The sequence below is a fragment of the Pseudomonas sp. TNT3 genome (assembly GCF_010095445.2).
In the GTDB taxonomy this organism is placed as follows: Bacteria; Pseudomonadota; Gammaproteobacteria; order Pseudomonadales; family Pseudomonadaceae; genus Aquipseudomonas.
This window is the reverse complement of sequence record NZ_WFGV02000004.1, coordinates 1-57671: the sequence shown is the minus strand read 5'-3', so window position 1 is coordinate 57671 and position 57671 is coordinate 1. Positions and strand designations below refer to the sequence as shown.

Here is a 57671-nt window from a genome sequence, read left to right as displayed (position 1 = left end):
TTGGCGCCATCAATGTGGTCGGACAGGAAAGAGCAGCCGGAGCAACCCTCTTTCCAGCCCTCACCAAACATGAAGTGATAGATGACCAATTGACTGCGCCCACCGAACAGGTCGGCGAGTTTCAATTCGCCATTGGGCCCCTGAAAGCGGTAATCCTTGTCGATCTTCACCCAGGGCAGGGCGCGGCGTTCAGCGCTGAGTTTGTCCCGTTCCCTGGTAAAGGCTTTTTCGTGAGCCAGGTGTTGTCGGCGGGCGGCGAGCCATTCTTCTCGGGACACGACCGGATGATTCTGAAGGTTCATGAGAGATTCTCCTGCGAGCAGCGGGGAGGTGACTTACACAGACTAGTCGTCGCTCCCTGGCGTGATTCGACATGCCGCCGGTCGGTGTGGTTGAAAACCTCGGCTGAACGGCTGCCCAACGCGCAGGTCACACGTTATGAAGGCCATCTCACTCTCTGGCTTGGAGGTTGAATCAGGATGACGACTTATAACTGGGATCTAATCGAGCGCCTGCTGCACGAAGTGCAAAACGGCGCGAGCAGCTTTACGCCGCGACCCTACGCCGAGCAATACGCCGCGGAAAAAGCCTCGGAAGGCGAACAAACTGAAAACCTCGATCACCTGAAGGCGGTGGCAGGCGAGTATGAAAAGTTACTGCTGGAGCGCGGATATATTGAACCTCGGCCTGAAGAGCAGGGCGGTACAGGCTCGAATTACATTTTGACGCCCCGTGGCTCAAGCCTGTTGAGCCTGATCGACAGCAGCATTCCGGGCAATGATCATCCACGGCAGGTGCTGGATGAGCAGGAAGATGCGCTGGATGAGCTGACATTTGATGAAGTAGCGTCCAAGGCACAGATCGCCTGAACGCATCTCTCAATGTAGGAGTGAGTCTGCTCGCGATAGCGGTCGGTCAGTCAACGTCGTTGTCGGCTGTGAAACCGCTATCGCGAGCAGGCTCACTCCTACATGGGGTTGCCGAGCATTTAACTTTTTTGTGCTGCTTTCAGACACTTCAGATCGTTGAAATCCTTCCTCACCCCCTCAATCTTTTTCAGCAAACGCTGACGTTGCATCGGCGTGCTCTCTGCCATCAAATCAACGAACAATCCCCGCGCCTGGGCTTCTGTCTTGGCATAGGCCTCGCGGTACGCTGGCGTCCACAAACTCTCGCGATTCACCAGAAGCGTCTCGATTCTTTGTGCGAATTCGGGACTTTGCCGTTGCGCAACGGCGGCGCTGAATTGCTTCTGCCAATGAACGCGGTTGGCGATCCATTGAGTGTTCTGGTCACCCAGGGCTGTTGACCAGGCGATGACACGTTGCCGTTGGGTTTCACTCAAGGGGCCGAGCCAGTCGTCCAGACGCTTTTCCATCCGCTGCGCACGTTCTTTGATCTGCTGATCGAGAGACGGCTTGAGGTATTCCTCCTGGCGTTTGCGCTGATCCTTGGCGAACGCGTCGTTCATCTCCGCGACTTGTTTGTCGTCCAGTCCTTTCAATAACTCAATGGCCGACGGGGTGATTTCACGAGCGGTCTGGGCGATGGCGGCTTTGGCTTCCTGGGTGCGGGCTTGCAGGGCGGCATCGGTCACCTGATTGGTTTCCACCATCCCCTGTAACCGGTCCAGCCAATCCAGGTAGCCGGGCAACTGCGTGGTGCAATGCCAGCTCAGGTGCTCCTTGAGGCGTTCGTTGAACCAGCCTTTCTGCTCGCCGTTCATGTCCAGGTAGTCGCTGAGCGTCCACGGAATGATCACATCGAGGTTGCGATAGGCCAGCCCCACGCGACTGCAGGCGCCGAGAGCAAGGCTGAGGGTGATAACGACGGCGAGATATTTTAACCAGCGCGACATGGGCGAGTCCTTGCGAAAGCCTGGCTTCTTGAGGGGATGCTCATGTGAACGCAGGATGAGCCTCGCAGTTCAGCCTATCAATAAAAGGCGCGTTCAGCCTTGAGGGTCACCAGGCCGTCGCACTGGCTGTTGTGCCCGGAATAGGCGGAGCAGTCGTTGCCGCTGAGGTTGGAATCGCTGTAGATCAGGTCCAGGTCAATGCCCATGAACGGGCGGGACAGTTGCACCGACCAATCGGTGAAGCTCCCTATGTAGCCGCCATCGACGGAGACGGGCGCGTTGAGCTGATGGGTGGTGTATTTCATGCTGATCCCGATGCCAAAGGGCTGGTTGCCGCCGAGATCGGCGAAGACGGTGCTGTTCTGTTTGTCCGGGTCGTTACTGAAGGCCGCGCCGAAACGACTGCCCAGAAACGTCAGGCCGCCGAAAAGCTCCTGGCTGTCGAGCGTGTCCACTTTCGGATAGCTGTAATGGATCATGCCGACTTCGTAGCCGAGGGTTTGATCGAAGGGTTGTTTAAAACCTACGTAGGAATCGACCTCGAGGTTCTTTCCCGGACTCAGTCCCATGCTCGGCGCCCATTGGCCTACATAGAAACCGCTGTCGTGACTCAGGTCCAGGCCTCCGTGGAAGGAGCCGGTGCTGGCGGGTTTGACCAGCCCTTGAGCCATGCTGCGGCTTGGGGTCGTACCCAGTTTCAGGTCGAAGTCGCCCATTTCACGCTGAAAAATTTGCGCATTGGCGACCGAGCACGACAGCAAGGTGCCGAGCAATATGAGGGGGGGCTTGAGCATGCGTCACTCCATGAACAGCGAGGAGCAGGAACCAAAAACCTACGCAAACGCTTGATCTAGACGTGTGCAAGCATACCGGCGAATGCTCGGCTTCGAAGGCCGTTCGTCGATTTTTGAAATATTGGTTTATTGAGGAGGGTGTTGCGGGGAGGTTCCAGTCCAGGCGCTTTGAAGCTCAAAGCACCCAGGGACCAGTTGCAGCGGATGTTACTTTTTGCCCAGCGTGATCTGCTTGGACGGGCCGAACGTCTGGCCGCTGACGCCTTTGGCAATTTGCTGGATTTCGCCGCCAGACTTGAGGAACGCAGCGATCTGGTTGTTGATCGATTCGCTGGTTTCAACGGCTGGAGCAGGCTTTGCTTTGCTGTTGGATGCTTTTACACGCATGGCGGCCATTAACCTGTAGAAAATTAACTTGGCCATGCATCGTACAGGAAATACTTGACAATTGCTTGGCAAATATCCCCCTGAAACTCTTTTGCCGGGCTGAAGTGTCGTCGGGAAACTGTCTTCGTATTATCACCCTAAGCTGCTGTTTTAACTAAAAACGTGCCTCTGAAAAAAGCAATTTATAGCGGCGATGCCAGAACATTATTCATCGGCATAGTCAGACGAGTGGCCGCTCTGTGCCTGAAATCCGAAAAAACCAGTCCTTTGACCAGATTTTCTGTCGCCGCTGGACCGGTCGGTGAGCGCGGCCCGCAAAACCGGGTAGAATGCCGCCCACGCAATGAGGGTATTGGACATGGCTTTAGTCGGGCGTTACAACAGTTTGCAAGTGGTTAAACACACTAACTTCGGTTTATATCTGGACGGTGGCGCGGACGGCGAAATCCTTCTGCCTAATCGTTATATTCCCAAAGATATTCCCAGCGAAGATGAAGACTGGCTCAACGTTTTTATTTACCTGGACAGCGATGACAAACTCATCGCAACGACTGAAAAGCCGAAAGTTCAAGTCGGTGACTTCGCCAGTTTGAAAGTAGTTGAAGTCAACAGCATTGGCGTTTTCCTGGACTGGGGTTTGCCCAAGGATCTGCTGCTGCCGTATTCGGAAGAAAAACGTCAGATGACGGCCGGCGAGTATGTCGTGGTGCACGTTTATCTCGATAAACACACCCGCCGCATCACCGCGACGGCACGTCTGGATCGTTACCTGGACAAGACCCCGGCCAACTACTCGCCGGGCCAGGAAGTGAATTTGCTGGTAGCCGAAGCGACCGATATGGGCTTCAAGGCGATCATCAACAACAAGCACTGGGGCTTGATTCACAAGAACGAAATCTTCAAGTTCATGCGTGCCGGTAAAGAAGAGAAGGGTTTCATCAAGGAAGTCCGTCCCGACGGCAAGATCAGCTTGAGCCTGCAACCGGTTGGCGAAGAAGCCGCCACCAGCCTCAACTCGAAGATCCTCGCCAAGTTGCGTGAAAACAATGGCAGCCTGCCGGTCAGCGACAAAAGCGATCCGACCGTGATCAGCAGCCTGTTTGGCGTCAGCAAAGGCAACTTCAAGAAAGCCATCGGTGCGTTGTACAAGAACGGCCAGATCGTGATTCATGCGGATCGCATTGAACTAAGCTGACCTCGACACGGCCTCTTGTAGGCGCTGTCCGTAGCAGTGCCTACATTGGCTTTGGGGTCGCGAATCATGAAAAGAATGTTGTTTGCCTACGCAGGCACCTTGCTGGCGTTTCTCGTGCTCGACGGCCTCTGGCTGGGCGTGCTGATGGCGCGCACGTACCGGTCTTTGCTCGGTTCGCTGATGCTCGACAGGCCGCTGCTGGCCCCGGCTGCGGTTTTCTACCTTCTTTATGTGCTCGGTTGCGTGGTGTTCGTCGTGCTACCGGCGACGAGCTGGCAACGTGCGGCGGGTATGGGCGCGTTGTTGGGGCTGGTCGCGTACGGCACCTATGACCTGACCAACTGGGCGACCCTGAAGGGATGGTCTGCGCAACTGGCCTTGATGGACATGGCGTGGGGCGCGCTGCTGACCTGTGTTGCGTGCACCGTTGGCTATTGGGCAATGCGCAAAGCCGGCTGATGACGCAACCAGAGATTCAAATGTCTCTTGCAGACGCTATTTCCTGCCCGATTGGTTAATAATCGAACGTATAATTTTTCGCCCCGACGCCATTGCTCAATGGATGGTCGGGGCTTTGCGTTGACTGACGAGTTTCTGCCATGGATTGTGTTGTCGAGGTGTTCCGGTGAGCGCCACCCGGCGTAGCGCCGATGGGTTTGCCCTGCAAGTCATGCTCGGTTTATGCCTGATCTGGGGTGTCCAGCAGGTCATGATCAAATGGGCGGCGCCGGATATTGCCCCGGTCATGCAGGCAGCAGGGCGGTCAGGCATTTCCGCCGTGCTCGTAGGCTTGTTGATCTGCTGGAAAGGCGGCTGGGATCAGGTCAGTGCCACCTGGCGCGGCGGTTTGCTGGCCGGTGCGCTGTTCGGGCTGGAGTTTTTCTTCATCTCCGAAGGCCTGCAACTGACGACAGCGGCCCACATGTCCGTCTTTCTGTACACCGCCCCCATTTTTACGGCGCTGGGCGTGAACTGGCTATTGCCCAGCGAACGTCTGAGGCCGGTGCAATGGCTGGGCATTTTTCTGTCCTTCATTGGCATCGCCGTCGCGTTCGCCGGTGGCGTTTCCTGGGACAACCTCGATCGACGCATGTTGATGGGGGATGCCTTGGGCGTACTGGCTGGCGCTGCGTGGGGCGCGACAACCGTGGTCGTGCGCGCTTCGCGTCTGTCTGAAGCACCGGTAACCCTGACGTTGTTTTATCAATTGATGGTGGGCTTTATCGGTCTGTTGCTGATCGCGATCATCAGCGGCCAGGTGACCCATGTCAGCCTGACCACCGTTGCGGTGGCCAGCGTGCTGTTTCAGGGGCTGATCGTCTCGTTCTTCAGTTACCTGACATGGTTCTGGCTGCTGCGCCGCTACATGGCGGCAAACCTGGCTGTGTTTTCGTTCATGACGCCGTTGTTCGGTGTCACCTTCGGCGTTGTGCTGTTGGGCGAAGAATTGAGCCTGAACTTCGTCATTGGCGCGGTGCTGGTATTGCTTGGCATCACGTTTGTCAGCGCTGAACAGTGGGTACGCCGTCGTTTGCGCAAAGCCCTCGGGCAGTCGTGATCCCACTGATCGACAGTACCCCCGCGATCAGCAGGCCACTGCCGGCGAAGATCAATGCGGCTTGCAGGCCGCCACTGAAATGGCTGCTTAGCGCGGCCAGCAACGGGCCGGCGAGCTGACCCACGGCAAAGCAGGCGGTCAGCAATCCGGCGTTGCGTTGCGTGGCGTGTGGCGCCAGCTCCCGGGAGCGTTGCATCACCAATTGCATGCAGGCCAGGAACGGTGTGCCACACAAGATGACGCCCAGCGCCAGGCCCAGGCCGCTGCCCAGCAGGCAAGCGAAAACCCCGACCGCTTGCAGCCACAATGTCGCCATCAACCAATGCCGCGTTGCGTCCGGATTGTGTCGGCGCAAACTCACCACGACCACGCCCGTCGCTGCCGCCAGTCCAAAGCAGGGCCAGAACAGGTCGGCCTGCCATTGCCCATGAAATTGCGCGTTGGCCATTTGCGACAGGAATGTGGCCGGGATGATGTAGCCCAAGCCATACAAGCCATAGATCACGCCCAAGCGGCCGATGCCCGGGCTGCCTGTGCCGGCATCATTCATAGGTGCGGCGACGTTCGCGACCTGTTGCGGCAAGAAGGGCAGGATCGCCAACAACATCACCAGCCCGACCGCGGCATACACCAGCCACAGCGTGGCGGACGTCTGGCCCAGCAGGTTCGAGCCCAGCGCCAACAGTCCTGTCAGAAAAATACCCAGGCCGGGTCCGGCAAATACCAGCGCACCGAGTCGTGGGCGACCGGCTGCCGCAGCCAATGGCTGGCTCAATGCGGTGATCATGACCAAGACCCAGGCGCTGGCGACGCCCGTGCCAAAGCGCAATAGCAGATGGGACCAGAAACCACTCGCCCAGAAAGACGCCAGGGTCAGTAGCACACACAGCCACAATCCGCCCAAAAGGCGCCGGCGAACCTGATCAGGGCGTCGGGAAAACATGGCGTCCACGGCGCCGACGAAATAACCCAGGTAGTTCGCGGCAGCAATCAGGCCCGCGGCGGTCAGGTCTATCTGACCTTCGCTGATCAAATGTGGCAGTTGCGGGGTGAGGGCGAAACGGCCGATACCCATGGCCATCATGAGCGCGATGAAACAGGCGAGTAAGCGAATCAGAGGAGACATGGTCTGAGTTCCGGCAGAGGATCAATGACCGTCAGGCTAGGACTGATTGACTTTCTTTAAAAATGAATAATAGTGAGTAACTTGTTCTTATTTGGAGAATGGTGTGGAATTCAGTCAATTGCGGATCTTTCAGGCCGTCGCCGAAGAAGGCTCGATCACCCGAGCGGCTGAGCGCCTGCACCGCGTACCGTCTAACCTGTCGACCCGGCTCAAGCAGCTGGAAGAGCAGCTCGGTGTCGAACTTTTCGTTCGCGAGCGACAGCGTTTGCAACTGTCCCCTGCGGGAAAAGTCCTGTTGGACTACACCGCCAGGCTGTTCAGCCTGCACGACGAAGCACGGGCCGCCGTGCAGGGCGGGGAGCCGGCTGGCGACTTCGTGCTGGGCACGATGTACAGCACCGCCGCCATCCACCTTCCAGCGTTGCTGGCGCGCTATCACCGCAGCTACCCGGCGGTAAACCTGCAGGTGCAGTCGGGACCCAGCGGAGAATTACTTGAAGGCTTGCTGACCGGTCGGCTCGATGCGGCTCTGGTGGACGGGCCGCTGGAACTGGCCGGGCTCGACGGCGTGCCATTATGCGACGAGCGGTTGGTGCTGATCAGCGAGGCTGATCATCCACCCGTGCGCAGTGCCCTGGATGTGGAGGGGCGCTCGGTTTTCACGTTCCGCCAGGGTTGCTCATACCGCATGCGACTGGAAGCCTGGTTCGCCCATGACCGCGCGGCCATGGGACGGGCGATGGAGATTGAGTCTTACCCGGGGATGCTGGCGTGTGTGATCGCAGGCTCTGGAGTGGCGCTCATGTCAGAGTCAATGCTGGCCAGCTTGCCGGGGCGCGAAAGCGTGGCGGTGCACCCATTGGCCGAGCCGTTCGCGAGCGCGACCACCTGGTTGATGTGGCGCAAAGGCATGGTGGGTGCCAATCTGAATGCGTGGATCGAACAGCAACAAACGGTCTATCCGTCGGCCACACATCCGGTTCAGGCGATTGCTTGAACTATTACTGAATGATTTGGATCAATTCAGTAACAGATCATTGCGACTTTTGCCGAGCATTGCGTAGGACTTCGGACTATTATCAGTGCGAAGCGGCTACAGAATTCCGGCCGCTCGGCACTACCCTGAAGGGGGCACCATGAAAGAGAAAATCCAAAACTGGCTGCACGACCTGGGTATCGCACTCGGTTTGATCGAACCGCCTCTGCAACCTGTGCCAATCCGTACCGACGACGAGCAGCGTCGACGCCAGCCACGCCGGCGGTAAAGCTGAGTCAGGTTCGGTAGTACTGCAGACCTGGTTTCGTCAGAGGGATAGATGACCTATCCCTCAATGCCTACCTACCTCTATTAAAAAACGGCTCAAGTCATTGGCCGTTTTTGCGTTTCTGAGCATTTGATCTTCCTCGCCCGTAAACGCGGTCAATCCCAGCTCATCCTCCAAATGGAAGATCAGCTCTTCAATTTCCTGTTTATCCAGTCCCAACGCTTCCAGGCTCGCGTTGTCGTCGAAGTCATCCTGAGATTCCAGTAAGCGGCTGATAAAGCGATGCACGGCGGCACGAATGGCGGCTCTTTTCATGGTCGTTCTTCGAGGGCGTTATTATTGTTTTCCCGTTCTTGAGTACAGCAGGCTTGCGCAACGCCAGCCCTGCCACTCGTCTGTGCAGCACCTTTCTGCAGGCGAAAAAAACGGGTGTGGCAACCGACGCCACACCCGTCGAAGAAAACGTTAAGGCATTCTTTTCAGATCAGAGTGCGCTCGCCACCATCGTCGGGCGACGGGACATCAGGCTGACCAGCACGAAACTCACCAAGCCGACGCCCAGGCTGTAGTAGATCGGGGTGTTGGCGTCCAGACCATCCTTGAACATGAACACCAGCGCAGTGGCAAAGCCCATGCCCATACTGGCGATGGCCCCTGCGGTGGTTGCACGTTTCCAGAAGATCGCACCCATCAGCGGAATCAGCATGCCGCCCACCAACAGGTTGTAGGCCAGCGTCAGTGCGCTGATCACGTCGTTGACGACCAGTGCGATGCCGAGCACCACGAGGCCGGTCAGCAGGGTGAATATACGGTTGATGCCCAGGCTCGACTGTTTACCGCCACGCAGTTTCGGCAGCAGGTCTTCGGTCAGGGTGGTGGAGGCGGCCAGCAGACCGGCGCTGGCGGTGGACATCATGGCTGCCAGGGCCGCAGCGATCACCAGGCCACGGATGCCGTCCGGCAAGGACAGTTTGACGATGGCGGCGAAGGCGTTGTTGACGTTGTCCAGGTCCGGAATCAACACGTGAGCGGCCATACCGATCAGGGCGCACACCAGACCGTAGATGATGCAGTAGATGCCCGCAGTGGTGCCGGCGTACCTGGCGACCTTTTCACTGCGTGCAGTGAACACCCGTTGCCAGATGTCCTGGCCGATCAGGATCCCGAAAAAGTAGATCATGAAGTAGGTGATGATGGTATCCCAGCCAATGGCCGTGAAGCTGAAGCTGGTAGCCGGCAATTGCGCTACCAGTTGATCCCAGCCACCCACGCGGTACAGGCAGATCGGCAACAGCAGGAACATCAGGCCGACGGTCTGGATTCCGAACTGGACAATGTCGGTCAGGGTCAGCGACCACATGCCGCCGATGGTCGAGTAGATCACGACGACACCGCCGCCCAGCAGCAAGGATATCCAGAATGGCAGACCGAACAGCACTTGTAGCACGGTGCCGATTGCCAGGATCGAGGTCACGCCGATCATCAGGGCATAGGCCAGCATGATGGTGGCGCTGGCGGTACGGGCCATTGGGTTGTAGCGTTTTTCCAATACCTGGGTGACGGTGAACACTTTAAGTTTGAGCAGGGGTTTGGCGAGAAACAGGTTCAGCGCGACGATCCCGCAACCCAGTGCGGCGCAGAGCCAGAAACCGGAGATGCCATGGACGTAACCCAGGCGCACGGTGCCGACGGTGGACGCGCCACCCAGCACAGTCGCGGCCATCGTGCCCATGTAGAGGCTTGGGCCGAGGTTACGACCGGCGACCAGGTAGTCTTCGTGGGTCTTGGCCTTGCGCATGCCGAAGTAGCCGAGAACCAGCATCGCGGCGGCGTAGATGAGTACGACGAATAAATCCAAAGCCATGATGGCGTGTCTCCGATTGTCTTTTTTATGGTGAGGCTGAAAAGCAATGTGGCAATCAGGCCGCTTTTTGTGGCGAGGGAGCTTGCTCCCGCTGGGCTACGCAGTAGCCCCAAATCTTTTGCGACTGCTGCGCAGTCGAGCGGGAGCAAGCTCCCTCGCCACAGAGGTTCCGTTAACCACCGTTTTTTCGAATCAGGCGGCTTGACGCATCGCCGGTTTAACGAGCGAATCCGTGCCCTTGCTACGCGAATCATTTGGCCCGAACACAGCAGCCGATTCCGGGAACAGGCTCAGCAGTGCCAAATACACCACTGACGCCAGGCCCAGCGTGACCGGCAGGCTGATGTCGATGCCGTCGGCGAGATTGCCCAGCGGTCCGACAAACTGGCCCGGCAGGTTCACAAAGCACAAACCCACCAAGGCACTCGGGATCCAGGCACCCAGGCCACGCCAGTTCCAGCCGTGGGTGAACCAGTAGCGGCCACCTTTCTCGCCGCGAGTAAACACCTGCAGGTCATCCGGGCAGTAGAAGCCGCGACGCACCAGCAGACCGATGATCATGATCACCATCCAAGGGGTGGTGCAGGTGATGATCAGCACGGCGAAGGTCGACACGCTCTGCACCAGGTTGGCCGCGAAGCGTCCGATGAAGATGAAGGCGATCGACATCACACCGATCAGCAAGGTCGCCTTGACTCGCGACAACACGCGCGGAAACACGCTGGACATGTCCAGCCCGGTGCCATAGAGGGAAGTGGTGCCCGTGGACATGCCGCCGATCACGGCGATCAGGCATACCGGCAAAAAGAACCAGCTCGGGGAAACCGCCAGCAGCCCGCCCACATAGTTGTTGGCCGCGATGTAGTCCGGCGCCTTGATTGCAACGATCGTGGCGGTGGCGAGGCCAAACAGGAAGGGGATAAGGGTGGCGATCTGTGCGCCGACCACGGCAAGCATGATTCGACCTTTCGGGGTCTCCCGCGGAATGTACCGCGACCAGTCACCGAGGAACGCCCCAAAGGAAATCGGGTTGCTCATGGCGACCAGTGCCGCGCCGATGAAGGCGGCCCAGAAACCGGCCTGACCCATAGCGACAGTGCCGGCGAAATGGCTGTCGAACGTCGGGGCGAACGCGAAGATGCCGAGCAGGAACAGTGCGCTGGCAGCCCACACCGCAATGCGGTTGACCCACAACATGAAGCGGAAACCGTAGATGCACACGGTCAACACCAGGATCGCGAACAGACCGTAGGCCAGGCCCAATGTCAGGTCGGTTTCCGGGAGGCCGATCAAGCGTTTGGCGCCACCAATCAACGCATCGCCCGAACTCCAGACCGACAGTGAGAAGAAGGCGATGGCGGTCAACAGCGACAAGAACGAACCGACGATCCGCCCGTGCACGCCAAAATGCGCACCGGAAGACACGGCGTTGTTGGTGCCATTGATCGGGCCGAACAAGCCCATCGGTGCAAGGATCAGCGCGCCCAGCAATACGCCCAGCACAATCGCCCAGACACCGGCCTGAAACGACAGTCCGAACAACACCGGGAAACTGCCAAGCACTGCGGTAGCAAAGGTATTGGCGCCGCCGAAGATCAAGCGAAACAGGTCGCTGGGTCGGGCGTCACGCTCATGATCCGGAATCTGTTCGACCCCGTTTGTTTCAATGCTGCTAAGGCTTTTTTCTTTGTTGTTGTTATTCATGATCTGCTCCGATCATAAAGGCGCGCTCATCGTGCGTGAGCGTCACCTGTTTGGCTAAGGGGGTGGCAGCCCTTCCGGCATGGCGGACAAATGTTCGTGACAGGCCAGCCATAGGCCTTGTTGTTCTCGGCCAGACGCTTGTTTTTTGAAAACAATCGTCTCGCGCTCCTGGCTGAAGTGTTGCTCCCCTTGCATGCGCAGCTCGGTGGCCACGTCATGGATGAAAATCGCCACATCACCTTGCAGGCTGATAAAGGCGTTGCTTGAAGTGCACGACAGCACTTCGAAGCCATCCTCCGAGCGCCAGGTGTCCCACAATGCCTGGTAGGCATCGCGCGACAGCAGGGGTTGCTCGAGGGTGTAGAACACGAAGCTGGCATCGGCGCTGAAGGCGCCGAAGTAGGCTTCGCGATCGTTACGGGCAAAGGCCGACACCAGATCGGCGGCGGCTTTCAGTACCTGATCGCGTTCGTTCATGACCGATACTCAGCGGTGGACCACGCCTGGCAGTACGCAGAGCATTTCGTACAGCAGGTTGGCGGCCAGCAGTGAGGTGTTGCCGGTTGTGTCGTAAGCGGGCGAGACTTCTACCAGATCGCAACCCACCAGGTCGAGGCCTTGGCAGCCCCGCACGATCTCGATTGCCTGAATGGTCGTCAGACCACCGATTTCCGGAGTGCCGGTACCCGGTGCCCAGGCCGGGTCGATGCCGTCGATGTCGAAACTCAGGTACACCGGACCACCGCCAACTTTCTCGCGAACTTCAGCCATCAGGGGGGCCAGGGATTTGTGCCAGCATTCTTCGGCCTGCACCACGCGGAAACCCTGTTTACGGCTCCAGTTGAAATCGTCAGCGGTGTAGCCCTGGGCGCGCAGACCAATCTGGACCACGCGATCCGGGTCCAGCAGGCCTTCTTCAACGGCGCGACGGAAGGTGGTGCCGTGGGCGATTTTCTCGCCGAACATGTGATCGTTCACATCGGCGTGGGCGTCGATGTGCACCAGGCCGACCTTGCCGTGCTTCTTGTGAATGGCACGCAGGATCGGCAGGGTGATGGTGTGGTCGCCGCCCAGAGTCAACGGGATCACGTCGTGTTCGAGGATGTTGTCGTAGGATTCTTCGATGATCCGCACGGCATCCAGCAAGTTGAAGGTGTTGATCGCGACGTCACCGATGTCGGCTACCGACAGGGAGTCGAACGGCGCAGCACCGGTCGCCATGTTGTAGGGGCGGATCATCACCGATTCAGCGCGGATTTCGCGAGGCCCGAAACGGGTGCCAGGGCGCAGCGAGGTGCCGATATCCAGCGGGACGCCAACAAAGGCAGCATCCAGACCAGCAGCGGTAGGCAAATGGGGGAGTCGCATCATGGTGGCGATGCCGCCGAAGCGCGGCATTTCGTTGCCGCCCAGTGGTTGGTGAAGAATCTTGTCCACGGGTAGGGCCTCATCGTCGTTGTTTTATTTATGTCGGTTACGCCGTTCATGGAAGCACGGGTACCGCTGTGGGCCGATTCTGCGAAATGTAGTGCCCGGGAAGAATCGCTACGGGCAAATACTTAGTTCAGATTTTTCTAAACTAATGGAGGAGGCGGAGATAGACTTGTAGCAGCTGCCGAGCCTCGCAGGCTCGGCAGCTGCTACATGCCCAATCGTCTACCTGTGTGTTTGCTGGAGCCCCCATGGCCAACGCTTTACCCGACCTGAAACTATTGCGCATCTTCGTCAGCGTGGTCCGTCATCAGGGGTTCGCCACTGCCCAGCATGAGCTCAACCTTTCCACGTCGGCGATCAGCACCTACATGAGCCAGCTCGAAGCTGCGCTTGGCCTGGTGCTCTGCCATCGCGGTCGAGGTGGTTTCAGCCTGACCAGCAAGGGCGAACTGTTTCATCAGGAAACCTTGCGCCTGTTGGCCGAGCTCGAAGGTTTCGAGCAATACGCCGCGGCCCTCAAAGGCGAGCTGCGTGGCACGCTGAATCTGGGGGTGATCGACTCTACCGTCAGCGACAAGGCCTTGCCCTTCGCCGAAGCCATCGGCGCCTACAGCCAGGAACACCCGGCGGTGCATTTGCATCTGTCGGTCATGAGCCCATATGAGCTGCAACTCGGCGTGCAGGACAATCGCCTCGACCTGGCCATCGGTGCTTTCTCGACGCGCATGAGCGGTCTGGTCTACATGCCGCTGTACCGTGAACAGCACTGGTTGTATTGCAGCAGTCGCCATCCGCTGTTCACCGAACGACGTATCCCCGAGCAAGTCATCACCCAGCAGCGCATGGTGGGGCGCGGCTACTGGAGCCAGGCGGAGCTGGCGCGTCATGGCTTCAAACACAGCGCGGCGACGGTGGAGAGTATGGAGGCGCAGCTGATTCTGGTGCTGTCGGGCGCCTACATCGGTTATTTGCCGGAGCATTACGCCCAGGCCTGGGCCGACAAGGGCGATTTGCGCGTGCTGTTGCCGGCGACGTTCGGCTATCAGGCGCCATTTTCGATGATCGTGCGCCGTGGCCGCAGCCGTGAACCGTTGATCCAGACCTTCCGCGATTTGCTCAAAGCACAGCTCAATCAGGCTGCTTAAAGGAAAAGCAAGCATGTCCAGACTCCAATGCCCACGCTGCCTGCGCCCGCAAACCCACTGCCTGTGCCCGCTGATCCCGCACCTCGATAGCCGCACCCGGGTGTTGCTGTTACAGCATCCCAGTGAGGTGAACCATGCGCTGAACACCGCGCGGTTGGCGGCATTGGGGCTGAAAAATGCCGAGCTGATCGTCGGCGAAGTGTTCGAGGATTTACCGGCGCTGTTGAATAGACCGGGCTATCAGGCGCGATTGCTGTTTCCTGCCGATGATGCGCAGACGTTGCAGGCCTACACCGAAAACGAGGAACCGCTATTGCTGGTCGTGCCGGACGGTACCTGGCGCAAGGCGCGCAAAATGCTGCACCTCAATCCGCTGCTGGCAGCGTTGCCCCGGGTGACCCTGGCTGAGGGCGGGGTGTCGCGATATCGATTGCGCAAGGCGCCGGGACCGGGAGCGTTGTCGACGGTTGAAGCGATCGTCCAGGCCTTGCAAACGCTGGAAGCGCCGAGCTCTTTCGAGCCGTTGCTGAAGCCGTTCGAGGCATTGATCGAGGGGCAGATTGCGGCGATGGGCGAGGATACCTTCCAGCGCAATCATGGGCCGAGATAGGTGTTGCTAGTGCTGGCCTGATCGCCAGCAGGCTAGCTCCCACAGTTGATCAGTTGAGAATACAAAGTCTTGATCGCTCCCAAATCCCCTGTGGGAGCTAGCCTGCTAGCGATAGCCAGTGCACAGTCAATGAAGATTCTGGCCTGATCTATCGTTCGCGCATCGCCTCGGTCCGTGCCTTGAGCACCGGTTTAAGCAGGTAATCCAGCACGCTTTTCTCCCCGGTAATGATATCCACCGTCGCTACCATCCCGGGAATGATCAGCAAAGGCTTCACGTCCCCACCCAGGTGATTCTTGTCGGTCCTTACCTGGATCAGATAAAAGCTGTTGCCCTTGTCGTCGGTAATGGTGTCCGCCCCGATCAACTCCAGCTTTGCACTCAGCCCGCCATAGATTGTGTAGTCGTAGGCGCTGAACTTGACCATGGCTTTCTGGCCGGGGTGCAGGAATGCCACGTCTTGCGGCCGGACCTTGGCTTCGATCAGCAGGTTGTCTTCCAAGGGCACGATTTCCACCATGTCACTGCCCGGCTGCACCACGCCGCCAATGGTGTTGACCTTCAGCACCTTGATAATCCCGTGCACCGGAGAGACCACCGTGGTGCGAGTGACGCGGTCGTCGATGGCAATGCTCGATGCCGTGATTTTCGACAGATCGGTGCGTTTCTCATTCAGCTCTTTGGCGGCGTCCGAGCGGAATGACTGTTCCGACTCGTCAATCTTGCTTTTGATTTCGTTGATCGCCGATTCGGCGCGGGGAATCGCCAGCGTCGTGGCATTCAGCGAGCCGCGTATCTCCACGGCGCTGCGTTTGAGGCGCAGGATTTCCACCGGGGATACCGCACCGGTTCCCACCAGGGGCGCGGACATGTTCATCTCTTGTTGCAGCAAAGCCAGGCTCGAACTGAACTGGCCCTGTTTGGAGCGAAATTCCGCCAGTTCCTGGGTTTTTTGCCGAAGTTGCTCACTCAACGTGCGCTGTTCGCTGGCCAGTCGACGCTGCCGTTGTTCGTACAGGGAGCGTTCGTCCTCGGCCACTTGCGGTGCCTTGGCAATCACTTCTGCCGACAGCTTGAAAGGTCGTCCTTCGGCCTCGGCAGATAACCGTTCGACCTGCGCCGTCAAGGCATAACGGTCCGCCTCGCTTTCACCCTTGTTCGACAGAAACCGCGTGTCATCCAGGCGCAGCAATTTGTCGCCCTTGTTCACCATTTGCCCTTCGCGCACGAAGATTTCAGTGACGATGCCGCCTTCCAGGTTCTGGATCACCTGCACCTTGCTCGACGGGATCGCCTTGCCTTCACCCGTGGTGACTTCCTGCAATACGGCAAACTTGGCCCAGACCACCGCGCTGATAAGCAGTCCGGCCGCCAGCCACACGGTGATCCGCGACCAGCGCGGCGAGTCCTGCAACGCGGCGCCGGCGGTTTCCGGCATGAATTCGCTTTCGGCACTTTTGCTGAAGCTGCCGAAGTAGCCGCGATCCTTTGAAGCGTCGGACGATGTACCAGCCATGGGCTACTCCTAGACCGCCGCAGAGCCGACACGGCCCTTGCGCAGTGCATCGATGACCGCTTCTTTCGGACCGTCGGCGACGATCCGTCCGTTGTCGAGGACTACCAGACGATCCACGAGGCTGAGCATGGAGGTACGGTGGGTCACCAGCAGCAAGGTTTTGCCCTGGACCCAGCTGTGCAGTTTTTGTCGCAGGACGTCTTCGCTGCTGTTGTCCATGGCGCTGGTGGGTTCGTCGAGCAGCATGATCGGCGGGTCGAGCAGCAGGGCTCGGGCCAACAACACAGCCTGACGCTGACCACCGGAAAGCAGTTGACCACGTTCACCCACGGGTCGGTCGAAACCCTGCGGATGCGAGCGGGCGAGTTCGGTCACGCCGGTGAGCTCCGCCACTTCGAGCATTCTGGAGTCGCTGATGTAGCGGGCACCGAGGGTCAGGTTGTCGCGCAGGCTGCCGGCCAGCAGTGGCAGGTCATGGGCGACGTAGCCAATCTGCTGGCGCAAGTCGGCGACGTCGAGTTGCCGCAGGTCCAGACCATCGAGCAGCAGTTGGCCTTCTTCGGGTTCGTAGAAACCCATGACCAACCTCGCCAACGTGCTTTTGCCCGAGCCGCTGCGGCCGATGATGCCGATGCGCTCACCGGGTTTCATGCTGAAACTGACGTTGTGCAGCGCCGGGGCATTCTGCCCGTTGTAGTGGAAGGTCACGTTGCTGACGTCCAAAGCGCCTTGGAGTTGCGTGCGTTCCAGTGGCCGCTGTTTGCCGTCGCGTTCCTGCGGCAGCCCCATCAGCGCATCGGTGCTTTTCATCGTCAGTTGCGCTTGCTGGTAGCGCGTGATCAACCCGGCGATTTGCCCCAGTGGCGCGAGTACCCGACTGCCCAGCATGTAGGTCGCCACCAGTGCGCCGACGCTGAGGTTGCCGGCAATGATGCTGTAGACCCCGGCGACGATGGTCGCCATGCCCGAAAATTGTTGGATGAATAACGTGCCGTTGGTGGCCATCGCCGAGAGGTTGCGCGCATGGCTGTCGAGGCGGGTGAGGGCGCCGTGGGTGCTTTCCCATTTGTGCTGGCGCTCGCTTTCAGCGCTGCAGGCCTTGAGGGTTTCCAGCCCGCCGAGGGTTTCGATCAACAAGGCCTGGCGTTCGGCGCCCAGGCTCAGGCTTTTTTGCACGGTATCGCGCAGGCGGACCTGAATCACCATGGCGAAGATGATGGTGATCGGGAACGCCAGCATTGGAATCACCACCAGCCAGCCACCGAGCAAGCCGATCACCACCAGCATCAGTACGGCGAAGGGCAGGTCGATCAGACTGGTAAGCGTGACCGCCGTGAGGAATTCGCGCAGGCCCTGGAAATCGTGAATGCTTTGGGCAAACCCACCGATCGTGGCAGGTCGCGATTTCATCGACATGCCGGTAATGCGTTCGAACAGAGTGGCCGACAAAATCACGTCGGTTTTCTTGCCCGCCGTGTCCAGCAAATGCGCGCGGACCACGCGCAGGACCAGCTCGAAACCGGTGCCGATCAACAAACCGATGGACAGCACCCACAGCGTGGAGGTGGCCTGGTTTGGCACCACCCGGTCGTAGGTCTGCATCACGAACAGCGGCACCATCAAACCCAGCAGGTTGATCAGGAAGCTCGCCAGGATCGCATCGCTGTACAGCCATTTCGACAGTTTCAGCGTGTCGCGAAACCAGGCCTCGACGCGCGGCACCAGCGGTGAGCGCAAGTCTTCGAGTTCATGGCGCGGCCGGGCGAACAACGCCTGGCCACTGTAATTTTCAGCCAGCTCTTCACGGCTGACCCATTGTTCCCCGCCGTCGGCTTCGCTGGGCAGGATCAGCAAGCGGCCGTCATCGCCGAAGCGCCGCAGAATCGCGGTACGACCGTTATTGAGGATCAGCATCACAGGGAGGTTGAGGGGGGAAATGTCGGCCAGCTCACGACGCAGCATGCGCGCCTGCAAACTTGCCCGGGCCGCTGCGCGAGGCAGCAGGTCCAGGCTCAGGCGCTGCTTGTTCAACGGCAGGCCGGCACTGAGACTGGCGCGACTGACCGTCGCACCGTGGAGTTTGCAGAGGATCAAAAGACCATCAAGAAGGGGGTCATCGAAGCTAAGACGCGGATCGACACCGATGTTGCCGGGTTCCATGCTGGTCACATTGATCGCTCCAGTTGAACTGTCACATCAATACAAATCCCTGAAGCAACTACCGCAGCCGGCGATCTTTTGATTTTGTTTTTTTCAGAATCACATCAAAAGATCGTCCGAACACGGCCCGAGCCTGTGGGGTTATCTCAGTTCAGGCAAACGAGCTTCGCTTTTCACTTCAGACTGGGCGACCGCATCGGCAGGCAACACCACACGCTGCTTGCTCAACAACTGACCCATGTTCGCCAGCACGCGGTACATCGAGTATTCCTCGGTGTAGCGCACTTCGGTGTAGCGGCGGTTGGCGTTGTAGAGTTCGTTTTCACTGTCGAGCAGGTCGAGCAGGGTCCGCTGGCCGAGGCCGAACTGATCCTGGTAGGCCATACGTACACGCTTGGTCGTCTCGGCGTATTCGCGGGCGGTCGGCGTTTGCTTCTTCGCGTTGAGCATGGCGTTCCACGCCAGGTGGATGTTCTCGTTGAGCTGGCGCAGGGCGTTGTTGCGGATGTCCATGGCCTGGTTGATCTGGTGCGCATTGGACTGCAGGCGGGCCTTGTCGCTGCCGCCGCGGAACAGGTTGTAGTTCATCACCACACCGACGCGCCACTCGTTATCGTGACCTTCGTCGCCTTGCACGTTGTTGTTCGCGCCCACCGCTGCTTCGGCGTCGAAGCGTGGAAAGAACGGCGACTTGGAAACTTCGTACTGGCTTTCGGCGGATTGCACGTCGGCTTGGGCAGATTTCAGGTAAGGGTTGTTATCCACCATGCTCTGCTGGGCTTCAGTCAAGGTGGCAGGCAATTCGCCGCGCGTCGATGGCAGAGTTTCCAGCTCATCCGGCAGGCGCCCTACAACGCTGAAGAAATTCGATTCGGCATCGGCCAGATCCACTTCCGCGGTGTCGAGGTTGTTTTGCGCCAGTGCCCGACGAGCGGTGGACTGGTCGGAGTCGGCGGTGCTGCCAATACCGCGCTCGGTCCGCAGACCGATCTGGTCGTTGACCCGAAGGTGAGCTTGCAGGTTGTTTTTGGCCAGGGTCACCAGTTCGCGACGCTTGAGCACTTCGAGGTAGACCTCGATGGTGCGCAGTGCCAGGTCCTGGGCGGTGCCTTGCGCGTAATAGGCACGGGAGTTGACCACGCCTTTGGTGCGCTCGACTTCGTTGGCCGTGTTGAAACCATCGAACAGCATCTGCCGCAGACGCAGCTCGGATTGGGTGTAGGTCAGGATCTTGGTGTTGTGATTGCCCAGCGAACGTGTGTTGGTGTTATCGCTGTACCCGCGCCCGTATGCGGCGTTCAGGTCAACCGATGGATAAAAGCCCCCTTTGGCGACTTTGACTTCTTCGTCCGCGGACAGGCGCGAGTCCACGCGTGAAGCCAGTTCCGGGTGTGTGGCAATAGTGCTCTGAATCGCCTCGGTTAACGACATGGCGTTAGCCTGAGATGTGCAGGCCATTGCCAGCAGGATCGCGCTGCAGAGGGGGGTTAAAACGCGCATGGATGAATCTCCCTGAGTCCTAATGATGCTTATCAGTCGCCAAATATTTGACGGCATTTATAGTGAAAACCGTTTCAAGCTTGTAACAACACAGCTAAGAACATTCTAGCGCATAGCTAAGAAATATTTCTCATAAGCCTTATGCCAAAAAAAACTTATGCGCTCCGAAAAATCCAGCACATTGTTCTCTCGTGGAACCCTTGTATTACGAGCCCTAGGGAGCTTGCAAGGGCAAAATTTAAGTTCCATCCATTTATCGATAAGGGACGAAGAGGTGCTAGAGGGGAGGGAGGCGGGGCAGTTGAGGGGGTGACATTTTTTTGTCACTTTGCTGATTCAGGACTGTTACGCATCGCTCGGAGGTGATCATTTCTGCCAAACGGGATCCCAAAGTCGTTGATTACATTGGGTTTGTCCGATTCCGGCGCAGGTCATCGATGAGCGACAGGTTTGGCGAGAGTGTCGCCAGGGCAGCGGATTACGTAACGTAAATCAAGCTGTCCGGCAGGTGTTTTCGCAAAGCGGCTCGCTTCAGACATGGGCACTTTCTTCGCAAAAAAATTTGGTTGCCGGCACTGGTTGGCAGCAGAGGAGATGCACATGGCTACGCTCATCGGTACCGTCTCGAAGGTCATTGGTCAGGTGTTCGCGGTCGCGGGTGATGGCACCCGACGCGCACTGGTTGAAGGTGATCGGCTGTTTGCCGGCGATCAACTGGTCACCGGCGCGGAAGGGGCGGTGGCGGTGCATTTGAAAAACGGCCAGGAATTGACTCTGGGGCGTGACAGCAGCCTGCAGATGACCTCCCAGCTGCTCGCCAATCAGGTGCCCCATGTGGATTCGCCTGAGATCGTTACGCCAAGCGAAGCGCAGCTGACCGATGTTGAACAACTGCAAAAAGCCATTGCGGCCGGCGAAGACCCGACCCAGACCGGTGAAGCCACTGCGGCTGGACCGTCTGGTGCTAATGGGTCCGGTGCGCTGGGCGGTGGTCACAGTTTTGTGCTGCTGGAAGAAGTGGCCGGTCGAGTCGATCCGACCATCGGTTTCCCGACAGCGGGCTTCAATGGCATTCCGGAGTTTCCGCTGGAGCGTCATTTCGCCGATCTCAATGACAACGTCAACGACGACGCACCTCCCGTCATCGTCCCGCCGCCACCCGTGAACAATCCTGTCACCCTCGGCGGTCTCAATTCGACCGGTGGCGAACTGACCCTCAATGAAGCCAATCTGCCTGACGGCTCGGCCAGCAACCCGGCGGCGCTGACCCAGAATGGCACCTTCACCGTGAACGCTGCCGACGGCCTGCTGAACCTCAGCATTGGCGGCATCAGCGTGTTAAGCGGCGGCGTGGCTTCAGGCTTTCCGCAATCGATCACGACCCAGTTGGGCAACACCCTGACCATCAACGGTTACAACCCGGCAACGGGCGTGGTCAGTTACAGCTACACCCTCAATGGCAACGACACCCATTCGGCCGGCGATGGCGCCAACAATCTCAGCGAACAATTCACCGTGGTCGCCAGCGACACCAATGGCGATACCGCCACCGGCACCCTGGACATCAACATCACCGACGATGCGCCCAAGGCGGTCGATGACAGCAACGCCAACACAGCGTCGGAAACCCTGGTGACCCTGACCGGCAGCGTGCTGCCCAACGACACCCAGGGCGCCGACCGTATTCCAACCGGACCCAACAGCGGGCCAGTGATCGGTGGCACCTTCACCGGCATGTACGGCACCCTCGTGCTCAATCCGAACGGCACCTACACCTACACGCTGAACACCGATGACGCGGACTTCAAGGCGCTGCACGGCGGCGGCAGCGGGACGGAAAATTTCGTCTACACCCTGACCGACTCGGACGGCGATACCAGCACGGCGACGCTGGTGCTGAACATTCACAACAACGACGACCCGGTGACGATTGGCGGGCTAGGCGTGTTCGGTGGCGAGGTCACCGTCTACGAAAAAAACCTCGGCGACGGCAGTGCACCGGACTCCACCGCGCTGACTCAAAGCGGCACCTTCACCATCACCGCCCTTGATGGCGTACAGACCCTGAGCATTGGCGGCATCAATGTGGTGGTCGGCGGCGTGAGCGCAGGCTTCCCGCAATCGGTGGTCACGCCGTTGGGCAGCACGCTGACCGTGACCGGTTTCGATCCCGCCACCGGCGTGGTCAGCTACAGCTACACCCTGGCCGATAACGAATCCCATCCGAATGCTAACGGCACCAACAATCTGCCTGAGCAATTTGCCGTCACTGTGGTTGACGACAACGGCACCACGGCCAATGGCACGCTCGACGTCAACATCGTCGATGACGTGCCCAAAGCGGTGGATGACAGCAACGCCGGCACTGCATCCGAAACCTTGCTGAGCCTGAACGGCAACGTGCTGACCAACGACGTGCAAGGCGCCGACCGTGTCGTCACCGGCGAGAATGCCGGCCCGATCACCCCCGGCACCTTCACCGGTGTTTACGGCACCCTGGTGCTCAATGCCAACGGCACTTACACCTACACCCTGAACATCAGCGATGCCGATTTCAAAGCCCTGCACGGCGGTGGCGACGGCACGGAAACCTTCGCCTATACCATCACCGATTCGGATGGCGATACCAGCACCGCGAACCTCGTTTTGCAGATCCATAACAACGACGACCCGGTGACCATCGACGGCCTCAGCGTCAACGGCGGCGAGTTGACCGTCTACGAAAAAAACCTCGGCGACGGCAGTGCACCGGACGCCAATGCGTTAACGCAAAGCGGCACCTTCACCATCACCGCCCTTGATGGCGTACAGACCCTGAGCATTGGCGGCATCAATGTGGTGGTCGGCGGCGTGAGCGCAGGCTTCCCGCAATCGGTGGTCACGCCGTTGGGCAGCACGCTGACCGTGACCGGTTTCGATCCCGCCACCGGCGTGGTCAGCTACAGCTACACCCTGGCCGACAACGAAACCCATCCGAACGCCAATGGCACCAACAATCTGCCTGAGCAATTTGCCGTCACCGTGGTGGACGACAACGGCACCACGGCCAATGGCACGCTCGACGTCAACATCGTCGATGACGTGCCCAAAGCGGTGGATGACAGCAACGCCGGCACCGCATCGGAAACCTTGCTGAGCCTGAACGGCAACGTGCTGACCAACGACGTACAAGGCGCCGACCGTGTCGTCACCGGCGAGAATGCCGGCCCGATCACCCCCGGCACCTTCACCGGTGTTTACGGCACCCTGGTGCTCAATGCCAACGGCACTTACACCTACACCCTGAACATCAGCGATGCCGATTTCAAAGCCCTGCACGGCGGTGGCGACGGCACGGAAACCTTCGCCTATACCATCACCGATTCGGATGGCGATACCAGCACCGCGAACCTCGTTCTGCAGATCCATAACAACGACGATCCGGTGACCATCGACGGCCTCAGCGTCAACGGCGGTGAGCTGACCGTCTACGAGAAAAACCTCGGCGACGGCAGTGCACCGGACTCCACCGCGCTGACTCAAAGCGGCACCTTCACCATCACCGCCCTTGATGGCGTACAGACCCTGAGCATTGGTGGCATCAACGTGGTGGTCGGCGGCGTGAGCGCAGGCTTCCCGCAATCGGTGGTCACGCCGTTGGGCAGCACGCTGACCGTGACCGGTTTCGATCCCGCCACCGGCGTGGTCAGCTACAGCTACACCCTGGCCGACAACGAAACCCATCCGAACGCCAATGGCACCAACAATCTGCCTGAGCAGTTTGCCGTCACCGTGGTCGACGACAACGGCACCACGGCTAATGGCACGCTCGACGTCAACATCGTCGATGACGTGCCCAAAGGAGTGGACGACAGCAACGCCGGCACCGCATCCGAAACCTTGCTGAGCCTCAGCGGCAACGTGCTGACCAACGACGTACAAGGCGCCGACCGTGTCGTCACCGGCGAGAATGCCGGCCCAATCACCCCCGGCACCTTCACCGGCGTTTACGGCACCCTGGTGCTCAATGCCAACGGCACTTATACCTACACCCTGAACATCAGCGATGCCGATTTCAAAGCCCTGCACGGCGGTGGCGACGGGACGGAAACCTTCGCCTACACGATCACTGACTCGGACGGCGATACCAGCACCGCGAACCTCGTTCTGCAGATCCATAACAACGACGATCCGGTGACCATCGGCGGTTTGAACGTGAACGGTGGCGAACTCACCGTCTACGAGAAAAACCTCGACTGGGGAACCAGCCCTGACACGCCTGCATTGACCCAGACCGGCACTTTTACCGTGACCGCGCTCGACGGTCTGCAAACCCTGACCGTGGGCGGTTATGCAGTGATGAACGGTGGCGTGGTCTCCGGTTTGCCGCACACCATCGTTACTCCGCTGGGCAGCTACCTGACCATCACCGGTTTTGATCAGGTCACCGGCGTGGTCAGCTACAGCTACACCTTGGTGGGCAGCGAAACCCATCCCAATGCGGACGGTGCGAACAGCATCAGCGAAAACTTCCAGGTGGTGGCGACCGACTCCGACGGCAGTTCTGCTTCGGGCGAGATCAACGTCAACATCGTCGATGACCTGCCAAGCGCGAAGCCGGATTCGGCCCATGTCGATGAAGGCGGAACGGTCAGCGGTAATGTGCTCGACAACGACATCGGTGGCTCCGACGGTCCGGCGGCCAGTGGTGCCGTGGTGGGCGTGCGCGCCGGTAGCGATACGTCGACTTCGGCCAGTGGCGGGCTCAACACCAATATCAACGGCGCCTACGGCTACCTGACCCTCGATGCCAATGGCAACGCGACCTATCACAGCAACCCGAACTCGGTCGGCACGCCAGGTGCGACCGACGTGTTCACCTACACCGTGCGCGACGCTGACGGCGATGAAAGCACCACCACCATCACCATCGATGTCTGCAACAGCAAAATCCTCGCGGCGTCGGACACCGATGTGACGGTCTTCGAAAAAGCCCTGGACCTGACCAAGGATGGCAATGACCTGGCGGCGGGTACTGTCGCCGGCAGCGAGCCTGGCAACACCGGTGAAACCGCTTCCGGAACACTGGTCGGTTCGGTCACCGGTGCCGTTGGTGCGATCACCTACGCATTGGTGGGCAGTGCGACCGGCAACTATGGCCAGATTCAGCTCAACGCCGACGGTACCTACACCTACACCCTGACTTCGCCGGCGAGCACGACACCTCACGCCAACGATGGCGCGAATACCCTGACTGAAAGCTTCACCTACCTCGCGACGGATTCGCTGGGCAACACCACTTCCAGCACCATCGTGGTGAGCATCGTCGATGACGTGCCAAAAGCAGTGGACGACACGAACGCGAAGACTGCTTCGGAATCCCTGGTGACCCTCGACGGCAACGTGCTGACCAACGACGTGCAAGGCGCCGACCGGGTCGTGACCGGCGACAATGCAGGCCCGGTTACACCCGGCACCTTCAACGGTGTTTACGGCAGCCTGGTGCTCAATGCCAACGGCACTTACACCTACACCCTGAACACCAGCGACGCTGATTTCAAAGGCCTGAAGGGCGGTGGTAACGGGACGGAAACCTTCACCTACACCCTCACCGATTCGGACGGCGATACCAGCACCGCGAACCTCGTTCTGCAGATCCATAACAACGACGATCCGGTGGTCATCGGCGGTTTGAACGTCAATGGGGGCGAAGTCACTGTCTACGAGAAAAACCTCGGTTGGGGCACCAGCCCTGACACGCCAGCATTGACCCAGACCGGCACCTTCACCGTGACCGCGCTCGACGGTCTGCAAACCCTGACCGTGGGCGGTTATGCGGTGATGAACGGTGGCGTGGTCTCCGGTTTGCCGCACACCATCGTTACTCCGCTGGGCAGCTACCTGACCATCACCGGTTTTGATCAGGTCACCGGCGTGGTCAGCTACAGCTACACCTTGGTGGGCAGCGAAACCCATCCCAATGCGGACGGTGCGAACAGCATCAGCGAAAACTTCCAGGTGGTGGCGACCGACTCCGACGGCAGCTCTGCTTCGGGCGAGATCAACGTCAACATCGTCGATGACCTGCCGAGCGCGAAGCCGGATTCGGCCCATGTCAATGAAGGCGGCACGGTCAGCGGCAATGTGCTCGACAACGACATTGGAGGCTCCGACGGTCCGGCGGTCGGTGGTGCGGTGGTGGGCGTGCGCGCTGGCGGCAACACCTCGACCTCGGTCAGTGGCGGGCTTAATACCAACATCAACGGCAACTACGGTTACCTGACCCTGGACGCCAATGGCAACGCGACCTATCACAGCAATCCGAACTCGGTCGGCACGCCGGGTGCCACCGACGTGTTCACTTACACCGTGCGCGACGCTGACGGCGATGAAAGCACCACCACCATCACGATCGATGTCTGCAATAGCAAACTGCTCGCGGCGTCGGACACCGATGTGACGGTCTTCGAAAAAGCCCTGGACCTGACCAAGGATGGCAATGACCTGGCGGCGGGTACCGTGATCGGCAGTGAGCCGGGCAATACTGGCGAAACCTCTGCGGGAACACTGGTTGGCTCGGTCACCGGAGCGTCCGGCGCAGTCACCTACACCTTGGTCAGCAATGCCACCGGCACCTACGGGCAGATGCTCCTCAACGCCGACGGCACGTACACCTACACGCTGACCTCGGCACCAAAAACCTCGCCGAACGCGAACGACGGTGCGAACACCCTGAGCGAAAGCTTCACCTACAAAGCCACCGATGCCCTGGGCAACAGCACCACCAGCACGATTGTGGTGAACATCGTCGATGACGTGCCCAAGGCGGCCGCCTCGGAACGCGCGGTGGCTGCCGTTGAAATCGATTCCAACCTGCTGTTGGTGATCGACGTGTCCGGCAGTATGGCTGACGCCTCGGGTGTACCGGGCCTGTCACGTCTGGCCCTGGCCAAGCAGGCAATCAGTGCCTTGCTCGACAAGTACGATGACCTGGGCGACGTGAAGGTGCAGATCGTGACCTTCAGCAGCAATGCCACCGACAAGACCTCGATCTGGGTCGACGTGGCCACCGCCAAATCGATAATTTCCGGCCTGACGGCGGGCGGTGGCACTAACTACGATGCCGCTGTGGCCACCATGAAGCAGGCGTTCGACACCGCCGGCAAACTGACCGGTGCGCAAAACATCGGTTACTTCTTCTCGGATGGTAAACCCAACGAAGGCGACATCAGCGCCTCCGACGAAGCCTCGCTGAAAGCCTTCCTCGACGCCAACGGCATCAAGAACTACGCCATTGGCCTGGGCAGCGGCGTCAGCAACGCCTACCTGGACCCGGTGGCCTATGACGGCAGCACCCACACCAACACCAACGCGGTGGTGGTGACCGACCTCAACCAACTCAACTCGGTACTCTCGGGTACCGTGCAGGGCGCGCCGGTCACTGGCACGTTGCTGGAGGGCGGGACGTTCGGTGCCGATGGCGGTTTCATCAAGACCATCGTGGTCGATGGCACCACCTACACCTATGACCCGAAGGACCTGGGGAACCAGGGGTCGCTGAAATTCACCGGCGGGGCCAACCACGGTACGTTCAACACCGTGGACAATTCGCTGAGCATTGCCACCAACAACGGCGGCACGCTGGTTATCAAACTCGACACGGGCGAATACAGCTACACCTCGCAAAAAGCCACTTCGGTGGTGATCACCGAAAACATCGGCTTCACCGTCAGTGACAACGATGGCGATCTGGCCAGTTCGACCCTGGTGGTCAAAGTCGTTCCGAACGCGGCACCAGTGGCGGTGGATGACCACATCATCACCAACGTTCTGTCCAGCAGCGTTGTGGTACCGGGCGAATTGCTGCTGGCCAACGACACTGATCCTGAGGGCGATCCGCTGACTGCCACGCCGACCACGTTCAACACAGGTTGGGCGGCGAAGGGCGCGGATTTTGTCGGGACAGGCGCGAAAGGCTTCTCCGGAACCGGCAACACCGCGGCAAACCAGAACCTGGCGGACGTGCGCGCTCTATTCGCAGCCAACACGGCAGCGATGACGGCGGTACTGGTCGTCAGCGGATACCTGGGCGGTGTCACCACGGCCAACGCGAATGATGAAGACCTCATCACCGTGAAACTGAAAGAGGGCGAAACCCTTAATCTGGACCACAACCTGGCGGCCGGTCGCATCACCCTGGAGTACTCGCTCAATGGCGGCCCGTTCGTGTCCATCGCCGATGGCGGGACCATTACCGCAGCGGCTGACGGCACCTATCAGATCCATGTCACCAACATCAATAACGGCAGTGGCAGCAACCCCACGGGGGCGGAAAATTACCAGCTGAAAATGACCGTCAACTACGCCGGGGCTCACGACATCACTCCGGATGCACACGGCAGTTACACCGCCAACGACAGCCATGGCGGCAGCGACGGGGCGAATGTGACCATCAGCTATCAGGACGGCCACACCCTCACCGGTACGGCGGGCGATGACGTGTTGGTGGCCGGCACAGGCAACAACATCCTCAATGCCGGCGACGGCAACGACGTGCTGACTGCGGGCAGTGGCAACAATGAGCTGCACGGTGGCGCCGGCAATGACTTGTTGTTCAGCGGAACCGGCAATGACCTGCTGGACGGCGGCGCCGGCATCGACACCGTGAGCTACGCCCACGCCACCAGCGGCGTTACGGTGGACCTGAGCTTGCTGACAGCGCAAACCACCGGCGGCGCCGGCACCGACACCTTGACCGGGCTCGAGAACCTGACCGGCTCCAACTTCAATGACAACCTGACCGGGGACAACAACAGCAACGTCATCAACGGCGGTTTGGGCGATGACATCCTCAACGGCGGTGGCGGCGATGACTTCCTGATCGGTGGCCTGGGCAACAACACCCTGACGGGCGGTGCCGGTGCGGACACCTTCCAGTGGCTCAAAGGCAATTCCGGGCACGACCTGGTCACCGATTTCACCCCCGGCACTGACAAGCTCGACCTGTCGCAATTGCTGCAGGGTGAAAACGGCACCACCGCTTCGCTGGATGATTACCTGCACTTCAAAGTTGTTGGCAGCGGCGCTTCGGTGCTGACCAGCATCGACGTCAGCGCCATGGCCGGCGCCACGCCGAACCAGACGATCGATCTGGCGGGCGTCAACCTGGCAAGCCATTACGGCGTCACGCCGGGGGCCGGTGGTGTGGTGGCCGGGGGGCATGACACGGCGACGATCATCAACGGCATGTTGAATGACCATTCGCTGAAGGTGGATACCGTCTGATCCATGGCCTGAAACGACAAAACCCGCCATTCCTGTAAACAGGGAATGGCGGGTTTTGTTTGTCTGGGGTTTCAGTATTGCGCTTCAGCCTTTATCGCGAGCAGGCTCACTCCTACAAAGGGTACTGGTTCACGAACCCTTGTAGGAGTGAGCCTGCTCGCGATGAACGATGACGCGGTTTCCAAACGAACACTCACATCGGCTCTGGCGGCCCGATCAACCGCCCCATCACCCCGAACACCCCCAGCTCCTTGATCGTTTCAAACTCGCCGCGCGTCTCCACTCGCTCCGCAATCAACGGCAGATCGATGCTGTTGGTCGCGCGAAAAATGGCATCGATGAACAGTCGCTTGTCACTCTGCTCATCGATCCCGCGAATGTAGGCTCCATCAATTTTGAGGTACGCCAGGCCCAATTGAGTGAGGTTGCCGATCTGGCTGAAGCTGCCACCGAAATGCTGCAGGCCGATTCGATAGCCGGTGTTCAGCAGGCTGTGACTCAAGCCTTGCAGTTCAAGCGGAGGCGGCAGTTGGCGTTCGTCGATTTCCAGGGTCAGCAACGGTGCCAGCTCAGGCAGCGATTCGAGCATGTCGAGGATTTTTTGCAGTTGCACAGGGTCGCGCAGGGTGCTGCCGGACAGGCTCAATGCCAATGGCCAGCGGTTGACTATGAGGTAGTCGAGGGTCGCCTCAAGCATCGCAAGGTCCATCCGCGCCGACCAGCCGAGACGCTCGATCCACGGCAGGAAATGCCCCGCGGCGATGGCCACGCCCTGCGGATCGAGCAGACGGGCCAGCACCTTGTGGTGCAACACCTGACTGGTGTCGGCGCATTGCACGACAGGCTGGAAATACAGCTGCATGTGGCCGTGGGTCAATGCGTCATCGATCCAGGTTCGCCAGTCGTGTTGGGACTGGTTGGGTGCGGTCGTGTCATTGGTCAGGTGTGTCCACGGCCGCTCGGGGCGCTGCCGGGCCTCGGTCAGGGCTTGATCGAGGCGCAGCAAGACATCGCCGGGCGATTCTCCCGGGTGGTAGGCGACGATGCCCAGGTGCGCCACGGGCATGCAGTCGCTGGCACCAGTCAGGCGCAGGTTTTCGAGGGTGGCGCTGATTTCACTCGCCACGCGTGCAGCGTCTGCGTTGTCCATGCCGGGTATCAGCAGGCTGAACTCCCCCCCGCGATTGCGTGCTGCCAGCCACGTGCTGCGTTCCGGTTGTTGCGTCAATCGCTTGAGCAGTTCGGCCACACTGCTGATCAACTCATCGGTGCGCTGACCGCCCAGGCGTTGATTCAGCCCCGCCAGGTCGTTGATCTGCAGCATCAGTAAATGGCCGTCGCTGCTTTGTTCGGAGATCAGCAGATGGTTCGCCAGGTGTTCATCCAGCAAGCGTCGATTGGCGAGGCCCGTCAGGCTGTCCTGATAGGACTCGGCCCGCAGTTTTTCGCTGCGCGCCGCCTCTTCGGCAAACAGTGCCTTGAGCTTTTCGACCATTTGGTTCATGGCCAGTACCACGCGCTTCAACTCTGGCGTGCGCGGCAATTTAGGCAAGCTCAGAAACTCGCGTTTGCTGATGGCTTCTGCCTGTTTAACCATCTTGTCCAGCGGTCGCAGCTGTCGACGCAGTAACCAGCCGCCGAACACCGCGCTGAGCAGCCCGCAAATCAATAACCAGATCAGGCTGCCAAGGGTGCTGTCCCAGAGTTTGGCCAGGGCGAACTGCGGGTTGCTCAACACTTCAACCCGCGCCGCCTGTTCCCAGCCGCGCATGATCAGCGCTTCGCCCGCCTGGGGGCGCAAGTCGACCAGGCTGATGAACCAGCCGGGAACGTCTTCGGCATAGGCACGTACGTTGCGTTCCACCAGTACCTGCTCATCGGCAATGCTGATGACCCGAATGCTGTTGAAGTAGCCGCTGTCGAAAATCGAGCTGACCATCAGTTCGACCATGGCCGGGTCATCGATTTGCGCTGTCAACGACAGTCCCAACGCAGTGGCCGCGTCCTGGGCGTGGGAGCGCAACTGCCCGAGCATCTGGTCGCGGGAGCTTTCCAGGCTGACAAAAAAACTGCCGCTGAATGCCACCAGCAGGAACAGGCAGATGGCGAGAAACAATTGTTTGCGCAGTGACATGAAACGCTCCTTGCGGTGATGACTAGCCGTCGCCCACGGCGAACCCTTCGGTTTGCATTTTTTTCAAGACGTCCTGCCAACGCGACAACTTCTTTGAGTCGCTGGAGCGTTTGCCGCCGTTTGCTCCGGGCAGGTACAGGCCTTCGGCGTTGAAGGCGTACACCGGCAACAGATCTTTGCGTTGAGAGGCGGGGCGGATTTCGCCGATCAGGTTGTCCAGCACCAACGGGGCGGCTGTGGGCGTGCTGTAGTACGTCAGCACCATGTGCGCCTGATTCTGAGTCAGGGCCTTGACGTAGGTGATGCGCAGTTTTTCGCTGGGTATGCCGAGTTCACGCAGGCTGAAGTACTTCGCCAGGGCGTAGTCCTCGCAATCGGCTTTGCCCTTGACCAGGGACTCGACGGGGGTGGCCCAGTAATCGGTCTGACCCCAGATGCGAGAGTCGTCCTGAAAGGTCAGCTGCTGATTGAAGAAGCGATTGACCGCGGTGAGCTGCTCGCGCTCGGATTGATTGCGTTCGCTCTGCAGCAACAGGCCCCAGGCCTCGATTCGTTTCTGCGCCGGACCGAGTGGGCCGTAGCGTGTATCGGCGGTTTGCAGAATCCGCGTGAAACTCCAGTCGGCAAAGACATTGCCCAGGCCTGCGAAAAGCAAACCTGTCAGCAGCAGCCATCCGCCGAACCGAAGTCGGAGCGTTGACCATCCTGGACTACGCCGGCGACGAGGCATATTAGGCGGCTCGGGTGCAGATGCGTGAAGTCTAGGCGGTGTTTTTAGCGGGGGAGGGTTGATCGTCGGCCTGTAAAGCAAAAGATCTCAGGACTTGTGCAGCGTTTTCTGCCGAAGAATATAGATCGTCACCAGCACTGCGCTGGTCAGCATGAAGCCGCGGGCCCAGGGCAGGGGCACCAGATAGCAGGAGAGCAGGATGCTCACCCACATCAGCCCGATGGCGTAGACCTTGCCTTTGAGCGGGATGCCGTTGCCGTCGAGGTAGTCGCGAATCCATGGCCCAAGCCGTGGGTGCTCCACCAGCCAATGGTAAAAGCGCGGCGAACTGCGGGCGAAACAGGCGGCTGCCAGCAGCAGGAAAGGCGTGGTGGGCAACACCGGCAGGAAAATCCCGATCACCCCCAACGCTACGCTGAGCCAGCCGATGGCCAGCAGCACGTAGCGCAACATCAGGGAGCGGTTGCCTATGGGGTTGTCCATAGGCAGAACCTTAGTGGTGACGTGGCTTGAGGATCGCCGGTTTTTCGTCTGGCGCCTGGCACAGCAGGTACAGCGCGGTCAGCGCTTCCGGGATCTGCACGATCATGTCGTCCATCAGGTTGGCGTCTTTGGCGATGTCTTCGAACTCGGGTTGTTCGTCGAACAGGCCCGAACCCACCATGATCGGCAGCAGCATCTCGCTGACTTCGTCTTCGGCGGTTTCGAACCAGGCCGCTTCGCGCAGGAACACGCCTTCCATGAAACCGATGCACCAGCCGCGCAGGTCGGAATCATCCGGGTCTTCGCCCAGGTCGAGCTCGCAAGGCAGTTCAAACTCTTCATCCGACGCCAACTGGCGAGCGATGTGAGCCTTGAGTGCGATCAGGGTGGATTCGATGGCTTCACGCTCGGTGTCGTCGGCGTAATGCGGCTCTTCGGCGAACAGCGCATCGATCCATTCACGGTCCGGCACGGTTTCGGAACAGATCGACAGGGCGGTGAGATAACCGTGGGCGGCCACGTAGTCCAGCGCCTCGTCATGCAGTTCATCGGCGTCGAGGAAGACTTGCAGGCGGGTAAGTTGCTCAGCGAAGGACATTAAAGGGCTACCTTGGGAATTAAACAGATGCGGGAATTCTAGGCCTTCTTGAGCAGTCAGGCCAGCCGCGCGGCATATTTGAACCCGATACGCACTGCCTATTCCTGCAGGAGCTGCCGCCGGCTGCGATCTTTTGATTTTGTTTTTTAGAGACAAGATCGAAAGTTTGTAGCCTGCGGGGGATCAGTGTTTGTCCTTATGTGTCTTCTCAGCGGCACCCTTTGAAGAGGAGGCGTCGGGTATACTCCCGCGTTTTGTGATGCCCTGCTGGCGTTGCGGCTGAGATGTGAAGCGTCATGCAATGCGCACTTACTATTCGTTGGTGCAGCCTGCGTGGTTCTGAACCAGCCTTGCGGGGATGTTTCGGTGATTTTTGGAGTTTTTATGCTCGAACAGGCTCAACGCGTCCTCAAGGACATCTTCGGCTACGACAGTTTCCGTGGCCGCCAGGGTGCAATCATTGAGCGCGTGGCCAACGGCGGTGACGCCTTGGTGCTGATGCCTACCGGTGGTGGCAAATCGTTGTGCTTCCAGGTGCCCGCGCTATTGCGTGAAGGCCTGGCGGTGGTGGTGTCGCCCCTGATCGCGCTGATGGACGATCAGGTGGCCACCCTCGAAGAGCTGGGCGTCGCTGCCGCTGCATTGAACTCGACCTTGAGCGCCGAGCAGCAACGAGACCTGGCCGCGCGTATCAAGCGTGGCGAAGTGAAGATGCTGTACCTCGCCCCCGAGCGCCTGGTTCAGCCGCGCATGCTGGCGTTTCTGCAAAGCCTCGAAATCTCCCTCTTCGCTATCGACGAAGCGCATTGCGTCTCCCAGTGGGGCCACGACTTCCGCCGTGAATACCTGCAACTGGGCCAGTTGGCGGAGCTGTTCCCCAACGTCCCGCGCATTGCACTGACCGCCACGGCCGACAAGCGCACCCGCGAAGAAATCGTCGATCGCCTGCACCTGCAGGATGCCGAGCGTTTCCTGTCGAGTTTCGACCGGCCCAATATTTTCTACCGCATCGTTCCCAAGGAGCAGCCGCGCAAGCAGTTGCTGGCGTTCCTTGCCGAGCGACGCAGCGATGCCGGAATCGTCTATTGCCTGTCGCGCAAGAAAGTTGACGAAGTCGCGGTGTTCCTCAGTGAACAGGGCTTCCCGGCACTGCCGTATCACGCTGGATTACCCAACGAAACCCGGTCCCATCACCAGAAGCGCTTCCTCAATGAAGAAGGGCTGATCATGGTGGCCACCGTGGCGTTCGGCATGGGCATCGACAAGCCTAACGTGCGCTTTGTCGCTCACCTGGACCTGCCGAAATCCCTGGAAGCCTATTATCAGGAAACCGGGCGGGGTGGCCGTGATGGCCTGCCGGCGGACGCCTGGATGGCGTACGGCCTGCAAGATGTGGTGATGCTCAAGCAGATGCTGCAGAACTCCGAAGGCGATGAGCGCCACAAACGCCTTGAACATCACAAGCTCGACGCCATGCTCTCGCTTTGCGAAGAAACCCGCTGCCGTCGTCAAACCTTGCTGGCCTACTTCGACGAAGACATGCCGGAGCCTTGCGGCCATTGCGACAACTGCGTCGATGGCGTGCAGACCTGGGACGCCACCGAGCCCGCCCGGCAGGCGCTCTCGGCCATCTACCGCACCGGCCAACGCTATGGCGTAGGGCATCTGGTGGATGTATTGCTGGGCAAGGACAACGAAAAGGTCCGCAGCTTTGGCCATCAGCATCTGTCGGTCTATGGGGTCGGCAAGGCGATGGGGGAGAGCGAATGGCGCTCCCTGTTCCGTCAGTTGGTGGCCCGAGGTCTGGCTGACATCGACCTCGAAGGTTACGGTGGCCTGCGTTTGAGTGACACGTGCCGGCCGTTGCTCAAGGGCGAAGTCACCCTGGAACTGCGCCGCGACCTCAAGCCGCAAACCACCGCGAAGAGCAGCAAGAGCCCGGCGAGCCAACTGGTTCGGGGCGAAGAGCGCGAGCAGTGGGAAGCGTTGCGCGCCCTGCGTCGCAAGCTCGCCGAAGAACATGGGGTGCCGCCGTACGTCATCTTCCCGGATTCGACCCTGCTCGAAATGCTGCGCAGCCAGCCGACCTCTCTGGCGGAAATGGCCAGGGTCAGTGGTGTGGGTGCACGCAAGCTGGAGCGTTACGGCGAGGCCTTCCTCGAAGTGCTCGGCGGCGAGGTCGAAGCGCCGAAAGTGGTGGCCGACGTGCGCCACGAGCTGATCACGCTGGCCCGTGCCGGCATGACTCCGATGCAGATCGCGGGCCAGCTGCAATGTTCGGAGAAGAACGTCTACACCATGCTCGCCGAGGCGATTGGCAAGCAGCAGTTGTCGCTGGAGCAAGCCCTGGACTTGCCCGAGGATTTGATGGGCGAAATCCAGGATGCTTTCCTGGACGGCGAAGGGGAGTTGCCGCCCGTCGCGGAAATTATCCCGCTGTTTACCGGGCGGGTACCTGAGGGCATTTTGTACTGTGTTCGGGCGGCACTTCAGTCAGAATTTGAAATTTAAATGACCCGTTACATTGATGTAACGATTCAGTACATAGCACCCCTTGCTTAGCGCCAACGGCCATGCTTAGCTGACTAATAATTAGGTTTTCTCTATTTCAGTCTAACCATGAGTTTTTTATGCCGTTAACCGACCAACACCGCTTTGGCATGCAATTAGCCCAAATGTCCCGAGGCTGGCGCGCCGAACTAGACCGTCGCCTTGCCGGCCTGGGGTTGTCCCAGGCACGCTGGCTGGTGCTATTGCACCTGGCTCGTTTCGAGGAAGCGCCTACTCAGCGTGAATTGGCGCAAAGCGTTGGCGTCGAAGGGCCAACCCTCGCTCGGCTCCTCGACAGTCTGGAAGGCCAGGGCCTGGTCCAGCGCCAATCGGTCCTGGAAGACCGTCGAGCGAAAAAAATCGTGCTCTGTGCCCCGGCCCGCCCGCTGATTGAACAAATTGAGACCATTGCCAACCAGCTGCGCCAGGAACTGTTCGATGGCGTCGACGAGGCGGATTTGAAGATTTGCATGCGCGTTCACGGACACATACTGGCCAACCTGGAAAAATCTTGAGGCATTGCCTCCCGCAGGATTTTTGAGATACCCCGTTCGGCAGACTATAAAGAACTACTAGGCAATATCGCGTTCGTACCGGATGTGCGAACGCGTACAGGTTGGTTCTGGTTATCTAAGGGATGCTCATGCTCGAGAGTTGGCACGTTGTAGTACGGTATTGCGCCAGACTGGTTTTGGTCGGTGTTGCTGTCAGTTACTCGGCATTGGCCCCCGCGCTGGGATTGGGTGACATCACCCTGCATTCGGCACTGAATCAGCCGTTGCGCGCAGACATCGCCCTGGTGGATGCCGCAGGACTGGAAGAAGGCGACTTGTCGGTCAGCCTGGCGACCGCGGATGAATTCAGTCGTGCCGGTATCGAGCGCGTGTTCTTTCTCAATGACCTGAAATTTACGCCGATCCTTCGTGGTAATCGCAGCGTGATCCGGGTCAGCTCCAACAAGGTAGTCAACGAACCTTTCCTGAATTTTCTGGTGCAGCTCAACCAACCCAACGGACGCGTGCTGCGCGAGTACACGGTGTTGATCGATCCGCCGGACGCTCCGGGAATTGTCCCGGTCATGGATGAGCCGGTGGCCAGCACGGCAAATTCCCCGTTTCCCAGTGTCAAACCTGCAACTGCAGCGCCTGCTGCGGCGAAAAAAACGGCGCCAGCACCCAAAGTCGAACCCGTTGCGGTAACCCCGGCAATTGATCTCGCCGCCGAGCAGTTAGCCGCCAGCGTGCTGCAGAATCAGCAACTCCAGGCGACCATCAGCGAGCTCAATACCAAAATTCAGGCCCAGGAGGAGCAGATCGCCGGCCAGAAAAAGCAGGTCACCGAGCTGCAAACCCGATTGGCAGAAATCAAGCAGGCGCCGCCAGTGGTGCCAGTCGCTGTGGCACCCGCTCCCGTCGTCGTGGAAGAGCCCGAGGCCAGTCGTTGGCCACTTGTTTTAGGGTTGCTGGTGTTGGCGGGATTGGTGGTCCTGTGGCTCTTTGTTCGGCGTCAACGTCAGCAGGCCGAGGTCTCTTCAGAGGCCTCGCCGGTTACGCCGTCTGGACATGAACCGGTACTGGATCAGGCTGCGGCACCAGTTGTCATGGCTACCATGCTGAAACCTGCCAGCGATCAGCAGGATGAAACCCCGGCGGGCGATGTGCTTGAAGGTGTGGGTATCTATCTGGCCTATGGACGATTTTCCGAGGCCGCGGGTTTGTTGCGCGAGGCGTTGGCCAAGGATCCACAGCGAAAGGACCTGGCCTTGCAATTGTTGGAGGTTCTGGGGAAACAAGGCGACGTCGCCGCCTATGAAGCTCAAGAAAACTACCTGCGTGACACCGGTGTCGACGAACAAACCCTTCAGGAAATTCGTGGTCGTCATCCCAAGCTGAACACTGTGGCGCCGATGGCTGCCGTAACCATGGCGACTGCACCGGTCATCGCGATTGCTACACCCACACCCGCGGCGCCGGTCGTAGCGCCCAACGATGACTTCCAGTTGAATCTCGACGATCTGTCGATGGACGCCAACTGGGATCTGATCAGTCCCTTCGACAACGCTCCATCCCCGGCGAAGCTCGCTGAAACGCCGCTTGCGGATGAGCCAGCGTTCACCTCCAACCTGCACGTCTTGCCCGATGTGTTCGAAATGCCTGATGAGCCGGCGCTGGACGACACGGAGCTTGAATGGAGCGCCGAACCGGATGCGCAATCGCTGGATGACGACTTTCTTGCCGCGTTCAGCGATCCCGACCAGTCCCTGGAGCTGGAGCCGCTTAGTCTTCAACCAGACAACGCCGGTAAGCTCGAACAGGCGCAGACCTGCATCGATGACGGCGACCTGGACAGTGCAATCGAGCTGTTGAACGAACTGCTCAAAGAGGGCGACGAACCGCTCAAGCAGACTGCCCGGAGCTTGTTGGCGGGTATCCGCTAAGGGGTTTTCAAAAGACTAAAACGTCTGCCCCAGATTCAGATAAACCGCCTGTTCATCCGCATCGTTGAAACCATAACTGAAATTCAGCGGCCCCAAGGGCGTGTCGAATCCGATGAACACGCTGGCCGCATTGATGTAGCCGCTGTCGAATTCATTGTCATTGTTCCACGCCCGACCACGCTCAAGCGAACCACCGACGTACAGCGGGAAGTCCAGCGGCAGGTAGGAACGTGGGGTCAGACGTCGGTAATAAACCCCGCGCATCAGGCTGATGTTCTGTCCCGAAATGGCGTCTTCTCTAAAGCCCGACAGTTGCCGCGCGCCGCCCAGCAGGAAGCTTGAGGTAACCACGTTGGCGTCGTTCAGCGTGCGCCCATAACGACCACCGACAATGAAGGTGTCCGGGCCGCTGCTCAGGGCTTTGTCCAGTTTGAATTCCCATTGCCGATATCGCTTGTCCGAGCCCAGCCCAGGCTCGTATTGACGGAACGCCAGGCCGATGTCTTCGCCTTCGTGAGGGAAGTAGACGTTGTCCAGTGAATCGAACGAGTACTTGAGCTCATAGAACCCCTCATTGAAACTTTCGCTCGGCAAGTTCTGATCGCCAATGCGCACGTCCGCCTCGCCCCAGGCTTCGCCGACACCGAAACGCACCTCGCCGCTGTTGCCGATTTGGCGACCGACGTTCAGGCCGAAGCCGTAGCGCTCAACGCGATATTGCGCGATAGGGTCGTTTTCGAGGATAGCCTCGACGTTCTGCGCATCGAAGGCGGCATAGGGCGCGATGAAGTACCGCGAACCGACATCCAGCGGCTGATAGAACTCGCTGTAGAGTTCCTGCCGGTCACCGATCTGCACGCGGGTCAGCCATTCGGCACCCAGGCGGTTGATACCGTTGACCCGATAGCTGGCACCCAGGTTAAACGCACTGTCGCCCCGCATGTCGTCCGAAAGATTCAGGCCGACGCGTAAATAATCCGTACCACTGCGCTTGCCCCGGGCGCTGATGATCAGCGTATGGTCCTTGCCCTTGTGAGCGACGCGATACTGTACCTGCTCGAAGTAATCCAGCCCGTACAGCGTGCCCATGTCGGTTTGCAGGCGGCCCAAGTCCAAGGGTTCCCCGATGTGCTGGCGGATGTAGTAACGAATGACGTCGTCGCCGACTTTCGAATCGTTTTCGACCTTGATCGCGGTGATGATCGGTGTGCGCTGACTTGGCGCGCGCGCAGCGTTCAGTTCTTCATCCAGTGGCTGCGCCGGTTTGAGTTTTGTCAGGCGGGCATCGAGGATCCGCGTGGCGCGATAGCCGGCGTCGATCATTTCCTGAGCCCGGCCAAAGTCGGTGACGCCGAAGCTTGCCAGTGACGGCTGGATCAATATGTCGTCTTGATGCAGGGCGGCGAGTTGTTCTTCGGAGTTGCGGCGGGTCATCAGGGTGATGGACTGGTTCAAGACATCGACCACCGTGACCAGTTGTTTGCGATTACGCAGGGGCGTGCCGATGTCGACCACGATGGCAATGTCCACGCCCATTTCCCGGGCGACATCCAAGGGGATGTTGTCGGTCATCCCGCCATCCACCAACAAGCGGCCGTCCATTTCGACCGGTGCAAACACGGCCGGAATCGACATGCTGGCGCGAATTACCTGGGGCAGGTGACCCTTGCGGAATACCACTTTTTCACCGCTGGCGATGTCGGTCGCGACCGCCCGGAACGGAATCGGCAGCTTGTCGAAATCCCGGGTATCACTGGTGTGGGCCAGCAGACTTTCCAGGAGCAGGGCGAGGTTCTGACCCTGAATGACGCCCAGGGGCAGACCCAGACTGCCGTCGTCGCGAAAGCTCAGTTTCTGTTTGACGAGGAAGTCGCGATCATCCTGTTTGCGCCGGAACGGCACATCTTCCCGAGGTGGTGCATCGGACAGGGCTTGCTGCCAATCGATGTTCAGGGCGAGCTTCTCCAGCTCATCGATCTTGTATCCCGACGCATAAAGCCCGCCGACCACCGCCCCCATGCTGGTCCCGGCGATTGCATCGATCTGGATCCCTTGCTCCTCAAGCGCCTTGAGCACGCCGATATGCGCCAGGCCACGGGCGGCACCGCCGGACAACACCAGCCCGACTTTCGGTCGAGGCGTTTCAGCGGACTGAACGATCAAGGGCAGGAGGCAGAGCAGCAGGCAGGACAACAGATGGCGCATCATGAATCTCGGGACGAGCGAAAAAAGGCCGCTATTATAGCGGCGCCCTCTGACTCAGGAGTTTTCTCGATCATGACCGCAAGTAAACCGGAAATCATCATCACTTATTGCACGCAGTGTCAGTGGCTCCTGCGCGCCGCCTGGCTGGCGCAGGAACTGCTCAGTACCTTTGGCGATGACCTGGGAAAAGTGTCGCTGGTGCCCGGTACCGGTGGGGTCTTTCACATCTTCTGTGACGATGTACAGCTCTGGGAGCGCAAGGCCGACGGCGGTTTTCCCGAGGCCAAAGTATTGAAGCAGCGCGTCCGTGACCGGATTGATCCGGACCGCGATCTGGGCCACAACGATCGGACTCAGTGAGACGCGGCCTCTGCTGCGACGACCTTCTTGTTTGATCCGCCTGAAAGCCGGCTCGATACCACGATCGCCAAAATGATCAGCGCACCGCCGAACAGCATGCGCAGCGTCGGATTTTCATCGAACAGCAGCCATGCCACGGTAATGCCATAGACCGGCTCCAGGGCAAACACCACCGCAGCGGTGCGTGCCTTGATCACCGCGAGGCTGGCAACGAACAGGCTGTGAGCGACGCCTGTGCAGAACACCCCGAGCAGCCCGATCCACAGCCAGTCCAGGACGCGGACTTCGCTCAATTGCGGTGCCGCAACCGGCAGCAGGCACAGCGCGACCACCACGTTCTGACACAGGGCGGCCTGGACCGGCGGGATGCGCCCCGAGCTGGCGCGGTTGGTCAATGAAAGCAGGGCGAACAGCAAGCCGGACGCGATGGCCCACAACAGGCCTGTGGTAGCTCCGCTGGCCAGATCGAAGTCAGGCGTGACCAACACCAGTCCGACACTCACCAGCACCACCAGCAGGATTTCGTTGGCGCGAATGCGTTCGCGGAAAATCAGTCCTTCGAGGATCACCGTGAATGCCGGGAAGCTGGCGAAACCCAAGGTGGCAATCGCCACCCCGGCGACTTTCACGGCGATGAAAAAACTCACCCAGTGTCCGGCCAGCAACAAGCCGCTGAGCAGCAGTCGACGCCAGTCCACCGCTTGGAGTTTGCGCCACGGTGTATCACTGGCGAATCGAGCAAACACCGCCAGTGCCAGTACCGCGAAAGCCGCGCGACCGAAAACGATGACGGCGGGAGAGGCCGCGGCGAGTTTGCCGAACACACCGGTCAGGCCGAACATCAATGCGCCGATGTGCAGGGCGCCAAGGGCAGTACGGGGAGTCATTGCAAATCCTTGCTGAATTTTGAGCTACAAACTGAAACCTGTAGCAGCTGGCGGAGCCTGCGTTCGGCTGCGAAGCAGTCGTCGATTGCATATGAAATCTAATAGAAGACCGCGGAGTTTGATTTCACGACTGCTTCGCAGCCGAACGCAGGCTCCGCCAGCTGCTACAAGGGGCGGGCCGAGTCGCGTCAGTTGCTACATTAACTGTGCTTGCTTCACCGCGTCTGTCGCCAGACTCGCGTCATTTGTCGCCAGCCTCGCGTCGCAATGCCCCGGGCGAGGCGCCAAATTCCCTCAGCACCGCTGCCGCGAAGGCACTTTGAGAGCTGTAGCCAACCTGACTGGCGATCTCGCCAATGGGCAACGCCGACCCACGTAACAAGTCGACGGCCCGGTGCAGGCGTCGGCTGCGTATGTATTCCATCGGCGTCTGTCCGCATTCGGCAACAAACCGTGCATGCAACCGGGCGCTGGACAAACCGGCAACGCGGGCGAGGTCGGCCACTTGCAACGGGTAAGCCGCGTGCTGATCGATGTGTGCGTTCAGCGCAGCGTAGGGCAGACGCCGGCCACCTACGGTCTCGGGCCTGGCGTTATTGAGGCTGGCTAGCAACAGCACCGCGCCTTGTTGCGCGATCACCGGATCGTTGACCTGGCTTCCCGCCAGCCAGCTCACCAACTGACTCTGTCCCGCATCGAGTGGCAGGCGTCCGGCGTTGTCGAGTAGCCGCCGGCTGGCTTCGGCGTGTTCACCCAGGGACTGTGAAACCCATTGATCGCTCGGCACATCGAGCACCAGGCACCGACTGCCATTGGCGCTGCCGCAGGCATGGTGAAAGCCCGACGGCACCACCACAAAACTCTGCTGGACCACCTGACTGCCATGCCCGCCAACTTCGAAATCCAGCGCGCCCGACAGGCCGAACACCAGTTGCGCGTGGTCGTGGCTGTGGACAATCAGGTCTTCTGTGTAGTGGCGTAGCGTGAGGATCGGTCTCATCGCAGGTCTCCCGGGCAAGGTTGTCAGTCTACACCGAGGTCACTGCAGCGCGCTGTCACAGGACTGACGCGCACCTGTCATGGACGGTTCACCCGGCCGGCGCACAGTTGCAAAAACAATCGCAGAGGGTTGCCCATGACCAGCGCAGAGTTCGTCAAACCCAGTGGCAAGCAGCGTGTGCGTACCTTGTGGATTTCCGACGTGCACCTGGGTACCCGGGATTGCCAGGCCGAGCACTTGTCGCAGTTTCTCAAGCGCTACCACACGGACAAAATCTACCTGGTCGGTGACATCATCGATGGCTGGAAACTGCGCGGCGGCATGTATTGGCCTCAGGCGCACACCAATGTGATTCGACGGTTGCTGACGATGAGCAAGCGCGGCACCGAAGTGATCTACGTCACCGGTAATCACGACGAGTTCCTGCGCCGGTATTCCAAGCTGATCCTGGGCAACATCCATCTGGTGGACGAGGCGGTGCACGTCACGGCCGACGGTCGACATCTGTTGGTGATCCACGGTGATCAGTTCGATGTGATCACCCGCTATCACCGTTGGCTGGCCTTTCTCGGCGACTCGGCTTACGAATTCACCCTGACCCTCAACCGCTGGCTCAACCATTGGCGTGCACGTTACGGCTACGGGTATTGGTCGTTGTCGGCCTACCTCAAACACAAAGTTAAAACAGCGGTCAGCTTCATCAGCGACTTCGAAGAAGCCATCGCCCATGAGTGTGTGAAGCGCGAGTTGCACGGTGTGGTATGCGGGCACATCCACCATGCCGAGATCCGCAAGGTCGGCGGGGTGGATTACCTCAATTGCGGGGATTGGGTGGAGTCATGCACGGCGTTGATCGAGCATTGGGACGGGTCGATCGAGTTGTATCGGTTGGCGGACGCGCAGGCACGGGAGGCCGAGCTGAAGGCGGTGAAGATTTCAGAGCCAGCATAGCCTGATAAATATGCAGTGTCTGAAAGGGCTTCTTCGCGGGCAAGCCCGCTCCCACAGGTGTCTCGGGTGCTCTCGAGTTCTGTGCTTATCTCACTCACTGTGGGAGCGGGCTTGCCCGCGATGGGGCCGATCCTGCTGAATCAATCAGGCTGGCGCGTGCTCTTCCATGGCCGCCTTGTAGATCGAGTTCTTGGGCTGCGCAAACAGCCGCTCCAACATCGGTTCGAAGAAGCTCAATGGCAGCGTGTCATAAACCGGATCGAACGCTGCGGCATCGTATTTGGCACAAAACTCGATCGTCGCCTGATACTGCGGATGCTGGCTGAATTGCTCGCGTAAATGCCTGTCCATGCCCAAGTGGTGAAAGAAGTAATAGCCCTGGAAAATCCCGTGCTTCTCGACCATCCACAGGTTTTCCGGGCTGACAAATGGCTTGAGGATCGCCGCCGCGATGTCCGGATGATTGTAGGAACCCAACGTATCGCCAATGTCATGCAGCAACGCGCAGACCACATATTCCTCATCGCGGCCATCGCGCCAGGCGCGGCTGGCGGTTTGCAGGGAATGAGTCAGGCGATCCACAGGGAAGCCACCGAAATCACCCTCCAGCAACGTCAGGTGCGCCACGATCCGCTTCGGCAACTGCCGCGCGTAAGCACTGAAATCGGCGGCGATAATGGCCCAGTCTTCCTGAGTGCCGTCTTTCATGTGGGTGAAGCGGGCGTTGGCATTCATCGATTTTCCTCGTGTGACGGTTGTGCACCTAGAACGGCACGCGACCCAGGATCATGTCGCGGTACATGACGAAATCGCCGAACAGGCTGTAAAGCGGGTGTTGGAAGGTGGCAGGACGATTCTTCTCGAAAAAGAAATGCCCGGCCCAGGCGAAGCTGTAACCGGCCAGCGGAAGCGCCAACAAGAGCCACCACGCACCTTTAGCAATGGTCAGCGCCAGGATTAAAATAACCAGCGACGTACCGATGAAGTGCAATCGTCGGCAAGTACTGTCGCTGTGTTCGCTGAGGTAATACGGGTAGAACTCAGCGAAGCTGTTGAAACGCTTGGTGTTTTCCACGACTGCGATCTCTGTGGTTATTGTTCTGACGGCAAGTTGTTCTGCGGGTAGCTTATTTGAGTCTAGAGTGATCATTGGCATCAGCCAGTGACATTGGGCGCCACTTTAGTATCCTTCGGGAAATTTGCCGCGGTAGACGGCTCACCAAGACAGTAAACGCCATGAGCGAACGAACGACTTCTGCAAGCTGGGCGATGGGGATTGTCAAAGCGCTGGAGATGGACGGCCTGGATTGCCGGGTTCTGTTCAAGCAGCTAGGGCTCGACTACGCATCACTGAATGATCCGGATGCGCGCTTCCCTCAAGATTCCATGACACGACTGTGGCAGCGTGCGGTCGAGCTGTCCGGAAACCCGGCGATCGGCCTGAACATGGGCAAGGTGGTGCGACCGGCCTCCTTTCATGTCGCGGGCTACGCCTTGATGTCCAGCCAGACGCTTGTCGAGGGCTTTCAGCGGCTGGTGCGCTATCAGCGGATCATCGCGGAAAGTGCCGACTTGAGTTTTCGTCTGCTGGATGAGGGGTATGCGCTGATTCTGACGGTGCATGGCGACCATTTGCCGCCGACCCGGCAAAGTGCCGAAGCGTCACTGGCCTGTGCCTTGGGGCTGTGCAGCTGGCTTACCGGGCGCACCTTGCAACCGCGCAAAGTGATGTTTCAGGGGGCTCACCCCGTCAACCTTGAACCCTATAAACAGGCTTTCCACGCACCGCTGGTGTTCGACGCGCCGTATGACGCGCTGATCTTCGAGCGTGCCGACATGGAAGCGCCACTGCCGACCGCCAACGAGGCCATGGCGCTGTTGCATGACCGGTTTGCCGGCGAGTACCTGGCGCGCTTTTCGGAGAGCCGCGTGACCCACAAGGCGCGGCAGGTATTGTGCCGCTTGCTGCCGCAAGGCGAACCCAAGCGCGATGCCGTGGCGCAGACGCTGCACCTGTCGCAGCGAACCTTGCAGCGACGGCTGCAGGAAGAGGGCACCAGTTTTCAGACGCTGCTGGACGACACCCGGCGCGAGCTGGCCGAGCAGTACCTGGCGCAACCGACCATGACCCTTCTGGAAATTGCCTACCTGTTGGGATTCGCTGATCCGAGTAATTTTTTCCGCGCTTTTCGACGCTGGTTCGACGCCACTCCAGGCGAATACCGGGCGCGGCTGTCGGGCATGCCTGTGCCGGTCAGTGACGCCAAAACGCCGGTATACACAGAACGAACACCGTAATGATCTCGAGTCGGCCCAGCAGCATGCCGAACGACAGAATCCACTTGGCAGCGTCCGGCAGCGTCGCGAAATTGCCCGCAGGGCCAATGGTCTCGCCGAGCCCCGGGCCGACGCCTGACACGGTACTGGCCGCGCCGGTCAACGCCGTCATCCAGTCCACGCCGAGCAGCGACAGCAGCAGGGCGATCACGCAGATGGTGATGGCGAAGAAGAACGAAAAGGTCAGAATCGAACGCACGATCTCTTCGTCGAGACGGTGACCGTTGTACTTTTGCTTGATCACCGCACGTGGATGAATCAACTGGTTAAGGTTGGCCTTGAGCAGGATGTAGGCCACCTGGAAGCGGAAAATCTTGATCCCGCCGGCGGTCGATCCCGAGCAGCCACCGACAAAGCCCAAATAGAAGAACAACATCAACGAGAAATTACCCCAGAGGCTGTAATCCCCCAGCGCGAAACCCGTGGTGGTCACCACCGACGTCACGTTCAGCGCCACGTGCCGCAAGGCCTCCAGCCAGTGCAACTGAGTCGTCCACCAGTACCAGGTGCCGAGTACCAGCCAGGTCACCAGCAACATGCCGAGCAAGCCTTGGACCTGTTGATCTTTGATCAAGGCTCGACGGTTGCCGCGTAACGTGGCCACGTACAGGGTGAACGGCAGACTGCCAAGGATCATGATGACGATCGCTACCCAGTGCACCGCAGGTTGCGTCCAGTTGGCCAGTGATTTGTCGGAGGTCGAGAAGCCGCCGGTGGAGATCGCCGACATCGCGTGGTTGATCGCGTCGAACGGGCTCATTCCGGCCCACCAGAACGCCAGGCTGCCGAGAATGGTGATGCCGACGTAGGCCGCCACGATCAGGCGCGCCACCATATGCGAGCGGGGCATGACCTTTTCAGAACGGTCCGAAGACTCCGTCTGAAACAGGCGCATACCACCGATACGCAGTAGCGGAAGAATCGCAACCGCCATGCCGATAAAGCCGATACCGCCGATCCAGTGCAGCAATGAGCGCCACATCAGGATGCCGGGTGACATGGTGTCCAGGCCGTTGAGTACCGTCGCACCGGTGGCGGTGATCCCGGACATGCTCTCGAAGAACGAGTCGGTGTAACTGATGTGTTGGGTCAGCAGGAACGGCAGCGCGGCGAAGATGCACACCACCAGCCAGCTGCTGACCGTCAGCAGGTACATGTCCCGGGGCCGCAGGTGCACGTGTTCGGGACGACCGGGGATGACCAGGGCCAGGCCGGCGACAAACGTGATCATGCTGGCCCAGAGGAACGATGGCAGGTCGCTGGTGCGGTCAAAGATAAGCAGCGTGGCCATGGGCACGACCATGGCGATGGCCAGCGTGATCAGGAAGATGCCGATGATGAAACCAATTGTCCGTAAGGTCGGCAACGCCATGAAGTCCGCTCGGGCTGAAATAGGGAAGGGCGCCATTCTACCCGCGGGGCAGGGCATGTAAACCGGCATCCCCGCGGCACTTACCGCTAGAATAGCCAATCATTTTTTAAAGGAGGTGGCCGATGCAGGCTCTCGACGCGTTGCTCAACCGTGTTTCCGTTCCCCGATTGCTCGAGCCGGCACCGACCGCAGAGCAGCGTGAAGTGCTGTTTGCCGCCGCCATGCGTGCGCCGGACCATGGTCATTTGCAGCCGTGGCGCTTCCTGACCGTCGAAGGCGCAGCGCGCGAGCAAATGGGCGAGCTGCTGGCCGAGGCCGCGAAGCTGCAGGACAGTGAAGTGTCCGATGCTGCGTTGGACAAGGCGCGCAACGGTCCACTGCGTGCGCCGTTGGTGGTCGTGGTGATCGCGCGTTTGCAGGATCACGTCAAATACCCCAAGTCGGAGCAATTGCTGGCCGCGGGCTGTGCAGCCCACGGGATTCTGCTGGCGGCTTATGCCCAAGGAATCGGCGCGGTGTGGCGCACCGGTGAGCTGGCGTATTCGGCCCATGTGGCCAAAGGGTTGGGGCTGGCGGAAGGGGAGGAAGTGATCGCGTTTCTTTATCTGGGGACACCGCAGAAAGAACCGCGCACTGCGGAGAAAGTCGACCTCGCGGAATTTGTCAGCGCCTGGCCACGTCATTAAGGATCGTTCCCACGCTCTGCATGGGAATGCAACCCTGGACGCTCTGCGTCCCATTGGAACGCGGAGCGTTCCTTGAGGCAATCCCACGCGGAGCGTGGGAACGATCAAACGAGCGGGCCGCAGTTCACAAGAGCTCAGGGTTGTACCACCGCTCCCGGCACTAACGGTAATTCCAGGCTGGCGATGAACCCGCCTTGCGGATGATTGGCCAGCACCAGACTCCCGCCATGTCGCTCCGCCGCCCGCCGCGCAATCGCCAGGCCCAAACCGTGGCCTGCCGCTGTCTGTCCCGGCGCCCGATAAAACGGCTCACCCAATTGGCCCAGGTGTTCGACCTCGACACCCGGCCCATGGTCGCGAACGCTGATCACAATCCGCTCCCCCTGACGCGCTGCGTGCATTTCAATCGGCTGACCTGCCGGGTTGAAGCGCTGGGCGTTGCGCAGCAGATTGTCCACGGCGCGTTCGATCATCGTCGGCCAGCCTTTGAGGTTCAGCGGCGATTCGGCTTCCAAACGCACGGTCTGCTCCGGGGAACCGAGCTGGGCGTCTTTTTGCAGGGTGTGCAGCAGCGCATTGAGATCAATGTCTTCAGCGCTGGCGTTGTCGGCGTCAACTCGCGCCAATACCAGGATCTCGCTGATCAGGGCTTCGAGTCGGTCGCATTCGCGCGTCAGGCGCGGCCAGAGTTTTTCACGTTCTTCAGGGTTCGCCCGCTCGGCCAGTGCCAGGGCAATGCGCAGTCGAGCGAGCGGCGAGCGCAGTTCGTGGGAAACGTCACGCAACAATTGCCGCTGACTGCCGATCAGGCTTTGCAGGCGTGCGCCCATGCGGTTGAAGTCGTTGGCCAGCACGCCGAACTCGTCGCGACGATTGGCCAGTTTGACCAGGCTGTTTTGCTGGTACGTGGTTTGCCCGAGATCATGCACCGCGCCGCGCAGACGGCTGAGCGGACGCGTGATGGACAATGTCACGATCAGGCTGAACAAGGTCAGCACCACCAGCGCAATCCCCAGCGCACTCAATGGCCAGAGCAGGCTTTCGCGATGCCATGAATCGAGTTCCGGGTGCGGGATGCGGTAGATCAACAGGTAGGTATTGCCGGTTTTTTCGCTGGTGTATTCATCGGTCAGGCGACGCCACGGCAGACGGCGATCACCGTCGTTCTGGCGCGCTTCGAAGGCGGCCGCCCGGCGTGGAAACGTGCCGCGCACCACCGGATCACCGCTTTCGTTGAGCACTTGAACGTCGATGTGATACTGGCGTTTGCGCTGCTGGAGAATGTCCTGGGCCGCTTCCTCACCCTGAGCTTCGTAGGTTTGCGTCCACTGTTCTGCCAGGGTATTGAGCCCCGGGTGGCGACTGAGTATCCAGGCGTCCTGATTCAGCATGTGCCCCAGCAGAATGGAGAGACCTGCAACCAGGGCGATGGCCAGCCAGAAGCTGGCCAGAATACGCCAGAACAATGAGCGCACAGAAAATCCTCGAACAAACGCAGATCCCCTGTAGGAGCGAGCCTGTGTGGCGAGGGGATTTATCCCCGTTGGGCCGCGAAGAGGCCCTGTCATTCTTTCAGCCACGTCGAGCCGTCAGAATCTACGACTGCTTCGCAGCCGAGCGGGGATAAATCCCCTCGCCACACAGGCTCACTCCTACAAGGGTTTTGAATAGAGTCAGACCCAACGGCTGAGGCCGTTGGGTCCATGGGTCAGCTCATTATTGCGCTTTTTGCGGTTGTTGCGCTTTCCAGGCCTTGAACTCGGCCCATTCGGCGCGACGCTCTGCCTGTTTCTTCTGGATCTCGTCGAATTGCTTCACTTGATCCGGTTTCAGCAGGGCGCGTACGTCAGCCTCGGCTTTTTTGTGGTTGGCCGCCATTTCGTCTTTCATGGCTTTCTGGTCGGCTGGCGAGAGTTTCTCCAGGTACTTGTCGACCACTTGCTTACGCTCGTGCATCTGCTCGCCCATGATCTTGCGGATCTGCTCGCGCTGTTCGCGGGTCAGGTCCAGCTGGCTGTACGGGCCTTTGCCGTGTCTGTCATGCATCTGACCGCCGTGGCGCGGACCGTCCATCGGCCCACCCATCGGGCCTGTGCCTTCAGGCATCGCCATGGCAACGGTTGGCAGGGCGGTAGCGAACATCAGAGCGATAAGAGTCTTGCGCATGGTGAATCTCCTTGTCTCGTTCCCGGTACGTTCCGGATGAGTACAGATTACGGAGATCAAGGTAAGCGGCGGTCAGCGGAGCGTAAAGCTTGGGTAAAGACGGTTTCGGACTATCCTGACAAACCCCGAGTCTCCGATTGCTTTTTTTCGACGCATAACCTGTAGCAGCTGCCGAGCCTGCGAGGCTGCGTTCGAGTGCGCAGCGCTCGCCAGTTCGACGAATGCTGCGCATCCGAACGCAGCCTCGCAGGCTCGACAGCTGCTACAGGAAACAAACACAGCACCTGCAGGGGCGTGTGGTTTAGAGGCTGTAGTAGTAACCGCGGCTGCGCAGGGCAACGATGCGAGGGCGGCCGTCGGGGTGCGGGCCGATCTTTTTGCGCAGGTTGCTGACGTGCATGTCCAGGCTGCGGTCGTACAGAGTCAGCTTGCGACCGAGGGCGATTTGCGCCAGCTCCTGTTTGTCCAGCGGTTCGCCGGGCTGCTTGAGCAGGGCTTCAAGCAGGCGGCTTTCGGAGACGGTGAGGGTGAATTCCTGTTCATCGATGCTGACCACGCCACGCACCGGGCTGAAGCACAGGTCACCCAGCTCCACCTGGCTGGTCACGGCCACCGGATGGCTGCGGCGCAACACTGCGCGCAGGCGGGCGGTCAGCTCCCGAGGATCGCAGGGCTTGGCCAGATAATCGTCGGCGCCAAGTTCCAGGCCCAGGATGCGGTCCAGCGGTTCCCCGCGGGCTGACAGCATCAGCACTGGCAGGTCCGGGTGATCGCTACGCAGTTGCTTGAGCAATTCCAGGCCGCTGCCGTCCGGGAGCATCACGTCCAGCACCACAGCTGCCGGCGACGTTTCAGCCAACGCACGGCGGGCGCTCTGGCCGTCGTGGCAGGCACGGACCTGAAAGCCTTCCTGGCTCAGCCAACTGCCCAGGAGCTCACACAGTTCCTGGTCATCATCAATTAGTAACAACTCGCTCATGAATCACTCAATTTAACCATTGCCGACGTTTTCGACTTGCACCACTGGCGAAGATACCGCAGAGCAGTGCCAACAGTGCAACTCCCGCTCCCGTGACGAACCACTGTTGTTGATCGGTCAACAGACGCGGCTGCTGGGGGCTGGCCTGTGCTTCCTTGAGTTGCAGCTTGAGGCGCTGGTTCTCTTGGCGCAATCGGCTCAGTTGGGCGCTTTCGCGTTCGCCATCGTTACTTTGCAATTGTTTGCTCAGTACTTCTCGTTGCTGCTCGCTTGCCTGCAAACGTTGCTGCAGTTCGCTGATCTGGCTGCCGACACTCGGGGAAACGGGCGTCGAACCGGCGCTCTCTTCACCTTGAGCGGTGCCCACCAATGACAACGTTACCAATATCAGACACAACGGACCCTTGCGCATCGCGACTCCTGATTCCAATCGGGTTATTGGGCAAGTTGTCGGCAGGCAAACGGTAATAATGAGCGATTGAGAGCACGATGAACCCACAAAGGTTCATCGTGCAGGAGCGTATCAGGGCAGGACTTGCTTGAATGGCTTGACCGAAACGTTGGCGTACACGCCGGCGGCGATGTACGGGTCGGCGTCGGCCCAGGCCTGGGCGGCGCTCAGGGAATCGAACTCGGCAACGATCAGGCTGCCGGTGAAGCCCGCTGCGCCCGGATCATTGCTGTCGACCGCCGGGTGTGGGCCGGCCAATACGATACGGCCTTCGCCCTTGAGCTGTTGCAGGCGCTCGAGGTGCGCAGGCCGCGCGGCCAGGCGGGCTTCCAGGGAGTTGGCGACGTCTGTGGCAATGATTGCGTAAAGCATGTCAGTCCTCGGTTTTTGGCGTTGTGGTATCGGCGTCGTGCAGGTGGCGGGACAGGTAAATGCCCTGGCCGACCAGGAACAGTAAGGTCATGCCCAGGCTACCGAAGACCTTGAAGTCGACCCAGTAGCTCTGGAATGTGAAGGCGACGAACAGGTTGGCCGCACCGCAGAACAGGAAAAACGCGATCCAGGCAATGTTCAGACGGGTCCAGACCGGATCCGGCAGCGTCAGCGCGTGGCCCATGATGCGCTTGATCAACAGGCGGTCACCGATGAAGTGGCTGCCGATGAATGCCAGGGCGAACAGCCAGTTGACCACGGGCGCTTTCCATTTAAGGAAAGTCTCGCTGTGGAAGGCCAGGGTCAGGCTACCGAAGACCAGGCAGGCGATGAGGGTCAGCCACTGGCTCTTCTCCAGCTTGCGCTGAGTGATGAACAGCGCGCCGTACACCACCAGGGAGCTGATGATCAGCATCGCAGTGGCGCTGTAGATACCGCCTACAGTCAACTCATGGCCGGCGATGTCGACGACCCGTGGATCGAGTTTGTAGACGATGAAAAACAGGAGAAGCGGGATGAAATCGATGAATTGTTTCACAGTGGCAGCCAGAAGCAGGATGTGGCGGCATAATAACAAACATATGGGCGCGCGATAGCGCCAGCTGATTTGAGGTAATACATCCCCGTGAATGTTGATTTGCACTGCCATAGCACGGCCTCCGACGGCGCACTGGCGCCCGGGGTCCTGGTCGAGCGTGCGTTCGAGAAAGGCGTGCGAGTCCTGGCCTTGACCGATCACGACACCCTCGAAGGGCTCGATGAGGCCCGTACGACGGCAACGGCGCTGGGGATGCAGCTGGTCAACGGCGTCGAATTGTCCTGCACCTGGGGCGGTGCCACCATTCATGTGCTGGGCTACGGTTTCGATGTCAACGCGCCGTCGTTGGTCGAGGCCATCGCCAAACTGCACGATGGTCGCTGGCTACGGTCCGAAGAGATAAGCCGCAAGCTTGCGCTCAAGGGCATGCCCGGAGCGCTGGAAGGCGCGCGGGCCATTCAGCAGGAACTGGGTGACAGCGGCAATGCGCCGGCCCGTCCGCATTTCGCGGACTGGATGGTGCGCGAAGGTTTCGTCAAGGACCGCGCTGAAGCGTTCCGCAAATGGCTGGGTGCCGGCAAGCTGGGGGACGTCAAGCAACACTGGCCGACCCTGGAAGAGACCGTCGAAACCCTGCGGGCCGCGAAGGCCTGGGTGAGCCTGGCGCATCCCTGGCACTACGATTTCACTCGCAGCAAACGTCGTCGGCTGATTTCTGACTATATTCAAGCAGGGGGCCACGCAATCGAGGTGGTCAATGGCCATCAGCCTGCAGAGCAAGTGGGCAGTCTGGCGATTCTTGCCCGCGAGTTCGGTCTGCTGGTCAGTGCCGGCAGTGATTTTCATGGCCCTGGAGGCTGGTCCGAGATCGGTGAATATCGCCCGCTCCCGGAGGATCTGCCACCACTTTGGTGTCGATTCAAACATGACCCAATTATTGCCGCCGTCTGAACAGGTAGAGAATGTGAGTCAATTTTTCCAGATTCATCCGGAAAACCCGCAAGCGCGCCTGATCAAACAGGCTGTCGAGATCATCCGCAAAGGCGGGGTGGTGATTTATCCCACGGACTCGTCCTACGCCATTGGTTGCCAGATCGGCGACAAGAATGCCGTGGAGCGCGTGCGCCGGTTGAGACAGCTGGATGAAAAGCACAACTTTGCACTGATTTGCAGTGACCTGTCGCAGCTGGGCCTGTTCGCCAAGATCGATACCGGCACTTTCCGGTTGCTCAAGGCCCATCTACCAGGCCCCTATACCTTCATTCTCAACGCCACCCGCGAAGTCCCGCGGCTGTTGCTGCACCCGAAAAAACGCACCATCGGCCTGCGCGTACCGAGCCATCCGATTGCCCTGGCGTTGCTGGAAGAGCTGGGTGAGCCCCTGATGAGCGTGACGCTGATCATGCCGGGGGACACCGATCCGCTGACGGATCCTTACGAAATGCGGCAGTTGCTCGAACATCAGGTCGACCTGATCATCGACGGCGGTTTTGGCGGGATAAAGGCGTCCACGGTAATCAACCTCGCCGATGGCGAACCGGAAGTCATTCGTGTCGGTTGCGGCGACCCTGCGCCGTTCATGGCCGAGGCCTAGATGTCTGCAGTAGAACCCGTCGACAGTCAGGCCGGTGCCCAGCAAGAGCTGCCTTTCGCCATGGTCTATGGCCAGGCGGTCATGGAAATGCCGCTGGACCTGTACATTCCGCCTGATGCCCTGGAAGTCTTCCTCGAAGCGTTCGAAGGTCCGCTCGACCTGTTGCTGTACCTGATCCGCAAACAGAACATCAACATCCTCGACATCCCGGTGGCGGAAATTACCCGTCAGTACATGGGCTATGTCGAATTGATGCAGACGGTGCGCCTGGAGCTGGCCGCCGAGTATCTGGTGATGGCCGCGATGCTGGCCGAAATCAAATCGCGGATGCTGTTGCCCCGTGCAGAATCGATAGAAGCCGAAGAAGACGACCCGCGCGCCGAGCTGATCCGCCGCTTGCAGGAGTACGAGCGTTTCAAGGCGGCGGCTGAAGGCATTGATGGTCTCAGTCGGGTAGGTCGTGACGTTGTGGTGCCCAAGCTCGATGCCCCCGAGGCACGTGCGCGCAAGCTGGTGCCGGACGTGAGCCTGGAAGAATTGCTGATGTCCATGGCCGAGGTGCTGCGCCGTGGCGATATGTTCGAAAGTCACCAGGTCAGTCGTGAGGCGTTGTCCACGCGGGAACGCATGAGTGATGTGCTGGAGCGGCTCAAGGGCGGCGGTTTCGTGCCCTTCGTCGAGCTGTTCACTGCCGAAGAAGGGCGCCTGGGGGTAGTGGTGACCTTTATGGCGATCCTCGAATTGGTCAAGGAATCCCTGGTCGAGCTGGTTCAGAATGAGCCGTTCGCAGCAATCCACGTGCGGGCCCGAGCCGAATAACGAGTTGAATCATGAACCTGACTGAACCCCGCGAGCTGGCACCATTGCTTGAAGCCTTTCTGTTGGCCTCGGGAAAGCCGCAATCGCTTGAACGCCTGTTCGAACTCTTTGAAGAGGGTGAACGACCAGAACCGCCCGTCTTCAAGAAAGCGCTGACGATCCTGGCCAAGTCCTGTGACGGCCGCGCGTTCGAGCTGAAAGAGGTTGCCTCGGGCTATCGCTTGCAGATTCGCGAAAAATTCTCGCCATGGGTCGGCCGCTTGTGGGAAGAGCGCCCCCAGCGTTACTCCCGCGCCATGCTCGAAACCATGGCGCTCATCGCCTATCGCCAACCCATTACCCGGGGTGAAATCGAGGACGTGCGGGGCGTGGCGGTCAACAGTCACATCGTCAAGACGCTGCTTGAACGCGAGTGGATCCGCATCGTCGGCTACCGTGACGTGCCCGGAAAACCGGCGATGTTCGCGACCACCAAGGTGTTTCTCGATCACTTCAACCTGAAGAACCTCGACGATCTGCCGCCGCTGGCGGAACTGCGCGAGCTGGAACCGGACCCGGTGCTTGATTTCGACGATGCTCCGGTGCCCGCGAGTCTGCAGGCGTTGGCGGATGCCAGTGCCGAACAGGAAGAACCGAAGGAAGAAACCAGCTTCCATACGCTATTGCTGGAGCTGGACACCATGGAAGACGGGATCAAGACCGACTTCGATGACCTCCTGCGCGATGGGGCGGTGACTCAGGGCGAAGAGTTTCAGGATCAGCATGAGCCTGGGGTTGAAGTTGAAGTTGAACTTGAGGTTGAGGTTGAGGTTGAGGTTGAGGCTGAACCTTCGATTGAAGTTGAACTTGAGGCTGAGGCTGAACCTGCGATTGAAGTTGAACTTCAGACCGAGCCTGACGCCACACTTGAAGAGGAACAGGACGACGATGTGCTCGGCGTTGCCGAAGCTCGCGAAAAGCTATTGGCCGCGGTCGCTGCCCTTGACCCGCACAAGCCTGAGCCCGAGCCTGAGCCCGAGCCCGAGCCCGAGCCCGAGCCCGAGCCCGAGTTGAGCGACGAAGAAGCCGAAGCCCGCGCCCTGGCCGAAGCAATTGAAGCCGAACGCCGCGAGTTCGACGATTGACCCAAACCCTATGGGCAATGAAGATCCCTGTGGGAGCGGGCTTGCCCGCGAAGAGGGCGTGCCAGTCGACATTCTTGCTGCCTGACCCACCGCGATCGCGAGCAAGCTCGGCTCCCACAGGGAATTGTGTTGCCTGGAGAGTGTAATGAGCTCAACCAAAGACCCGTGCATCAGCATCTGCAAATTCACCGACGATATCTGCGTCGGCTGCGGTCGCAGCAAGCGCGAGATCAAAGCCTGGAAGAAACTCGACAAGGTCGACAAACGCTCGGTGCTCGCCGAAGCGGCACTGCGCTTGATCAAACTTGGCGTCACCGGTCGGCGGAAAAGCAAATAACCTTGCATCAATCAGCTAGTCTCTGATGCGCGAACGCTGTCATGAGCGTATGATTCGCGACCCTTCGGCGACTGCTTCGCCAAAGTACCCAGATTTACATCGCTTCAGGACGCTCAATTCAGGGCTTCCTGAACAGACCACACCGGGAGGTGCCCAGATGAGTATCAACGACCAGAAAGACGACCAGGAAATCGGCCCAGCAGGCGAAAAACTGCAGAAAGTCCTCGCCCGTATCGGCGTTGGCTCGCGCCGTGACGTAGAAGCCTGGATCAGCCACGGCCGCATCAAGGTCAATGGCAAAGACGCCACCCTCGGTCAGCGCGTCGACCTGCATGACGCCATCACCATCGATGGCAAGGTGATCAAGCGCGAAGAAGCCGCCGAGTCGGTACGCCGCGTGATCATGTACAACAAACCCGACGGTGAGATCTGCACCCGTAACGACCCGGAAGGCCGTCCAACCGTATTCGACAAGATGCCGCGCCCGAAAGAAGGCCGCTGGATCAACATCGGTCGCCTGGACATCAACACCACCGGTCTGCTCATGTTTACCACCGACGGTGAACTCGCCAACCGCCTGATGCACCCGTCCTACGAAATGGACCGTGAATACGCGGTGCGTGTTCGTGGTGAAGTCGATGACGAGATGATCGAGCGTTTGAAAGCGGGCGTCGTCCTCGAAGACGGTCCGGCCAAGTTCACCGACATCAAGCAGGCACCAGGAGGCGAAGGCTTCAACCACTGGTACCACTGCGTGGTGATGGAAGGTCGTAACCGCGAAGTTCGTCGTCTGTGGGAATCCCAGGGCCTGGTGGTCAGCCGCCTGAAGCGCGTGCGTTTCGGTCCGGTGTTCCTCAACTCCGATCTGCCGATGGGCCGCTGGCGCGAAATGAGCCAGTACGAAGTCGACATTTTGAGTGCTGAAGTGGGCTTGACCCCGGTGGCCATGCCGCAGATGAACGCCAAGAGCAAAGACAAGCTCGAGCGTATGCAGCGTAAATCGTCCCGTCCGATGGGCACTACCGAGCGCGTACGCACTCTGCGTCCTGCGGCAGGCGCACCGGCTGCCGGTCCGCGTCCAGCCCGTGAGCCGCATATCGAAGGCGAACGTCCTGCCCGCA

The 57671-nt window shown here is 59.7% G+C and carries 51 protein-coding genes (1 of these 51 running past the window's edge); 22 read left to right on the top strand and 29 right to left on the bottom strand.

Annotated elements, in window-relative coordinates:
• On the bottom strand, positions 1 to 302 hold the start of the coding sequence (locus GBC55_RS04050) for a thioredoxin family protein (RefSeq protein WP_162436881.1). Its footprint begins 430 nt before the window's first position; 302 of the gene's 732 nt are visible here — the first part of the coding sequence; the start codon lies at positions 300 to 302; its stop codon lies beyond the left edge, outside the window.
• A gap of 177 nt (positions 303 to 479) precedes the next feature.
• On the opposite strand from GBC55_RS04050, the gene GBC55_RS04045 reads away from it, so the two are divergent.
• A complete protein-coding gene (locus tag GBC55_RS04045) occupies positions 480 to 869 on the top strand; it encodes a transcriptional regulator (RefSeq protein ID WP_162436880.1) in 390 nt (129 codons plus the stop codon).
• A gap of 119 nt (positions 870 to 988) precedes the next feature.
• Here the strand turns inward: GBC55_RS04045 and GBC55_RS04040 are convergent, their stop codons facing one another.
• From GBC55_RS04040 to GBC55_RS04030, 3 genes are all read right to left on the bottom strand, one after another.
• Positions 989 to 1858, bottom strand: coding sequence for a DUF6279 family lipoprotein (locus tag GBC55_RS04040; RefSeq protein WP_162436879.1), 870 nt, complete (start codon positions 1856 to 1858; stop codon positions 989 to 991).
• 77 nt (positions 1859 to 1935) lie between these two features.
• Positions 1936 to 2652, bottom strand: a complete 717-nt coding sequence (locus GBC55_RS04035) for a TorF family putative porin (RefSeq protein ID WP_162436878.1) — start codon at positions 2650 to 2652, stop codon at positions 1936 to 1938.
• Between the two features lie 207 nt (positions 2653 to 2859).
• Entirely contained in the window at positions 2860 to 3048 is a 189-nt protein-coding gene (locus GBC55_RS04030) for a hypothetical protein (RefSeq protein ID WP_017337097.1), read from the bottom strand.
• A 349-nt stretch (positions 3049 to 3397) separates the two neighbouring features.
• Between GBC55_RS04030 and GBC55_RS04025 the strand changes: the two genes are divergently transcribed.
• The 3 genes from GBC55_RS04025 to GBC55_RS04015 all read left to right on the top strand — a co-directional run bounded on the left by GBC55_RS04025 (position 3398) and on the right by GBC55_RS04015 (position 5792).
• Positions 3398 to 4234, top strand: coding sequence for a S1-like domain-containing RNA-binding protein (locus GBC55_RS04025; protein ID WP_162436877.1), 837 nt, complete (start codon positions 3398 to 3400; stop codon positions 4232 to 4234).
• Between the two features lie 63 nt (positions 4235 to 4297).
• Complete coding sequence (locus GBC55_RS04020; protein ID WP_178114282.1) at positions 4298 to 4693, top strand: DUF2177 family protein; 396 nt, start codon at positions 4298 to 4300, stop codon at positions 4691 to 4693.
• A gap of 166 nt (positions 4694 to 4859) precedes the next feature.
• Positions 4860 to 5792, top strand: a complete 933-nt coding sequence (locus GBC55_RS04015) for a DMT family transporter (RefSeq protein ID WP_162436875.1) — start codon at positions 4860 to 4862, stop codon at positions 5790 to 5792.
• Here the strand turns inward: GBC55_RS04015 and GBC55_RS04010 are convergent.
• A complete protein-coding gene (locus GBC55_RS04010; RefSeq protein ID WP_162436874.1) occupies positions 5737 to 6918 on the bottom strand; it encodes an MFS transporter in 1182 nt (393 codons plus the stop codon). The two genes, GBC55_RS04015 and GBC55_RS04010, sit on opposite strands and share 56 nt — an antisense overlap.
• 103 nt (positions 6919 to 7021) lie before the next feature.
• Between GBC55_RS04010 and GBC55_RS04005 the strand changes: the two genes are divergently transcribed.
• A complete protein-coding gene (locus tag GBC55_RS04005; RefSeq protein ID WP_162436873.1) occupies positions 7022 to 7915 on the top strand; it encodes a LysR family transcriptional regulator in 894 nt (297 codons plus the stop codon).
• A gap of 139 nt (positions 7916 to 8054) precedes the next feature.
• Complete coding sequence (locus tag GBC55_RS29780; protein ID WP_268932885.1) at positions 8055 to 8183, top strand: PA1414 family protein; 129 nt, start codon at positions 8055 to 8057, stop codon at positions 8181 to 8183.
• A gap of 63 nt (positions 8184 to 8246) precedes the next feature.
• Here the strand turns inward: GBC55_RS29780 and GBC55_RS04000 are convergent, their stop codons facing one another.
• From GBC55_RS04000 to speB, 5 genes are all read right to left on the bottom strand, one after another.
• A complete protein-coding gene (locus GBC55_RS04000; RefSeq protein ID WP_162436872.1) occupies positions 8247 to 8498 on the bottom strand; it encodes an acyl carrier protein in 252 nt (83 codons plus the stop codon).
• Between the two features lie 169 nt (positions 8499 to 8667).
• Complete coding sequence (locus GBC55_RS03995; protein WP_162436871.1) at positions 8668 to 10047, bottom strand: sodium:solute symporter; 1380 nt, start codon at positions 10045 to 10047, stop codon at positions 8668 to 8670.
• 192 nt (positions 10048 to 10239) lie between these two features.
• Positions 10240 to 11751 carry a cytosine permease gene (locus tag GBC55_RS03990; protein ID WP_162436870.1) on the bottom strand — a complete coding sequence of 504 codons (1512 nt, stop codon included), beginning with the start codon at positions 11749 to 11751 and terminating at the stop codon, positions 10240 to 10242.
• A gap of 54 nt (positions 11752 to 11805) precedes the next feature.
• Positions 11806 to 12228, bottom strand: coding sequence for a nuclear transport factor 2 family protein (locus GBC55_RS03985; RefSeq protein ID WP_162436869.1), 423 nt, complete (start codon positions 12226 to 12228; stop codon positions 11806 to 11808).
• A 9-nt stretch (positions 12229 to 12237) separates the two neighbouring features.
• Entirely contained in the window at positions 12238 to 13188 is a 951-nt protein-coding gene (gene speB / locus GBC55_RS03980; RefSeq protein ID WP_162436868.1) for an agmatinase, read from the bottom strand.
• Between the two features lie 245 nt (positions 13189 to 13433).
• Here speB and GBC55_RS03975 point away from each other — a divergent pair, with 245 nt between their 5' ends.
• Together GBC55_RS03975 and GBC55_RS03970 are read left to right on the top strand one after the other, a co-directional pair.
• Positions 13434 to 14330: a LysR family transcriptional regulator gene (locus GBC55_RS03975; RefSeq protein WP_162436867.1), complete on the top strand. Its 897-nt coding sequence runs from the start codon at positions 13434 to 13436 to the stop codon at positions 14328 to 14330.
• Positions 14331 to 14343: 13 nt separating this feature from the next.
• A complete protein-coding gene (locus GBC55_RS03970; protein WP_162436866.1) occupies positions 14344 to 14940 on the top strand; it encodes a DTW domain-containing protein in 597 nt (198 codons plus the stop codon).
• Between the two features lie 148 nt (positions 14941 to 15088).
• On the opposite strand, the gene GBC55_RS03965 is transcribed toward GBC55_RS03970, so the two are convergent.
• The 3 genes from GBC55_RS03965 to GBC55_RS03955 form a co-directional block, all read right to left on the bottom strand.
• A complete protein-coding gene (locus tag GBC55_RS03965) occupies positions 15089 to 16456 on the bottom strand; it encodes an HlyD family type I secretion periplasmic adaptor subunit (protein ID WP_162436865.1) in 1368 nt (455 codons plus the stop codon).
• Positions 16457 to 16465: 9 nt separating this feature from the next.
• Entirely contained in the window at positions 16466 to 18625 is a 2160-nt protein-coding gene (locus tag GBC55_RS03960; protein WP_162436864.1) for a type I secretion system permease/ATPase, read from the bottom strand.
• 132 nt (positions 18626 to 18757) lie between these two features.
• Positions 18758 to 20116 carry a TolC family outer membrane protein gene (locus tag GBC55_RS03955; RefSeq protein ID WP_162436863.1) on the bottom strand — a complete coding sequence of 453 codons (1359 nt, stop codon included), beginning with the start codon at positions 20114 to 20116 and terminating at the stop codon, positions 18758 to 18760.
• A 600-nt stretch (positions 20117 to 20716) separates the two neighbouring features.
• Here GBC55_RS03955 and GBC55_RS03950 point away from each other — a divergent pair.
• Entirely contained in the window at positions 20717 to 29380 is an 8664-nt protein-coding gene (locus GBC55_RS03950; protein WP_247266855.1) for a retention module-containing protein, read from the top strand.
• 193 nt (positions 29381 to 29573) lie between these two features.
• On the opposite strand, the gene lapD is transcribed toward GBC55_RS03950, so the two are convergent.
• The 4 genes from lapD to GBC55_RS03930 form a co-directional block, all read right to left on the bottom strand.
• Positions 29574 to 31514, bottom strand: a complete 1941-nt coding sequence (gene lapD / locus GBC55_RS03945) for a cyclic di-GMP receptor LapD (protein ID WP_162436860.1) — start codon at positions 31512 to 31514, stop codon at positions 29574 to 29576.
• 22 nt (positions 31515 to 31536) lie between these two features.
• Positions 31537 to 32244, bottom strand: a complete 708-nt coding sequence (lapG, locus tag GBC55_RS03940; RefSeq protein WP_162436859.1) for a cysteine protease LapG — start codon at positions 32242 to 32244, stop codon at positions 31537 to 31539.
• Between the two features lie 87 nt (positions 32245 to 32331).
• The gene (locus GBC55_RS03935; RefSeq protein ID WP_162436858.1) at positions 32332 to 32727 is read right to left on the bottom strand and encodes a YbaN family protein; all 396 of its coding nucleotides are present in this window, start codon (positions 32725 to 32727) and stop codon (positions 32332 to 32334) included.
• A gap of 10 nt (positions 32728 to 32737) precedes the next feature.
• Complete coding sequence (locus GBC55_RS03930) at positions 32738 to 33325, bottom strand: YecA family protein (RefSeq protein WP_162436857.1); 588 nt, start codon at positions 33323 to 33325, stop codon at positions 32738 to 32740.
• Between the two features lie 384 nt (positions 33326 to 33709).
• Between GBC55_RS03930 and recQ the strand changes: the two genes are divergently transcribed.
• The 3 genes from recQ to GBC55_RS03915 all read left to right on the top strand — a co-directional run bounded on the left by recQ (position 33710) and on the right by GBC55_RS03915 (position 38312).
• Positions 33710 to 35836 (top strand): DNA helicase RecQ, encoded by a 2127-nt coding sequence (gene recQ / locus GBC55_RS03925; RefSeq protein WP_162436856.1) that lies wholly within the window; start codon positions 33710 to 33712, stop codon positions 35834 to 35836.
• A gap of 119 nt (positions 35837 to 35955) precedes the next feature.
• Entirely contained in the window at positions 35956 to 36390 is a 435-nt protein-coding gene (locus GBC55_RS03920; protein WP_162436855.1) for a MarR family transcriptional regulator, read from the top strand.
• Between the two features lie 128 nt (positions 36391 to 36518).
• Complete coding sequence (locus GBC55_RS03915; protein ID WP_162436854.1) at positions 36519 to 38312, top strand: FimV/HubP family polar landmark protein; 1794 nt, start codon at positions 36519 to 36521, stop codon at positions 38310 to 38312.
• Positions 38313 to 38327: 15 nt separating this feature from the next.
• Here GBC55_RS03915 and GBC55_RS03910 read toward each other — a convergent pair whose 3' ends face one another.
• Complete coding sequence (locus GBC55_RS03910) at positions 38328 to 40517, bottom strand: patatin-like phospholipase family protein (RefSeq protein ID WP_162436853.1); 2190 nt, start codon at positions 40515 to 40517, stop codon at positions 38328 to 38330.
• 72 nt (positions 40518 to 40589) lie between these two features.
• On the opposite strand from GBC55_RS03910, the gene GBC55_RS03905 reads away from it, so the two are divergent.
• Positions 40590 to 40877: a SelT/SelW/SelH family protein gene (locus GBC55_RS03905; protein ID WP_162436852.1), complete on the top strand. Its 288-nt coding sequence runs from the start codon at positions 40590 to 40592 to the stop codon at positions 40875 to 40877.
• Here the strand turns inward: GBC55_RS03905 and GBC55_RS03900 are convergent.
• Both GBC55_RS03900 and GBC55_RS03895 read right to left on the bottom strand, forming a co-directional pair.
• Complete coding sequence (locus tag GBC55_RS03900) at positions 40871 to 41764, bottom strand: DMT family transporter (protein WP_162436851.1); 894 nt, start codon at positions 41762 to 41764, stop codon at positions 40871 to 40873. The genes GBC55_RS03905 and GBC55_RS03900 overlap by 7 nt on opposite strands.
• 241 nt (positions 41765 to 42005) lie before the next feature.
• Positions 42006 to 42764, bottom strand: a complete 759-nt coding sequence (locus GBC55_RS03895) for an AraC family transcriptional regulator (RefSeq protein WP_162436850.1) — start codon at positions 42762 to 42764, stop codon at positions 42006 to 42008.
• A gap of 135 nt (positions 42765 to 42899) precedes the next feature.
• Between GBC55_RS03895 and GBC55_RS03890 the strand changes: the two genes are divergently transcribed.
• Entirely contained in the window at positions 42900 to 43715 is an 816-nt protein-coding gene (locus GBC55_RS03890) for a UDP-2,3-diacylglucosamine diphosphatase (protein ID WP_162436849.1), read from the top strand.
• Between the two features lie 144 nt (positions 43716 to 43859).
• On the opposite strand, the gene GBC55_RS03885 is transcribed toward GBC55_RS03890, so the two are convergent.
• Both GBC55_RS03885 and GBC55_RS03880 read right to left on the bottom strand, forming a co-directional pair.
• Entirely contained in the window at positions 43860 to 44450 is a 591-nt protein-coding gene (locus tag GBC55_RS03885; RefSeq protein ID WP_162436848.1) for an HD domain-containing protein, read from the bottom strand.
• 28 nt (positions 44451 to 44478) lie between these two features.
• Positions 44479 to 44790, bottom strand: a complete 312-nt coding sequence (locus tag GBC55_RS03880; protein ID WP_162436847.1) for a DUF962 domain-containing protein — start codon at positions 44788 to 44790, stop codon at positions 44479 to 44481.
• A 161-nt stretch (positions 44791 to 44951) separates the two neighbouring features.
• Between GBC55_RS03880 and GBC55_RS03875 the strand changes: the two genes are divergently transcribed.
• Positions 44952 to 46013 carry an AraC family transcriptional regulator gene (locus GBC55_RS03875; RefSeq protein WP_162436846.1) on the top strand — a complete coding sequence of 354 codons (1062 nt, stop codon included), beginning with the start codon at positions 44952 to 44954 and terminating at the stop codon, positions 46011 to 46013.
• Here the strand turns inward: GBC55_RS03875 and GBC55_RS03870 are convergent.
• Complete coding sequence (locus GBC55_RS03870) at positions 45970 to 47424, bottom strand: TrkH family potassium uptake protein (protein ID WP_162436845.1); 1455 nt, start codon at positions 47422 to 47424, stop codon at positions 45970 to 45972. The two genes, GBC55_RS03875 and GBC55_RS03870, sit on opposite strands and share 44 nt — an antisense overlap.
• A 122-nt stretch (positions 47425 to 47546) precedes the next feature.
• On the opposite strand from GBC55_RS03870, the gene GBC55_RS03865 reads away from it, so the two are divergent.
• Positions 47547 to 48110 (top strand): NAD(P)H nitroreductase, encoded by a 564-nt coding sequence (locus GBC55_RS03865; RefSeq protein WP_162436844.1) that lies wholly within the window; start codon positions 47547 to 47549, stop codon positions 48108 to 48110.
• 134 nt (positions 48111 to 48244) lie between these two features.
• On the opposite strand, the gene GBC55_RS03860 is transcribed toward GBC55_RS03865, so the two are convergent.
• The 6 genes from GBC55_RS03860 to GBC55_RS03835 form a co-directional block, all read right to left on the bottom strand.
• Positions 48245 to 49585, bottom strand: a complete 1341-nt coding sequence (locus tag GBC55_RS03860) for a HAMP domain-containing sensor histidine kinase (RefSeq protein ID WP_162436843.1) — start codon at positions 49583 to 49585, stop codon at positions 48245 to 48247.
• 241 nt (positions 49586 to 49826) lie between these two features.
• The gene (locus tag GBC55_RS03855) at positions 49827 to 50276 is read right to left on the bottom strand and encodes an LTXXQ domain protein (RefSeq protein ID WP_162436842.1); all 450 of its coding nucleotides are present in this window, start codon (positions 50274 to 50276) and stop codon (positions 49827 to 49829) included.
• Between the two features lie 301 nt (positions 50277 to 50577).
• The gene (locus tag GBC55_RS03850; protein WP_162436841.1) at positions 50578 to 51255 is read right to left on the bottom strand and encodes a response regulator transcription factor; all 678 of its coding nucleotides are present in this window, start codon (positions 51253 to 51255) and stop codon (positions 50578 to 50580) included.
• A 7-nt stretch (positions 51256 to 51262) separates the two neighbouring features.
• Complete coding sequence (locus tag GBC55_RS03845) at positions 51263 to 51667, bottom strand: translation initiation factor 2 (protein WP_162436840.1); 405 nt, start codon at positions 51665 to 51667, stop codon at positions 51263 to 51265.
• Positions 51668 to 51778: 111 nt separating this feature from the next.
• Positions 51779 to 52078, bottom strand: a complete 300-nt coding sequence (locus GBC55_RS03840) for a YciI family protein (protein ID WP_162436839.1) — start codon at positions 52076 to 52078, stop codon at positions 51779 to 51781.
• 1 nt (position 52079) lies between these two features.
• On the bottom strand, positions 52080 to 52676 hold the full coding sequence (locus GBC55_RS03835; RefSeq protein ID WP_162436838.1) for a septation protein A: 597 nt from the start codon (positions 52674 to 52676) through the stop codon (positions 52080 to 52082).
• Between the two features lie 87 nt (positions 52677 to 52763).
• Between GBC55_RS03835 and GBC55_RS03830 the strand changes: the two genes are divergently transcribed.
• The 6 genes from GBC55_RS03830 to rluB form a co-directional block, all read left to right on the top strand.
• Positions 52764 to 53627 carry a PHP domain-containing protein gene (locus GBC55_RS03830; protein WP_162436837.1) on the top strand — a complete coding sequence of 288 codons (864 nt, stop codon included), beginning with the start codon at positions 52764 to 52766 and terminating at the stop codon, positions 53625 to 53627.
• A 13-nt stretch (positions 53628 to 53640) separates the two neighbouring features.
• Positions 53641 to 54270, top strand: a complete 630-nt coding sequence (locus GBC55_RS03825) for an L-threonylcarbamoyladenylate synthase (RefSeq protein ID WP_162436952.1) — start codon at positions 53641 to 53643, stop codon at positions 54268 to 54270.
• A gap of 120 nt (positions 54271 to 54390) precedes the next feature.
• Complete coding sequence (locus tag GBC55_RS03820; RefSeq protein ID WP_178114280.1) at positions 54391 to 55089, top strand: ScpA family protein; 699 nt, start codon at positions 54391 to 54393, stop codon at positions 55087 to 55089.
• Between the two features lie 11 nt (positions 55090 to 55100).
• Complete coding sequence (gene scpB, locus GBC55_RS03815; RefSeq protein WP_162436835.1) at positions 55101 to 56213, top strand: SMC-Scp complex subunit ScpB; 1113 nt, start codon at positions 55101 to 55103, stop codon at positions 56211 to 56213.
• A 145-nt stretch (positions 56214 to 56358) separates the two neighbouring features.
• Positions 56359 to 56550, top strand: a complete 192-nt coding sequence (locus tag GBC55_RS03810) for a DUF1289 domain-containing protein (protein ID WP_162436834.1) — start codon at positions 56359 to 56361, stop codon at positions 56548 to 56550.
• 157 nt (positions 56551 to 56707) lie between these two features.
• Positions 56708 to 57671 (top strand): 23S rRNA pseudouridine(2605) synthase RluB (gene rluB / locus GBC55_RS03805; RefSeq protein WP_247266854.1); only part of this gene is annotated, 964 nt, incomplete at its 3' end.

Bases quoted from the DNA above. Each gene is read 5' to 3' on its own strand.
- GBC55_RS04045 (WP_162436880.1), top strand. From the start codon at position 480: ATGACGACTTATAACTGGGATCTAATCGAGCGCCTGCTGCACGAAGTG.
- GBC55_RS04040 (WP_162436879.1), bottom strand. From the start codon at position 1,858: ATGTCGCGCTGGTTAAAATATCTCGCCGTCGTTATCACCCTCAGCCTT.
- GBC55_RS04035 (WP_162436878.1), bottom strand. From the start codon at position 2,652: ATGCTCAAGCCCCCCCTCATATTGCTCGGCACCTTGCTGTCGTGCTCG.
- GBC55_RS04030 (WP_017337097.1), bottom strand. From the start codon at position 3,048: ATGGCCGCCATGCGTGTAAAAGCATCCAACAGCAAAGCAAAGCCTGCT.
- GBC55_RS04025 (WP_162436877.1), top strand. From the start codon at position 3,398: ATGGCTTTAGTCGGGCGTTACAACAGTTTGCAAGTGGTTAAACACACT.
- GBC55_RS04010 (WP_162436874.1), bottom strand. From the start codon at position 6,918: ATGTCTCCTCTGATTCGCTTACTCGCCTGTTTCATCGCGCTCATGATG.
- GBC55_RS29780 (WP_268932885.1), top strand. From the start codon at position 8,055: ATGAAAGAGAAAATCCAAAACTGGCTGCACGACCTGGGTATCGCACTC.
- GBC55_RS04000 (WP_162436872.1), bottom strand. From the start codon at position 8,498: ATGAAAAGAGCCGCCATTCGTGCCGCCGTGCATCGCTTTATCAGCCGC.
- GBC55_RS03995 (WP_162436871.1), bottom strand. From the start codon at position 10,047: ATGGCTTTGGATTTATTCGTCGTACTCATCTACGCCGCCGCGATGCTG.
- GBC55_RS03990 (WP_162436870.1), bottom strand. From the start codon at position 11,751: ATGAATAACAACAACAAAGAAAAAAGCCTTAGCAGCATTGAAACAAAC.
- GBC55_RS03985 (WP_162436869.1), bottom strand. From the start codon at position 12,228: ATGAACGAACGCGATCAGGTACTGAAAGCCGCCGCCGATCTGGTGTCG.
- GBC55_RS03975 (WP_162436867.1), top strand. From the start codon at position 13,434: ATGGCCAACGCTTTACCCGACCTGAAACTATTGCGCATCTTCGTCAGC.
- GBC55_RS03970 (WP_162436866.1), top strand. From the start codon at position 14,344: ATGTCCAGACTCCAATGCCCACGCTGCCTGCGCCCGCAAACCCACTGC.
- GBC55_RS03965 (WP_162436865.1), bottom strand. From the start codon at position 16,456: ATGGCTGGTACATCGTCCGACGCTTCAAAGGATCGCGGCTACTTCGGC.
- GBC55_RS03955 (WP_162436863.1), bottom strand. From the start codon at position 20,116: ATGCGCGTTTTAACCCCCCTCTGCAGCGCGATCCTGCTGGCAATGGCC.
- GBC55_RS03950 (WP_247266855.1), top strand. From the start codon at position 20,717: ATGGCTACGCTCATCGGTACCGTCTCGAAGGTCATTGGTCAGGTGTTC.
- lapD (WP_162436860.1), bottom strand. From the start codon at position 31,514: ATGTCACTGCGCAAACAATTGTTTCTCGCCATCTGCCTGTTCCTGCTG.
- lapG (WP_162436859.1), bottom strand. From the start codon at position 32,244: ATGCCTCGTCGCCGGCGTAGTCCAGGATGGTCAACGCTCCGACTTCGG.
- GBC55_RS03935 (WP_162436858.1), bottom strand. From the start codon at position 32,727: ATGGACAACCCCATAGGCAACCGCTCCCTGATGTTGCGCTACGTGCTG.
- GBC55_RS03930 (WP_162436857.1), bottom strand. From the start codon at position 33,325: ATGTCCTTCGCTGAGCAACTTACCCGCCTGCAAGTCTTCCTCGACGCC.
- recQ (WP_162436856.1), top strand. From the start codon at position 33,710: ATGCTCGAACAGGCTCAACGCGTCCTCAAGGACATCTTCGGCTACGAC.
- GBC55_RS03920 (WP_162436855.1), top strand. From the start codon at position 35,956: ATGCCGTTAACCGACCAACACCGCTTTGGCATGCAATTAGCCCAAATG.
- GBC55_RS03915 (WP_162436854.1), top strand. From the start codon at position 36,519: ATGCTCGAGAGTTGGCACGTTGTAGTACGGTATTGCGCCAGACTGGTT.
- GBC55_RS03910 (WP_162436853.1), bottom strand. From the start codon at position 40,517: ATGCGCCATCTGTTGTCCTGCCTGCTGCTCTGCCTCCTGCCCTTGATC.
- GBC55_RS03905 (WP_162436852.1), top strand. From the start codon at position 40,590: ATGACCGCAAGTAAACCGGAAATCATCATCACTTATTGCACGCAGTGT.
- GBC55_RS03900 (WP_162436851.1), bottom strand. From the start codon at position 41,764: ATGACTCCCCGTACTGCCCTTGGCGCCCTGCACATCGGCGCATTGATG.
- GBC55_RS03895 (WP_162436850.1), bottom strand. From the start codon at position 42,764: ATGAGACCGATCCTCACGCTACGCCACTACACAGAAGACCTGATTGTC.
- GBC55_RS03890 (WP_162436849.1), top strand. From the start codon at position 42,900: ATGACCAGCGCAGAGTTCGTCAAACCCAGTGGCAAGCAGCGTGTGCGT.
- GBC55_RS03885 (WP_162436848.1), bottom strand. From the start codon at position 44,450: ATGAATGCCAACGCCCGCTTCACCCACATGAAAGACGGCACTCAGGAA.
- GBC55_RS03875 (WP_162436846.1), top strand. From the start codon at position 44,952: ATGAGCGAACGAACGACTTCTGCAAGCTGGGCGATGGGGATTGTCAAA.
- GBC55_RS03870 (WP_162436845.1), bottom strand. From the start codon at position 47,424: ATGGCGTTGCCGACCTTACGGACAATTGGTTTCATCATCGGCATCTTC.
- GBC55_RS03865 (WP_162436844.1), top strand. From the start codon at position 47,547: ATGCAGGCTCTCGACGCGTTGCTCAACCGTGTTTCCGTTCCCCGATTG.
- GBC55_RS03855 (WP_162436842.1), bottom strand. From the start codon at position 50,276: ATGCGCAAGACTCTTATCGCTCTGATGTTCGCTACCGCCCTGCCAACC.
- GBC55_RS03850 (WP_162436841.1), bottom strand. From the start codon at position 51,255: ATGAGCGAGTTGTTACTAATTGATGATGACCAGGAACTGTGTGAGCTC.
- GBC55_RS03845 (WP_162436840.1), bottom strand. From the start codon at position 51,667: ATGCGCAAGGGTCCGTTGTGTCTGATATTGGTAACGTTGTCATTGGTG.
- GBC55_RS03840 (WP_162436839.1), bottom strand. From the start codon at position 52,078: ATGCTTTACGCAATCATTGCCACAGACGTCGCCAACTCCCTGGAAGCC.
- scpB (WP_162436835.1), top strand. From the start codon at position 55,101: ATGAACCTGACTGAACCCCGCGAGCTGGCACCATTGCTTGAAGCCTTT.
- GBC55_RS03810 (WP_162436834.1), top strand. From the start codon at position 56,359: ATGAGCTCAACCAAAGACCCGTGCATCAGCATCTGCAAATTCACCGAC.